The organism is Mesorhizobium sp. WSM4817, from assembly GCF_055811135.1.
In genome coordinates this window covers 54,783-109,692 of sequence record NZ_JBVVQQ010000020.1, presented here as the reverse complement: position 1 = coordinate 109,692, position 54,910 = coordinate 54,783, and the positions used below count along the sequence as shown (strand labels likewise).

Genomic DNA, 54,910 nt, shown 5'->3' with positions numbered 1-54,910 from the left:
GATCAGCCTTCGGATTGCCGCCCGGCTTGCGCGCCAGCTTGCTGGTGACCGGCAACGGCTGGACCGCGTCGGTGTTGGTGTAGCGGTGCGTGGAATCGCAATACCAGGCTTTTAGCGCCAGGATCTCGCCGATCTCATCGCGGACGAAATCGCGCGCCGCTTCCAGTGCCGGGTCGAAGCGCTTCATATGGCCGACCTGCAGCACCGTGCCGGAGCGCCGGACCGCATTGGCGAGCATCTCGCCTTCCTCGACCGAGACGCCGATTGGCTTTTCACACAGCACGTGCTTGCCGGCCTTGAGCGCCTTGATCGACATCGGCACGTGATAGGCGTCGGAGGTCGCCACGATCACCGCTTCCAGTTGCGGGTCGGCCAGCATCTCATCGTAATCGCCATAGACTTTTTCGGGTTCATAGGTCGCGGCCATGCGTGCCAGAAGATCGGGGGCGGCATCGCAGATCGCATAGAGATCGGCGTTGCCGGCCTTCACGCAGGATTCGAGATGCGCGAATTGCGCGATCGGCCCGCAGCCGAGCACGCCGACACGAAGGCGACGGTCTTGCTTCCGGATCATGGTCTCTTCCTCACGCGCCGTAGCCGCGCATCGTCTGGCGGTTGGTCTTGACCGCGGCGGCCGGATCGCCGGCGGCGGTCTCGGATTCCTCTTCCAGCACCAGCCAGCCGTTGAAACGAGGTGCGGCGCTGGCGATATCGATCACCGCTTGGGTGTCGCAGACGCCCTTGCCGAGCATAGCCCAGGTGCCGCTGTCGTCGACGTCTTTCAGATGCACGTAGCGGATGCGGTCGCGGTAGGTGGTAAGCGTATCGATCATGTCTTGATGGCCGCGCAAGATGTGTCCGGTGTCGGGCACCCAGCCGACGAGCGACGGATCGATCAGTGCGAAGATCCAGTCGTAGTCGGCACGGTCGAACAGCAGCGTGTTGTGGTGGGAGCTGGGATGGACAGCGATTTCGACGCCCGCCTTGCGTCCAAATTCGCCGGCCTTGTTGTAGAACTCGGCAGCAATAGGGAACTTGTCGTCGCGCGGGCCATCGGACACGACGGTGGCCGAGCCCATCGAGACCAGCGCGCCTGGAAAGACAGCGGCAAAATCGATCCAGCGTTTCGCTGTCTCGAGGTCGGCGCCGATGCTCTCCTTCAGCGTAAAGCCGCTCTTCGAGCCGAAGGCGAAGGAAACAAGGGTGAGGCCGGCCGATCTCAGCGCCGTGGCGAATTCCGCCGGCCTATCGGCATAGCGGCCGATCATCGTGTCGGTGATCTCGATGCCGGCATAGCCGCCATCGGCGATCACCTTAAGCAGATCGTCGGGACCACCGGTAAAACGCTCTCCGAGCATTTCCCAGGTGAAGGTCTGGCAACCGACTTTCAGGTCTTTCATGCTTTCATTCCTTGATGCCGCACTGCGTCAGCCCTTTGTTGATGTGGCGCTGGATGAACAGCACGAGCACGATTCAGCGGCGCTATGAAGACGCCCGAGGCCGCGGCGATATCGCCTGCCAGCAGAGAAGGTCCAATCCATCGATTTCGACGCGCGGCCTTCCCCATCGGTTCTCCGTGGGAGGGACATCCTACTTGACCGAGCCCGCGGTCATGCCGGCGAGGAAGAACCTCTGGGCAACGAGGTAGATGAGCAAGAGCGGTAGCGAGCCCAGCACGCTCATCGCCATCATCTGGTTCCATTCGAAGGCGTGCTGCCCCATCAAAAGTTGGATGCCGATCGGGACGGTGCGCATGGACGTTGACTTCGTCAGCGTCAGCGCAAAGAGAAATTCGTTCCAGCACAACAGGAAGGTGTAGACCGACGTCGCCACGATACCAGGCAGTGAAATCGGGACGATCACCCGCCAGAGTGCGGTCCAGCTGGTGCCGCCGTCGACAGCCACCGCTTCATCGAGATCGCGGGGCAAGGTGTTCAGATATCCCGTCATCAGCAGGATCGCGTAGGGCAGCGTAAACACCAGGTAAGTCAGGATCAGTGCGACGTAGGTGTCGAAGATGCCATACGAGACGACAAGCCCGAAGAAGGGGATCAAAAGCGTGATCGGCGGAATCGTCTGCGTGCTGATGATGAGTGTGTTGAGGCTGCCCTTTCCGCGGAAATTGAAACGGCTGAACCCATAAGCCGCCAGCAAGGCAATCAGGACCGTCAGCACGGTCACCGCTCCGGCCACGAAGTAGCTGTTGAAGAAGAAGCGCAGCTTTACCGGGTCGCCAAGGATGGCCGCATACGCTTCCAGCGTGAAGGCCTTCGGCAGGACGGTTGGTGGCAGGGCAAAGATTTCGGTATTCGACTTGAACGAGCTGCTCAGCATCCAGTAGATCGGGAAGGCCGCGAAAAAGAGCCCTGCGGCAAGCGCGACATGGAGCGCGACGGTGATCAGTCTGTCTTTCGGTGTGTGCCTTTTCCTCATGGTGACTACCGAGCCTTTTGATAGCGGATGTAGAACAGCGTCAGGCCGAGAGAGATCAGCAGGATGACCACGGCGCTCGCCGACGCCTGCGACAGGTTGTAGCTCGCAAACGCCAGCTTGTACGTGTAGGTGCTGAGGACCTCGGTCGAGTAGATCGGACCGCCGCCCGTCGTTATCCAGATCAATGGAAAGACCTGCATGGTCCAGATGAAGTCGAGCAGCGAGATGCTGATGATGATCGGCATCAGCTGCGGGATGGTGATGAAGATCAGCTTCTGGTAGGCCTTCGCCCCGTCGATATCGGCGGCCTCGTAGAAATCCTTGGGAATGCCCTGCAAGCCTGCGAGCAAGCTGACCATGAAAAGCGGGTAGCCCGCCCAGATATTGGCGAAGGTGACGGCGTGCAGCGCGGTCGCCGTCGAGGAAAACCACTCGACCTTGGAACCGATGATGCCCATCTGCATGAGAACGCTGTTCACGACACCGTTCGGCTCGAGCAGGAGGCGCCAGATCACGGCGATAATCACCGCGGTGAACAGCCAAGGCAATATGTAGAGCACGCGCAGAATGTTGCGCAGCGTCGGATTGATGCGGTCGCTGTTCAGCATGAGTGCGAAGACCATGCCGATGGTCATATGGAAGATGACACTCATGCAGGTGAAGTAGAGCGTGTGCCACAGCGAGGCCCAGAACACCGGATCGGCAAAGATCGCGTGGTAGTGTTTCAGTCCGGCAAAGGATGGGTCGCGACGCAGCACCGCGCTGTTCTGGAACGAATAGCCAATCACCGTCACCATCGGCAGTAGCATCAGAAGGCCGATGATGAGGAGCGAGGGTGACAGATAGAGATAGGGTGCGACCGCTCGTTTCAGTCGATGGTGGGAGCGCTTCTGCCGAGTCATGTGCCACCCTTGGGATGTGCCTTCAAGAGGAAGGTGCGCTTCGGAAAGAGGTCCATCTCAAATTGCCGATCCGTTGTTGACGGGTGGCCTGCCCTAAGTCAGGCTACCCGGTGGAAGATAGCAACGGGGAACAGGTCGCTCAGAATTTCGCCATCCAGCCCTTTTGAGCGTTGGCTGCGGCTTCTTCCGGAGACTGCTCGCCGGCGAGCATCTTCTGGGCTTCCACGTCGAACTGGGTCATCAGGTCTTCAGCCACCGGCAGACCCGTGAACTCGTTGGCGAGATAGCCGGTCTTGAAGATTTCGAAAGCCTTGGCGAAAGCCTTGTCCGAGGTCACGAAATCGGGCTTGGCATTGACGTTGCCCGGGAAGGCGTTTGCAAGCGTCACGAGCTTGGCGTTCACCTTTTCACTCATCAGATATTGGACGAGCTTCCAGGCTTCCTCCTGATGTTTTGAGGCCGCAGAGATGCCGATGCCCCAGGAGGCGTAGGGAAGGCCGCGCTTGCCGTTGTAATTCTCCACGACCGGGACGGGGATGAGGTCGAAGTTCAGCTTGGGATTGCGTTTGCGAATGAGGTTCACATGCGCGAGCGAGTCGATCATCATTCCGACCCGATCGTTCACGAATTCCTCGACCTTTTCCTGCTCGGTCTTGGTGGCAATGCCGGGCGAAATGACGCCGGCGTCGTTCAGCGATTTGACGAAGGTGAGCATATCGACGACCGGCTTGCCCTCGAGAGCCGGCTTGCCGTCAGCCATCATCGATTGACCCGAGGCCCAGACCCACGACATCAGGTCGTTCTGGACACCGGACGGCGTTTGCAGCGACAAGGGCAGCACCCAGCCATACTGGTTCTTGTCGGCATGGGTCATCTTCTTGGCGGCTTCGAGAAACTCCGCGCGGGTCGACGGCAGCTTGGTCACGCCTGCTTGGGCGGCGAGATCCATGTTCACGAAGACCGGATAGACGAACGAAGCCACGGGAAACATCACCGCCTTGCCGTCCACCTTGATGATATCCGCGACCTGGGTCTGGTCGAACTCGCTCGCATCCATCATCGGGTTCATGTCGGCCAGCGCATTCTGCGCGTTCAGATTGTTCACCCAGGCGCCGTCGAGACCGACGACGTCGCTAAGCGTTCCAGTTGCAGCACCAACCGAGATCTGGTCTCGCGTGGTCGCATAGGGGCCGCTGACCAGCGTCACCTTGATTCCGGGGTTTGCAGCCTCGAAGTCATTCATGATTGCCCTGAGCGAGCCGGCCGGCAATTCGGGCTCCCACCATTGGGTGAATTCCAGCGTCGTGTCCGCCATGGCGCCGGTTGCGCCAAGCAACCATGCGGCCGCGGCTATTTTCAGCATCGCGGGTTGTATCCGAAACATCATTTTCTCCTCCTTCTTTAAGATCGACCGCACAATGCGGACGATCGTCTGCTCTACTCAGAAGCCTTCTTGCGTTTCGCAGGCGCCTCGCTCTCGCCTGCGGTCTGCCGCAGATCTTCAGATCGCCAGATGCGTCTCGGGATCGAAGAAATGGAACTTGGCATCATCCAGGGCCAACCGGATTTCCGAGCCGGAGTGGACGGCGCTGATCGGCTCGAATCTCGCCACCGCGTTCGATGCCAGGCCAAAATCGTCCACCGCGTCCGGATCGCCGGAGTCCACCCGGACCGCGTCGATGTCCAGATGGACAATATGTTCGGATCCGAGTTCTTCGATCGAGGTCACCTTGGCCGGTATCGTCTGATACTTGCGACCGGATTCGAGGCTGCTGTCATAAAGATCCTCCGGTCGTATGCCGAACACGACCTTGCGCCCCGCAAACGACCTCAAGCCCGGCCTGCGCTCGAAGGCTGCCTCCTGCAGCCGGATGGCGAAGGTGCCGGACATCAGTTCGTCGCCCGTCAGGGTCGCCTCGAAAAGGTTCATCGAAGGAGAGCCGATGAAGCCGGCAACGAAGGCGTTCACCGGCGATTCATAGAGCCTCTTGGGTGTATCGACCTGCTGCAGCACGCCGCCTTTCAACACCGCGACCCTGTCCCCCATCGTCATCGCTTCGATTTGATCGTGGGTCACGTATATGGTCGTTACGCCGAGCTGCTTTTGCAGACTGGTGATTTCGGCGCGCATTTGCACGCGCAGTTTCGCGTCCAGATTGGAAAGGGGTTCGTCCATGAGAAAGGCGGCCGGCTCGCGCACCATGGCGCGGCCCATGGCAACCCGTTGACGCTGTCCGCCTGAAAGGTTCGCGGGTTTGCTGTCCAGCAAAGACGTCAGCTGAAGGGTTTTGGCGATCTCGTCGACGCGCTTCTTGCGCTCGGCCTTCGGCTTGCCTGCCAGCCGCATCGAAAAGGCGATGTTTTCGAACACCGTCATATGCGGGTAGAGCGCGTAGCTTTGGAAGACCATCGCGATGTCGCGGTCCTTGGGCGGCATGTCGACGACGTCGACTCCGCCGATCCGAAGGCTGCCGCTGGTGATGTCCTCCAATCCCGCGATCATTCGCAACGCGGTGGATTTGCCGCAGCCGGACGGCCCGACGAGAATCAAGAACTCGCCGTCCTCGACCGATAGGTTCAATTGGTCGATTGCGCGAAAATTGTTACCGTAGGTTTTGCAGATATTCTCAAGAATGACCTCTGTCATATTCCTCCCTCCGCAGTATAAGCCGCTGATTTTTTATAACCATCCTCGGATCATGTTCACCTGCGAAATATTTCATCGTATAGTTTCTAGCTATGTTCTAGTATTGACATGCGTTTTTTTCAGTTCGACTGCTGACGGCGCGTTCGTCGATGCCAGGAGTTCCGTAACCTGGTCGTCGGTCGGAAGCGCCTCGCGCCCGCCACGGCCCGTTATCGAAAGGGCTGCCGCCGCGGCCGCGAATGCCACCCGGCCTGCGGTGCCGGCTCCGCGCGTCAACGCATGGGCATAGGCGCCATGAAAGCAGTCACCCGCACCGGTCGAGTCGACGACCACAATCCTGTGCGGGGGCAGGTGCCAGAGACCTGTCTCTTCACGCCCGCGATAGTACACACCCCTGCCACCGTCGGTCAGAACCACTGCGGACCGCGAAGGCAACCACAATGCATCGAGCATCTCGGCGGGCGATCGGCACCCCGTGGCAGTCCGCGCAAAGCCGAGTGGAAGAATGAGATGGTCGCAGAGCGCGATCAGCCGCTCCGTGGCTGGGCCGCTGCTCCATTCGATATCGCCGAGGATCGCAAGGCCGAGATCGCGAGCCCGAGCCACGACATCCAGGGACCGGATCGCGTAGCTATCGACGATCAGGACGGTCGCGCGGCTGAGGATATCGTCCGGAAAATCCGGAGCGGTGCCCAGCATCGCATCGTCGTCATACGCGATGAACCGTTCCCCGTCCGAGCCGACGGTGATCCGCGAGCGCACCGGGCGCGCGTCGGGGTGGCGCGGCGCGAATGCGGTTTCAACACCGCTCGCAACGAGATCGCGCAGCACGGCGTCGTCCGCGGCACTGCCCAGCCATCCGGCGAACCCGGCGGTTCCGCCGAGTCGCACGACGGCGGCCAGCGCCGTCGCAACATTTCCCCCGAAAGCGCGGGCACTTTGCAGAACCTTCCCCTTGCCCGCCGACAACGGCTGATCGACGTAGACGATGTCGTCAATCGCAATAGCGCCGAAGCCGAGGATCGCGGGGACGGTGGGCATCGTTCAGGCACCCGCCTTCGCCAGGGCGTCTTGCGCCGAAAGGCCGTCATGGATGACGCCCCGAAAGGCAAGCGCTGCCTTCTCCGGATCGCCATGCCCCCAAAGATTGCGGCCTACCACGGCGCCGCGTGCGCCGGCACGGATGGCGTCCGCCGTCTGCTGAAGCGCGCCGAGCAGCGTATCGGTCTTTGGACCGCCCGCGATCACAACCGGCACCGGGCAGGTCCGGACGGTCTCTCGGAACGACTCGAAATCGCCCGTGTAGCCGATCTTGATCACGTCGACGCCGGACTCGTAGCCGATGCGCGCCGCATAGGCGATCTCGTCGGGGGTGAAGACGATTTTTGCTCCGTCGGTGAAATCGCGAGGGTAGATATGCGCCACCACAGGCATGCCGTAGCGGGCCGCTGCATTTACCGAATCGGTCAGCCAGCGTATGTATTTGCCCTCGGTCGCGCCGCGTACCGGAATGGCCACGGCCAACGCATCGGCCCCCGCGCGCACCGCATCCTCGGGCGTTGCGATCAACTCGCTGATGCGATCGTCCGGAGTGAAGCAGCCCGCCTGAATCACCAGGGAAGCTTTGCCCGCATATTGCGGCCACAGATGGCGCGCGGTGCCAGGCTGGATGCTGACGTAGTCGGGTTTGCCCACCATGACGCGTGCGAGCGCACCCGGCAGGTCGGCAAGGCCGCCTTTGCGCACGTCGCCATAGCCGACGAAGTGGTCGACCGCGCCGCCAAAAAGTTTCCCCGATGGATGCGAGAAGAGGCGCGCAAGACGCACCTTGGTTCCTAGGCTCATGAGTGCAAAATTCCCCAATCGTTTGATTTCAAAATCCTGGACCCAGTGTTTCCGAAAGAAACAAGAAATACAATCTTTCGAAAGCTTTCGAATTTGCATATTTTTGGTAAGCTGAGCCGAGGCCAGAGCGGTTGCTTGGCGCAGGGAAGGGCAGGGCAATGTTGTCGGAGCAGAGACGCCAATCGATCCTGGGTGAGGTGCAGCGCAGCGGACAGGTGCGCACGAAGGACCTGTCAGACGGGTTTGGCGTGTCGGAGGTCACGGTGCGTTCCGACCTCGAGATACTTGATCGCAAGGGACTACTGACCAAGACCCGTGGAGGGGCGGTGACCCGGACCACCGATTCGACTACGGCCGCGTTCGCCCGGCGGATGCAAACGAACCTCGACGCAAAGAAGCGCATCGCCCGGGCGGCGCTAGACCTGTTCGAGGACAACCAATCGGTCATCTTCGACGGCGGCTCGACATTGATGCAGGTTGCCATGCAGTTACCGCCGCTCAGCAATGTCGTGGTCGCGGCCACGGCCATGAATATCGTGCAGCATCTTATGCATCGTCCCGGGCTCGACGTTCATATGATCGGCGGCCGGGTCTATCCCGACACGGTGAGCACGCTGATCACCGATGCCGATACGGCTCTCGGCGGCTTGGTAGCGCATCAGGTCTTTGTTGGAGCGCATGCGATAGACTCGTCACTGGATGTGGTCGACGTGAACGAAGACATGGCGCGAACGAAGCGAAACCTCGTTCGCATGGCCCGGCGCGTTGTCCTCCTCGCCGATTCGAGCAAATGGGGCGTCAGCGGGACCTCCAAGGCATTTTCGCTGTCGGCCGTCGATGTGGTGATCACCGACGATGGCCTGCCCGGTCCAATACGCAGCCAGCTTGAGATGACCGGGGCCAAGGTGATCTATGCCTGAACCCAACTCTGTCCCTGACCGCGACGGAAAGATCCAATGCGCGCATGACCCACGGGATTCGCATCGGCTGTTGGCCGTCAGTCATGTTCTCCTCCTCAAGGCTGGCGCCTCCAATGTTGCGCCATAATTTTCGCATGTTCTATAATAATTTTACGCGCGTCAACATTTAAAATGCTGTAAAGCGGCTTTCGAATGTGATCCGTTGCTGGTGCAATAATTCAACCAGAGCGTTGCGACGTCGGGAGGTAGAGTGGAAAATGCCAGGAAAATCAGGAGCTAAGCTCGGCATCGGCGTTGTCGGGTGCGGCAATATCTCGATGACCTATTTGCGCAATGCGGCCCTGTTCGGCGAGGTCGAGCTACGCGCCTGCGCCGACATATCGCCCGATTTGGCGGCCCTGCGCGCCAGCGAATACGGCATCCGGGCGGTCAGCGTCGATGCGCTTCTGGCCGACCCGGAGATCGACCTCGTCCTCAACCTGACCATCCCGGTGGCGCATTTCGACGTTTCGCTTTCAGCGCTTACGGCGGGCAAGCACGTCTTCACCGAAAAGCCGCTGGCGACCTCGGCCAAGGACGGCAGGCGGCTTGTCGCCGAGGCGGCGGAGCGCGGGCTGCTGCTGGGCTCGGCCCCGGACACCTTCCTTGGCGCCGCCGGACGGCGGGCACGCCGCCTCATGGACGAGGGTGCGATCGGCCGGCCGGTGACCGGCACCGCTTTCATGATGGGGCGCGGCATGGAGCACTGGCATCCCAATCCGCAATTCTATTATCAGCCCGGCGGCGGACCGGTCTTCGACATGGGTCCCTACTACCTGACGATGCTGGTCAATTTGCTCGGGCCGGTGGCCCGCGTGATGGCGATGGCGACGCGGGGCCAGGAGGAGCGGCTGATCACCGCCGAAGGCCCCTACCGGAACACCAGCTTCAAGGTCGGCACACCGACCAACATCCTGTCGCTGCTGGAGTTCCGCTCAGGCGCCACCGTCACCTTCGGCGCCTCGTGGGATGTCTTCAGGCACTCCAACCACCCGATCGAGCTGCATGGGACGGAAGGCTCGCTCAGGCTGCCCGATCCGGATACGTTCGGCGGCACCGTCTCGCTGTCGGAACGAGGGGCCGACTGGGCCGACTTCCACAGTGAGAGCGAATTCTATGGCGCGCGCAATTGGCCCTTCGCCGCGCCCGACCGCGCGAATTACCGCATGCTCGGCGTTGCCGATCTTTCGCGCGCGCTGACAACAGGAAGAAAGCCGCGGGCGTCCGGCGACCTTGCGCTTCATGTGCTGGAAATCATGGAGGCGATCCTCGCTTCGGGTGAGAGCCGCGAGTCCGTTGCCGTCAACGCAACGGTCGATCAGCCGCCGCGCTTCCAGGACGCCGAAGCGGCGAGCCTGCTCGCCTGATATCGGAGGGCTTACGATGACGACATTGCTTTCACCCTTGCTCGATCCGGAGGCCCGGCATGTGCTCGACCTTGACCGGCAGGCGGCCGCCCCGCCATTCGAAGCCGGCACGCCTGAAGAGGCGCGCCGCGCCTATGAGGAGGGCGTTCCGGCACTCCAGGGCGAGCGCGAGCCGGTCGGCTCATTGACCGAGCGCACCATCACCGGACCCGGCGGCCCGTTGACGCTCAGAATCTATCGCGGACAGGGGGCGGTCGGAGCCGCTGCCCCGGCGCTGCTCTATCTGCATGGCGGCGGCTGGGTGATCGGCAATCTCGAGTCGCATGACGAGATCTGCCGCTGGCTTGCGAATATGGCGGCCTGCGTCGTCGTCTCTCCCGACTACCGGCTGGCGCCGGAACACAAATTTCCGGCGGCCATCGAAGATTGCCGCGCCGTACTTTCCTTCATGCAGGACGGCGCGGGCGATCTCGGCATTGACGCCGAACGGATCGCTGTCGCCGGCGACAGCGCCGGCGGCAATCTCGCTACCGTCCTTTGCCTGCTTGCGCGCGGCGACAAGAAGCCGCCGGGGGCGCAGCTGCTGTTCTATCCGAACACGGACGCCTCGCAGGCGGCGGACAGCTATCGCCGCTTTGCCGACGGTTATGGCCTGACTTTGGCGACCATGGCCTGGTTCCGCGACCACTATATCAACCATGCTGGCGATATTGATGACTGGCGCGTGTCGCCGCTCAAGGCCGCAAGCCTTGCCGGCGCAGCGCCGGCTTTTGTCGCTATCGCCGGCCATGATATCCTCGCCGACGAAGCCGAGGCCTACGCGAAGCGTCTGGAAGATGACGAGGTGCCGGTCGTCCTGCGGCGCTGGCCCGGCCAGATCCACGGCTTCGTTTCGATGGGCCGCCATGGTCCGGCGGCGCGGCAAGCGGTCGGCGCGGCAGTTGCCGCATGGCGCGGCTTCGATCCTGTGTTTGGAAACGCTCAGGCCGACTGACGCATGACCAGCGTCGCGTCGAGACTGACCTTGCGTGCAACTGTCGCGTCGTCCTCATCCAGCAAGGCCAGCAGCGTCTCCACGCTGCGTCCGGCCATCGAAGCGAAGTCCTGCGCCATGGTGGTGAGGGCAGGGCAGGTGTAGCGGCTCAGCGGATGGTCGTCATGGGCTGCGACCCGCAGGTCGCAATCGCCCTTGCGTCCGACCTTGCGGCCCTGCGAGTAGGCGGCGGCCATCACGCCGAAGGCGAGACGGTCGTTGGCGCACAGAATGGTCTTGCCCGGCAGACCGCCACGCGCGAGCATCGCTTCCATCTGCTGGTAGCCGATCCGTTCGAAATCCCAAGTGTAGTCATAAGGGGTGCCGATGAGCACCGGCTCATGCCCGAGCCGCTGCATGGCGCCGACATAGCTGTTCAGGCGCTCGCGCGAATTGTGGTTGACGTGCGGGATATCGAAATAGACCGGAGCATCGCCGGAGCGGCAGAGATAATCGACGATGGTCGAGACGCTCTGGCTGTTGTTGTTGCCGACGAATGGCGTGTCGCCCTCGAGATAAGTGTCGAAATAGACGATCGGTATGGTCTGTGTCAGCTTCTCCAGCGTGCGCTCGTCGGAGCGCAGGCCGAGCGGCGCGATCAGCGCGCCGGAAACTTTCAGGGAAAGAATGGTTCGTGTCGCTTCCACTTCGAGCTCGCGCAAGCCGTGCGAGGAGATCACGATCGGCCAGTAGCCTTCGTCGCGCAGCCTGAGTTCGATGCGGCTGACCATTTCCGAATAGAAGGGATCGGCGAGCGTCGGCACGACGATGCCGATGCTGCGAGTTCGCTTGCGGTTGAGGTTGCGCGCAAAGAGATTGGGCTGGTAGTCGGACGAGCGCAGCGCCACTTCGATCCGCTGACGTGTCGCCGGCTTGACGCTGGTCGGATCGTCGAAATATTTCGACAGTGTCGGCCTGGAGACGCCGCAGGAGCGAGCAAAATCCTCCATCGTCTTGTGCGTCATCGACGTCAAAGCCCTCGAATGCAAGGCGAAACTTTACAGAAGAATTGCATAGTTTCCATGCGTAAATTTATTAATTGACGCGAAAAAGCACAAGCCGTATTCACTTGCAGTGGGCGAATTCGAGGGATTCCGCGAGATGAAGAAGCTGGTCGGTGCCGGCGAGATTCTGGTCGAGATCATGGCCGAGCGGATCGGCCAGAGCTTTCTCGAGCCTGGTCCGCTGCTTGGACCTTACCCGTCGGGCGCGCCCGCGATCTTCATCGGCCAGGCGGCGGCGCTCGGCCAGCCGGCCGGTCTCATCGGCGCCGTCGGCGACGACGATTTCGGCAGGCTGAACATCGATCGGCTGCGGGCACTGGGCGCCGACGTGTCGGCGATCGCGGTTCACCCGGGCCATGCGACGGGCACGGCCTTCGTCACCTACCGCGCCGACGCCACCCGGCATTTCGTCTTCAACATCCGCAACAGCGCCTCCGGCCTGATCGAGACAAACGCGGCGGCGACAAAGCTGCTCGCCGGTGCCGATCATGTCCATGTCATGGGTTCGTCGCTGTTTTCCGACCGCGCCATCGCGGTGGCGCTATCGGCGATCGAGACGGTCAAGGCCAAAGGGGGAACCGTGTCCTTCGATCCGAACATCCGCCGCGAGATCATGCAGGCATCCGGCATGCGCGAAGCACTCGACCAAGTGCTGGCGCAAGCCGACATCTTCCTGCCGAGCGGCGAGGAGCTCTTCCTGTTTTCATCCGCCAAGGACGAGAAGGGTGCAGTCGACGAACTGCTGGCCCGCGGCCTGTCCTGCGTCGTCCTGAAGAAGGGCGCCGCCGGCGCCGTCTATCATGATCATCACGGCGCGGTCGCCTCGTCCGGCTTTGCCGTCGACGAGGTCGATCCGACCGGCGCCGGCGACTGCTTCGGTGCTGCCTTCGTCTCGTTCTGGCTGCACGGGGCGGCTCCTGCCGAAGCCCTGCGGATCGCCAATGCCTGCGGTGCGCTTGCCGTCACCCGCAAGGGGCCGATGGAAGGCATTTTCCCGCTTGAAGCGGTCGAGGCCTTCATCGCCAGGGGGAACACGCCGTGAGTGACGCGACGCGAAGGTTTGCGAACATTGCGGGCAGGCGCGCTGCAGGCGACAGAAGCGGCATCGCCTCGGTCTGCTCGGCGCATCCGCTGGTCATCGAGGCTGCCCTGCGCCATGGCGTCGCGCGACACGCGGACGTGCTGATCGAGGCCACCTGCAACCAGGTCAACCACGAGGGCGGCTACACCGGGATGACGCCTGCGGGGTTCCGCAGCTTTGTCGAGGCGCATGCGCTGAAAGCGGGTTTCCCAGTCGATCGCCTGATCCTCGGCGGCGATCATCTCGGGCCCAATCCGTGGAAGCACATGGCTGCCGCCGCCGCGATGAAGAAGGCTGCGGCGATGATCGATGCCTATGCCAGCGCCGGCTTCACCAAAATGCATCTGGATACGAGCATGGCCTGCGCCGACGATCCAGCCGTGCTTGCCGAGGAAACGATCGCCGCGCGCGCGGCTGAACTTGCTGAAATCGCCGAGGCGGCGGTCGAGCGGGCAGGCGGCGAAAAACCGGTCTACGTCATCGGCACCGAAGTGCCGGTGCCGGGCGGGGCTCTGGAGGCGCTCGACCACCTGCATGTGACGGCGCCCGGCGATGCCTTGCGCACCGTAGAAATCCACGCGCGAGCGTTTTCCCGCGTCGGCCTCGAAGCCGCTTTTGGCCGTGCGGTCGGTGTCGTCGTCCAGCCCGGCGTCGAGTTCGGCAACACCGAGATCGTGCCCTATGCACCGGCCAAGGCGACTGAACTGGTGGCTGTGCTCGACCGTATGCCGCAATTGGTTTTTGAGGCGCATTCGACCGACTACCAGCCGGCCGAAGCGCTAAATGCTCTCGTTCGCGACGGTTTTGCCATCCTCAAGGTCGGCCCCTGGCTGACCTTCGCGCTTCGCGAAGCGCTGTATGGGCTCAGTCATATCGCCGATATCCTCGCGCCGGACTTTTCGCGCGAAAGCCTGCCTGCCGCGATGGAACGCATCATGCTGGCGTCGCCGGACAATTGGCAGCAATACTATCCGGGCACGCCGGACGAGCAGCGCATGCAGCGGCATTTCTCGTTCAGCGACCGCATCCGCTATTATTGGCCGACGCCGGAGGCGCAGCGCGCAACAAGGACGCTGCTGGACGTATTGGGCGAGAAGGATATACCCCGGCCGCTGATCAGCCAGTATCTGGGGCAACTCGACGCCGAGGTTGCCGCACGCCGGGTCAAGCCCCTCGCTCACGAGCTTCTGATCGGCAGCATCACGCGTGTCCTCGATATCTACGCGGACGCGACGGGACAGTAGGGATCGCGCTGCCGGAAACATGGCAGCCGCCCAAATCCGCATCATATATTCGTCCGATGTCGACGCCGTTTGGAAAAGGTCCCGCCGCAATTTACAACTAACATGTTAGTGTGCTAGTACTGCTTGCACATCGACATCTGGAGAGAATAGTGGTCTCGCGCTTTGGTCTTTCGGTTGCTCTCGCCACGCCTTTCGATGCGTCCGGGCAGATCGCCATCCTTCCCATGGTCACGCAGGCCCGGGTTTGCCTTGGCGCCGGCTGCAGCAGCGCCACGCTCTTTGGCACCACCGGGGAAGGCGCCTCCGTGGGCACGGCAGAGCGGCGGATTGTTACCGAGGCCATGCTGGCCGCCGGCATTCCGGCACATCGGCTCGTTGCCGGCGTGCTGGTCGACGCGGCCGAAGACGCCGCCGAACAGGCGCGGCATGCCTTGCAGTGCGGCATCCGCAACATCCTGCTGGCTCCGCCGAGCTACTTCAAGAATGTCGGCGAGGACGGGCTGTTCGGATGGTTTTCTGCCGTCTTCGCTGCGCTCGGGCCGCTGGCTCGCGGCATCCTCCTCTACAACATCCCCTCTGTCACCATGGTGCCGCTCCCGCTTACCCTGATCGGTCGGCTGTGTGCGGCCTTCCCCGGCGTGATCGCCGGTGTCAAGGATTCGGGTGGCGACTGGAGCTACAGCGAGGCGCTGCTAAGAGCCCATGGCGACCTGGTGATCCTGATCGGCGACGAGCGGCACCTGGCCAGAAGCGTGCGCCAGGGCGGGCAGGGCGCCATTTCCGGCATGGCCAATTTCGTCACCGGCGAAATCCGCGCCATGGCCGAGGATGGGCGCGACGATGCCCGTGTCGAGAGCTTCGTGCTCGAATTGCTCAAATATTCGGTCATCCCGGCGGTGAAGGTCATGGTGGCGCGCAAAACCGGCGACGAGCGCTGGCTGGCGGTCCGTCCGCCGCTGGAGCCGATCGGTTCGCAGGGGCGGCAACAGCTTGCTGCCGCCTATGACAGGCTGTTTGCGACAGAGCCGGCCTGACCGGCAAAGGGAAGCGCGCTTGAAATGGACGACAGCAGCGAACCGGCAACCCTCAGGGAAAGAGCTTATGCCAGCTTCACGCGGCATTTGCTGGCCCGCGATCTGCGGCCGGGACAGTTCGTGTCGCAGCGCGAACTGGTTGCCTTTACCGGGCTGCCGCTAGGCGCCATCCGTGAGATCGTGCCGCGTCTCGAGGCCGAGGGGCTTTTGACGACCATCCCGCAGCGCGGCATGCAGATCGCCCATATCGACATCAACCTGATCCGCGAGGCCTTCCAGTTTCGCCTGTTCATGGAGCGTGAGGCGGTGGCGCTGTTCACCGTCAACGCCTCCGACGCCGTGCTCGCCGGCCTGCGGCGCGAACATGAGGACATGCTGGCTCAAGCCTTGTCGCAGACGCCGACGCCGGAAATGGAAGCCAAGGCCCAGAACATCGATTGGGCCATGCACGACACCTTCATCGATGCGCTGGGCAACGAGATCATCGCCAAGGCGTATCTAGTCAATTCGGTAAAGATCAGGCTGATCCACCAGGAGCGTTTCCGCATCGATGGGCGCGTCGTGCCGGTGATGCAGGAGCACCTGACGGTGATCGAAGCGCTCGAGAGCCGCGATCCGCAAAAGGCGGTCGAGGCGATCAGCCGGCATATCGACAATGCGCGCCGGTTGGCGCTCCAGATCTGAGGACGTATGGTTCGCGGCTGCCGCGACGCTATCCACAACGACAGCAACCCAAGGGAGGAAGAAATGTCGTCCAATCCGTTCAAGCCAACAAGAAGGCAAGTCCTTGCAGGAACCACGGCTCTCGCAGCCGCGGGCCTGGCCGGCCTTCGCCCGAGCTTTTCCGCCGGCGTCGACTGGAAGCGCTTTGCCGGCACCACGCTCGACGTCAATCTGGTGAAAAGCCCGCGCAGCGACACCATTCTGAAATACATCGCCGAATTCGAGGAACTGACCGGCATCAAGGTCAATGCCGAGGCGACGCCGGAACAGCAGCAGCGGCAGAAGACGGTGATCGAACTCAGCTCCGGCAAGCCGAGCTTCGATGTCGTGCATTTGAGCTATCACGTGCAGAAGCGCCAGTTCGAAAAGGGTGGCTGGCTGGCCGACATCGCCGGCTATCTCGCCGATCCGACCCTGACCGATCCCGGCCTGGTCGAAAGCGATTTCGCCGAGGCCGGCATGCTTTTCGCCAAGGACAACCAGGGCGTGCTGCGTTCGCTGCCCTTCTCGGTGGACTACTGGATCGTCTACTGGAACAAGGAGCTGTTCGAGGCAAAGGGCCTCAAATACCCTGAATCGTTCGACCAGCTGGTGGCCGCCGCCGAAGCGCTGACCGATCCATCGACCAACACGTTCGGTTTCGTCGCCCGCGGCCTCAAGAATGCCAACACGCCGGTTTGGACGTCGCTGATGCTCGGCTACGACATGACGCCGCTCGACGACAAGGGAAAGCTGCGCACCGAAACGCCCGAGGCGATCGAGGCCGCTGCCCTCTACCAAAGGCTGATGACCAAGTCCGCCCCTCCGGGCGTCACCGGCTTCAATTGGGCGGAAGCGCAGTCCGCCTTCCTGCAAGGCAAGATCGGCATGTGGTTCGATGGCGTCGGTTTTGCCCCCCCGATGGAAAATCCCGAAAAGTCGCGCGTGGTCGGCAAGGTCGGCTACGGCGTCATGCCCAAGGGGCCCAAGGCGCATGCCTCCGGGACGTTTGGCGACGGCCTCGGCGTGACCGCCTCCAGTGAAAAGAAGGAGGCCGCCTATCTGTTCTGTCAGTGGGCGGTTTCCCCGGCGATGGGCGCACGCCTGCTCCAGGCCGGCGCCGGCGTGCCTTTCCGCAAGTCGGTGCTGGAAGACCCAAAGGTGCGCGAAGGCGTTACCATGCCGGCAAGCTGGCTCGATGCAGTGGTTCAGTCCGGCAATATCAGCAGGCTGGCGCTGCCGGTGATTATCCCGGTCACCGAGTTCCGCGACATCTACGGCGTGGCGTTGACCAACATGATTGCCGGTGCCGATCCTGCCGAAGAGCTGAAGAAGGCCACCGCGCAGTTCCAGCCGGTTCTCGACAGGAGCGAGCAGGGCTGATGTCGACCATCGCCCCTGCACGCACCGGGGTGACGACTGAACAGGCCATCGAAGGGAGCCAGACGATTCGGCTGGCTCCCAACTACTGGCCCTTCGTCGTTCCGGCGCTCGTCGTCGTTAGCGCCGTGATCGTCTTTCCCTGGGCGTTCACGCTCTGGATGAGCGTCAACCGCTGGACGCTCGGCCAGTCGCGGAGCTTTGCCGGGATGGAAAACTATCTCCGTCTGGCCAGCGACCCGCGATTCTGGGAATCGCTTGTTCATACATTGACCTACACCTCGCTGTCGGTGGCAGCGCCGATGTTCTTGGGCACCGTCGCCGCCCTGATCTTCGACGCCAGGTTTCCGCTGCGAGGCCTGCTGCGCGGCGTCTTCGTCATGCCGATGATGGCAACGCCGGTTGCCGTGGCGCTGGTCTGGACCATGATGTTCCATCCCCAGCTCGGTGTGCTCAACTACCTTCTGTCGCTGGTCGGCATCCCGGCGCAGGAATGGATATTCAACGCCAACACGGTCATCCCTTCGCTGGTCGCGGTCGAGACCTGGCAGTGGACGCCGCTGGTGATGCTGATCGTGCTGGGCGGGCTGGCCTCGGTGCCGCGCGAGCCGTTCGAGAGCGCCGAGATCGATGGCGCCAATGCCTGGCAGCAATTCCGCTACCTCACTTTGCCGATGATCGCGCCGTTCCTGATGATTGCGTTGATCATCCGCACCATCGATGCGCTGAAGAGCTTCGACATCATCTATGCGATGACCCAGGGCGGACCGGGCACGGCGTCCGAAACCATCAACATCTATCTCTACAACACCGCCTTCTCCTATTACGACATTGGCTATGGCTCGGCCATGGCCGTGGTGTTCTTCATCGTCATCGTGGCGCTGTCCTTCATTCTCCTGATGCTGCGCCAGCGCTCGCAGTGGAACGACGCGGAGGGCAAATAGATGAGCTCACGGTTGCTCAACCAGATCGGCCTGTTTTTCGCGGCTCTGGTCATCGTCTCGCCGGCGATTCTTTTCTTTCTCTGGATGATCTCGCTTTCGCTGAAATTCGAGATCGACAACGGCGCCTATCCGCCGATCCTGATCCCCGAACGCTTCGCCTGGTCGAACTATGTGAAAGTGTTCGAGGAGAACAATTTCCTGCTCTATCTCTGGAATTCGGTTCTGGTGACCGGCACGGCGACACTGCTGGCGCTGCTGATCGGCGTACCGGCCGGCTATGGCATAGCGCGGCTCAAGGCCGAAAAATCGGCGGTCGTCATCATGATCGCCCGCATGACGCCGGGACTGTCCTATCTCATCCCGCTGTTTTTGCTGTTCCAATGGATCGGGATCCTCGGCACGCTCTGGCCGCAGATCATCATCCACCTGGTGGTGACGGTGCCGATCGTGGTCTGGGTGATGATCGGCTATTTCGAAACCACGCCGATGGAACTGGAAGAGGCGGCCAACATCGACGGCGCCAGCTCCTGGCAGGTGTTCCGGCTGGTCGCCCTGCCCATCGCCAAGCCGGGCATCGTTGTCGCCTTCATCCTGTCGGTCATCTTTTCGTGGAACAATTTCGTCTTCGGCGTGGTGCTCGCCAGCCGTGAGACGCGGACGCTGCCGGTCGCCGTCTACAACATGCTTTCCTACGAGCAGGTGAGCTGGGGGCCGCTCGCCGCCGCCGCACTGGTGGTGACGCTGCCGGTGCTGGTGCTGACCATGTTCGCGCAAAAGCAGATCGTCGCGGGACTGACCGCCGGCGCGGTCAAGGGCGGCTGAAGACGCACTCCAGCTCGACATCAATTTTTCTCCCGGAGAAATCCAATGGCATCGGTAACCATCAACAACGTGCAGAAGGCTTTCGGAGCCACGAAGATCATTCACGACGTCAGTGTCGATATCGCCGACGGCGAATTCGTCATCCTGGTCGGCCCGTCGGGATGCGGAAAGTCGACGCTGCTGCGCATGATCGCCGGACTTGAAACGATCTCGGGCGGCAAGATCACCATCGGCGAGCGCATGGTCAACAATCTGCGGGCGCGGGACCGCAACATCGCCATGGTGTTCCAGAATTACGCGCTCTATCCGCATATGACCGTCGCCGACAACATGGGCTTTGCGCTCAAGATCAAGAAAGCCGATCCTGCCGATACCGCCGGCCGCGTCAGGAATGCCGCCAGCATCCTCGGCCTGGAAAAGCTGCTTGAGCGCTATCCGCGTCAGCTCTCCGGTGGCCAGCGCCAGCGCGTCGCCATGGGCCGCGCCATCGTGCGCGACCCCCAGGTCTTCCTGTTCGACGAGCCGCTCTCCAATCTCGACGCCAAGCTGCGCGTCCAGATGCGCGGCGAGATCAAGGCGCTGCACCAGCGGCTCGGCACCACAACCATCTACGTCACGCATGACCAGATCGAAGCGATGACGATGGCCGACAAGATCGTCGTGCTGCATGACGGCCTGGTCGAGCAGATCGGCGCGCCACTCGACCTCTACGACCAGCCGGCCAATCTCTTCGTTGCCGGCTTTATCGGCTCGCCCGCCATGAATTTTATTGCCGGCCGCATCGAGGAAGGCGTGTTCCGCAGCGCCGGCGGGCTGACCCTGCCGCTGCCGGAAGGCGCCCGACCGACCGACGCTGCAGGACGCGAACTTGTCTACGGCATCCGTCCCGAGCACATCCGCGCAACTGCCCAGGGCATGCCGGGCACGGTCACGCTTCTGGAGGCCACGGGTTCGGAAATCTTCGCCAAGGTCGACTGCGCCGGCGAGGAAATTGCCTGCCTGTTCCGCGAGCGGCTGCCGCTCAAGCAGGGCGCGCAGATACGGATCGAGGTAGACCGCGCCGGCGCCCACCTGTTCGACGCGAAAACCGGTCGGCGTATGTGATGGTGTGGCCTGCGCGGCGGGTTGGCTCACGTACGACGATATTCACGCGAACTATCGGCCGTTCGAGAGCCTTGTGAGAAGCGCGACCAGCTCCGACTGCCGATGCGTCTGCGTCTTCGCGAAGACCGATTTCAGCTGGTTGCGCCCGGTCTCATAGGAAACGCCAAGTTCGTCGGCTGCCGCTTCAACGCCGTGTCCCGAGCAGATCTTTCTCGCCAGCCTCGCTTCTGACGCTGTCAGCCTGAAGCAGGACTGCAGCACCGCTTCAGGAGGAGGAGGTCTCGCGTCCGGATCGATGAGGATGACGATTGCCTGGCACGGCGCGAGCGCGTTGTAGGAGACTTTCGGAAGTCGCAACGGATAGGCAAGGAGCGGCCGCCCTTGCAGCCTGGGCAGTGGCACGGGTGGCATCGATGCGGACGTGTCGGCCGAACACAGCAGCGCTTTCAGCGATCGGTCGAGAGCATCGGTCGCGGTTCGGTCAAAGGAAACCAGACGCCGGCGCGCAATCTGCAGGCCCCGCCCCAGAAGCCTTTCCGCCGGAGCGTTGGGCCGGAGTACATTGCCGCTTCTGTCCAACATGATGGCGGGGGTTTCGGTGGCGCTAAACGCATCCAGTGCCGCGTCGGCCTTCCCGAAACCGATTGCCCGCGCAACTGCGGCCACAGAGCCCAGCTGTTTCGAAAGCTGCGCCAGCTGTCCCATCTCGTCCGGCGTGAACGGACCCTGTTGGATCGACCGTTGCAGCGACAGTGACCAGAAATCGTCTCCGGCAGCGATCTTGACGGCCGCACCATCGCAGGCCGAAAGGCGCGAGGAATTCCTGGTAGTATGGATGCTTGGCGATATCGTCTGACGTCAGCAGGTCGAACTCCGAGGTGACCCCTTTGCGATCGAGGAAGTTGACGAGGCGATACCGCTCGTCGCGGTCGATCCAGCCATCGCGGACATAGGTGTCGAGAGCAGGGGCCATGGTGCGGCTGCAAGGCACGAGTGGCAGATGCCCTTTCATATCGAAGAGCAGCGCTCCGGCGCTCCCGGTGGCCTTTTCTGCCACCTCCATCGCGGCATCCCAGCGTGATGGATCGAGGGCTGCCTCGACAAAGGCAACACCGATCGCGTCAAAATCGAAAGCAGCGCCCACCGCCAGCCCCTTGGTAGGCACCTATCTAAACATACTGAATCTTGGATAGCGAGTCGGACCGCCCTCAGGGCCGCCCGCGATCGTGATGCAGCTTGGCGGTGCTTGCCGCCAGGAGAACTAGTGTTTTTTGGGCGATGTTGAAGTGCGATGCCTGAACCGGAACGGCGACCTCATCTGCTTTGGCGACCTTATCGCCGCATCCCGCTGCGTTGCTGACCCCTGCCACTGCTCCTCCGCCGCGGCGATGAACTGCGGAGCCTGCATCCGCCCAATGCACCCAGTCTTCAGCCTGCGTCTGGGGTTTGCCAGGAAATCGGCAACAACTTCCGATCCGCAAGGGTCGGAATCGATCACGTCGTGCCCAATCCCGCGAAGCACGACGACCTGCGCAAAAGGAAGGCTTTTGGCCGCACGATATGCCCAGTGAGTTGGTGTTGCCGGATCATACTCTCCCGACAACAGCAGGGTCGGGATATCCAAGTGGCGGGGATGCTTTTGCGAAACCGTCGTTCCCTGGGGAAACCAAAGCGGACAAACCCAGGTATAGTCGGCCTCTCCGATCCACTTCGTCCAGTATTCGAGGCGTTTTTCAGGCAACTCGGATCTGTTGGTCTCAGAGCAAGTGACCGAAAAATCCATGCCTTGCGAAATCTCGATATCGTCTTCTTCAAAGACCATATCCGCAAGCGGTCTAAAATCGTTTTTGTATGTCCTCTCGATTAACGTCGGCATATTTTCGATAGCGTAGCGATCATATAACGACCCGAATATAATCTCGAGAAAATCTGCGCCAGAGACATATCTGTACTGCGCGGGCGCGTTTTCTTTGTCTGCGCTCCGCAAAAGCACCGGTTGTTTGTCCAATTGCTTTACGATCGCTCGCACCGCGTCTCCCAGTCCGCGCATGCAATTTTTCGATTTTTGGCAATCTCGTTCCAGCAGGCGCAAAGAACGATCCAGATTTCGCCCATCTTCCTTGAGGTGGTCGATATCAAGGGAAGAACGGAATCCAGAATACTCGCCGAGACGCCCTCTGGATGCTCGTTCATCACTTCCAAGGCAACTCTTGTGCCGTAAGAGACGCCGTAGAGTACCCACTTCTTTATGCCAAGAGCCTTCCGAACGTCGTTGACGTCTGCTGCATTTTCGGTGGTGTTGTAAGCGAAGAGGTCAATGCCCTTTGCTATCAGCGCGCTTCGGCACGCGACCACCTCATCTCTCATGAGCTTGTCAAAGCTGATCTCAGCGTCGACGCTTAGCGAAATGGAGTTCCAATGATCGGCCTTGAAGTATCGCGAACAGCTGAGCCTGGGAATTGACTTGCCTATCCCTCGTTGGTCGACCACGACCACTCGGCGCCCGATCATCCAATTTTGATCACTTATGAACTGCCACCATGCCTCGATGTCTTCCCTGTCGCCAATATCGGTGGGCTGGCCAGGCCCGCCCGTGAGAAACACAATGGGCTCATGCCGCTCGCGGTCAGGTTCGAAGACCACCACCGATAGAGTGATTTCGGTCCCAGAAGCTTTCTTGCTGTTTTCAGGGACATTGAGAGTCCCGCACGTCATACCACGGTCGCGCGGAACCTCGAACCAGCAATTTGTTTTCTTGAACTCTCCGGCATGGATATCCCCGCTCCACGCGCAAAAGAGAAGTACAGCTGACGCGAGCTTAAGGAGTACTCGATCCAGATTGATGAACATACGTCGAAAAGAGGCGCGCATGTTGTCCTCCAGCATGAAGCAAGGCCTGAGGCATTCGCTCGCCGCCCACTGAGCTTTGACATCAGCGCGGTCGTAGGAATGATCGTAGTTTCCCCCTGCCCCACCAATTGCCAAGTGCGATTTTGCTCGCAGCAAGCTACCCCTCATCGATAATAGAGTGGTTCCATGGGCCGCGCATGACCCATTTGGGTATGGGATCATGGCGACAGTGGCGTCAGGGCAGTTGTCACCGCTGCCGTGCCCCTGAGCCTGTGGAGCGCGCCGACTTACTCCTTCGGCGGCGGCAGCAATCCAGGGCTATCGTGATGAGATCGCCATCGCGTTCGGGTTGGCGCATGCCGACGAGATCGTCGGCATGCACGCGATTGCGAATCCCACAATGCGCTTTGCCTGGAACGTTATCGCGACGGGCATAAGAAGAAGAATGCCGCAGCGATGGAACGACCAACAATTATCGTGATCACAACCGTTTCACGTTAACCGTTAGGAAACGACGGGCTTGTTAAATGAGTTTCCCCAAGGGGCATAAATATGGCACTTCACCTTTCGGCGGATGCGGTTCCTGTGGCGGCGGCCCCACAGAAGTATCTTTTTGGTCCGGTCGCTGACTTTCTCATGCTTGGCGGGAGCGCGTTCCTCATCCTGCCGGTCTTGTTTTTTGTCCCTCTTAAATACGAAGGTTTCGTGGGCGCAACGATGTTGTTGCTGGCTCATCTGATAAACCATCCGCACTTTGCTCACTCGTATCAACTTTTCTATCGCAATTTTGGGCGGAAGGTGCGCGGAGACGGATATGACAAGAACCTTCAGGTCCGTTACATCTTCGCGGGCATTGTCGTCCCGCTGATCATGGGCGGTTTTTTTGCTTACGGTTCAATAGCGGGGAATGCGCGCCTGCTGGGGTATGCTGGCAATGCGATGGCCTTTTTTGTGGGCTGGCACTATGTCAAGCAAGGCTACGGCATGCTGATGGTGGACGCCGTATTGAAGCGCAGGTTCTTCAACGAGCAAGACAAGAAAGTGCTGCTGTTCAACGGCTATGCCGTATGGCTGTTCGCCTGGCTTCAGACAAACGCGGTGATCACCGAAAGGCAATTCTGGGGCTTGGACTACTACACATTTGCCGCCCCTTCATGGGTCACCAATATTGCCGTATTTGCCGCCGCTGCTTCCACGGCAGCCACGGTCGTGATGCTGATCAATCGCTGGCGCAAGCATGGTGGCACGCTACCGTACAACGGCGTCGTCGCTTACGTCGTGTCTCTATACGCCTGGATTCTATTTGTGAGGATAAACCCGCTCTGGCTGCTTGTGGTGCCGGCGCTCCATTCGTTGCAGTACCTGGCTGTGGTCTGGCGTTATCAGACCAATGTAGAGCTCGACCGTTCAGATGCTGTTATAGAACCCGAATTCAAGGTCCTGTCCATTGTTGGCCCGATGTATAGGTTGCGAGTGCTGGGCTTTATCATCATTGGCAGTATTCTGGGGATTCTCGGTTTCTGGCTGGTCCCGATCGCGTTGTCTGCTTTGATTCCTTATAATAAAGAGGTGCTCGGCTCGTCGCTGTTCCTCTTCATAGCGTGGATATTCATCAACGTGCACCACTACTTCCTGGATAACGTTATGTGGCGACGAGGCAATCCAGAGGTATCAAAATATCTGTTCCGCTAGTCACTTGCCGCGGCAATCTTATGATGGCCACAGATAGCCGGCCGGACCGCTCGCCACATCGGGCGTAAGCATCCGAATTGCACTGCTCGGGCCTATTGCAACGTCCGCGAAAGCGTCTCTCCGATGCCGCAGGCGCTGGTGGTGGTGGTGCCGTTGCTGATCGGTGGCAGCGGCCTCGTCCTAATTTCAGTGCTGCTTCTGGTTTTCGCTCTTGCCACGGCTATGGTCGTGAAAAATCCGCTCATGCTGCCCGCGGTGGCTTCGCCATAGCCCGACAGAATCACGCCGCCCGCCAAACCGCCACCCGCTCTAACCCGATACACCCGAGTTATATCGCCGCGTCCGCCACCGGTTTTGCCCCGGTTACGGCGGTGGCTCGCTAAGTAATTGAATAGCGTGGTGATCCCGACAGGAATCGAACCTGTGACCTACAGATTAGGAATCTGCCGCTCTATCCTACTGAGCTACGGGACCACGCGGCCGACACATAACCGCTTCGGATCGTTTCGCCAAGAGGCGCTCTGTACCCAATCAATCGGTTTCGACAATGGCCGATGAAGCATAGCCGTCGAGAGGCTTCTGCTCACAATTCGAAATTGCATCCTCGTCAGCCTACGATTGAACCACGAGTGAGGACCGCAAAGATGAGCCAGAAATAGCGGAACTTCGGACCACCGCCGCGCTTTAGTGTGCCGAAGGAGATGCCGCATGAGTGCCACGAAAGAGTTCTTTGAAACCTGGCTGCAGGAGAACGTCGGTAACCTGCCCGCGGAAAGCGAAGTGAGCGTGGCCGTCCTGGTTCAGCAATTCGAGCAGGATGCCGACGCGGCCGGCTATGGTCACGAGGTGCGCGAAGACGAGATCGGCGACATCGAAGAGGCCATTGAGAAAGCTCTGAGGAAGGCCAGGACCGGCGAACAGCCGCAGGCTGCCGATCCGGCCGAAGAGAGTGATCTGGCGCCCGTCATGGAGGCGCTGGAGGTCGACGACCCGAAGAGCGGGCCGTAGCGATCCCAGGCAACATCGGATGGTAGCCGACCAGCGGTTGCAGCTCTCCCCTTCCAATCTACATGACCCGGCATGATAGATGCCAAACACATCACACTCGGCGTTGTGATCGGCGTGGCTATCGGCGTCGCGTTGGACAATATCATTGCGGGTATCGAAATCGGTATCGCCCTGGGCATTGCCTTGGGTCTTGCGCGGAGGCGGTCCGGTCGGAAGTGACGATCGGAGCATCGCCACGTCCCGCGCCCGACCGCCTTGTAGCCATCCCAATCGCAGCGCACCCCTCGGATCAAGCCGCAGGGCGGTTTTATGGCCGACGCATCAAGCGGCCAGCGCCGTCTCCGCGAGCTTCACCCAATAGCTCATGCCGTGCGGGATGACCTCGTCGTTGAAGTCGTAGGCAGGGTTGTGGAGACCGGCGGTGTCGCCATTGCCGATGAAGATGAAGGCGCCCGGCCGCGCTTCCAGCATGTAGGAGAAATCCTCGCCGCCCATCACCGGCTGGATGGCGCGTTGCACCTGTGCCTCGCCGGCGATTTCAGCGGCGACATCGCTGGCAAAGACCGTCTCCTCCGGATGGTTGAAGGTGACGGGATAATTGGCTTTGTAATCGACCTCGATCGTTGCGCCGAAGGCCGCGCCCACGCCCTCGCAGATGGCGCGCACACGCTGCTCAGCCTTCCTGGCGACCTCCTTCTTCAGCGTGCGCACGGTGCCGGCGATCTCGGCGCTCTCGGGAATGACATTGTAGGCGTCGCCGGCGTGGAATTTCGTCACCGACACCACGACAGCCTCGACCGGATCGGTGCTGCGCGAGGCGATCGTCTGCAGAGCGCCGACGAGCTGGCTGGTGATGACGATCGGGTCGATGGTGCCGTGCGGCATCGCCGCATGCCCGCCCTTGCCCTTGACGGTGATGGTGAATTCGGCTGTCGCCGCCATGATCGGGCCCGGCTTGATGGCGAATTGTCCGACTGGCAGGCCCGGCATGTTGTGCATGCCGAACACCTTGGAGATGCCGAAGCGCTCCATCATGCCGTCCTTGACCATCTCGTTGCCGCCGCCGCCGCCTTCTTCGGCCGGCTGGAAGATCACTGCGACTGAGCCGGCGAAATTGCGCGTCTCGGCAAGGTATTTGGCGGCACCGAGCAGCATCGCGGTGTGGCCGTCATGGCCGCAGGCGTGCATCTTGCCAGGAATGGTCGAGGCGTAGGGTTTCCCGGTGATCTCGTTGAGCGGCAGCGCATCCATGTCGGCGCGCAGGCCGATGCTCGTGCCTTCGCCCAGGCGGCCGCGGATGATGCCGACGACACCGGTCTTGCCGAGCCCGGTCACCACGTCGTCGCAACCGAAGGCCTGCAGCTTCTCGGTGACGAAGGCGGCGGTCTCGAAGACGTCGAAATTCAGCTCTGGCGTCTGGTGCAGATGGCGTCGCCAGCCGGCGACCTCGTCTTGCATTTCGGCGGCGCGGTTCAGGATCGGCATGATGTTCCATCTCGCTGTTGGAGCAGACGGGCTCAGCCTGCTGCTTTGCAATTGTGCCTGCTGTTTTAGAATTGTCATTCAGGCACTTTGCCATCTTGACGTCACATAGGCTAAATAGCACCGCAAGATAGTGATCCGGATAGAGGGACCGGATCACCACGCTGGCGATCGCGTAACAAATCTTACGGAGCCAGAGGCGACTGCGGCAAGAGGCGATTTCGGATTCCACCATGCGGTACAGGCATTTCCTCAAACTAAAGCGCGTCGCGTTTGACCGGCCTCATGCGACGCGCTTTAGCGTTGTTGTTTTTATGCATGTCGTTATCGCAAAACCGCTGCGCACTTTTGCGCGACATGCATTGCTGGCGGGCGCTGTGGCGCTGCCGGCGCTGGCCGGTCCGGCTCTCGCCAATCCGACGATCGTGTTCGACCTGGAGAATGGCAAGATCCTCCAGCACCAGGAGGCTTTCAAGCGCTGGTATCCTGCCTCGCTGACCAAGCTGATGACCGCCTATGTGGCGTTCCGCGCGATTGCCGCCGGCGAGGCCCGGCTCGATTCGCCGATCAAGGTCACCAAGCGTTCCGCCAGCGAGCCGCCGAGCAAGATGGGCTTCAAGCCGGGCTCGGTGATGCGGCTCGATAACGCGCTGAAGATGATGCTGGTCAAATCGGCCAACGACGTCGCCATGGCCGTCGGCGAGAACATCGCCGGTTCGCAGGCAGCTTTCGCCGAACGCATGAACGCCGAGGCGCGCCGGCTCGGCATGAGCGGATCGCATTTCGTCAACCCGAACGGGCTGTTCTCGCCGGACCAGTATACGACGGCGCGCGATCTCGGCTTGCTGGTGATGGCGATCCGCACGGAGTTTCCACAATATGCCTCATGGTTCTCGATTGAGGGCCTGGCCATCGGCAAGCAGCAGATCTCGAATTACAATCTCCTGATCGGCCGCTATCCCGGCGCCGACGGCATGAAGACCGGTTTCGTCTGTCCCTCGGGCTTCAACATGATCGGCTCGGCAACACGCGACGGGCGCACGCTGGTGGCGGTGGTGCTTGGCGAGAAGTCGGCCATCACCCGCGCCGAGACCGTCGCCAGGCTGCTCGACCACGGCTTTGCCACGCCGACACCGGGCTGGCTGACGGTGGCGGCGCTGCCTTCCTATGGCGACACCACATCGGTCAACAATCTGAATGACGAGATTTGCAGGAAGAAGCCGGCTAAAGAGCAGTCGGAAGCTCCCCCCGTCGGCGATAAAAATGCGGCAAAATCGCGCTATCGGGAAAAGCTCGATCACGCGCCGACATTGGTCGCAGTCGGCCTTGGCGGCGCCACCGGGCCGGTACCGAAAGCCATGCTCGACGCAATGGGCCGGGAATATGCCGACGTGCCGCTGCCGAGCTGGCGGCCCGACCTGCCGCCGCCGCCCGGCGCCGAGCCGGCAGTGATCGGTTCCGCCACTGCGGCCCAGGAGCCCGCCAAGGCGGTGAACTAGTCTGATGAGCAGCGGCTTTCCCATCGCCGTCTCGGTGCTGACCGGTTTTCTCGGCGCCGGCAAGACGACGCTACTCAACCGGCTGCTCAGGGATCCCGCGCTCGCCGACACCGCGGTCATCATCAACGAGTTCGGCGAGGTGGCGATCGACCATCTCCTGGTCGAACAGGCCTCCGACGGCATCATCCAGCTTTCCGACGGCTGTCTCTGCTGTACGGTGCGCGGCGAACTGGTCGACACGCTTGCCGATCTCGTCGACCGGCTGCAGACCGGCCGCATCGCCCGGCTTGGCCGCGTCGTCATCGAAACCACCGGCCTCGCCGATCCGGCGCCGGTGCTGCAGTCGATCATGGCGCATCCGGCGCTGGTCGAGGCCTTCCGGCTCGACGGGGTCATCACGCTGGTCGACGCGGTCAACGGCGATGCGACGCTAAACGGCCATGTCGAGGCCGTGAAGCAGGCGGCGGTCGCCGACCGCATCGTGCTGACGAAAGCCGATCTGGCCACCGATCCGCGCGATGTCGAGGCCTTGCGGGCGCGGCTGCAGCAGATCAATCCGGGTGCCGAGCTGCTCTATGCGGGTGACAGAAGGACCGATGCAGCGGCGCTGTTCGATTGCGGCCTCTACAACCCAGCCACCAAGTCCGCCGACGTGCGGCGCTGGCTGGGCGAGGAAGCCGCCCATGATCACCACCACCACCATGGTGACCACGGCGACCATGACCACGACCACGACCATCGGCACGATTCCCGCGTGCGCTCCTACTCGCTCGTTCATGAGGGGCCGGTGCCGTTTTCGGCGATCGAGATGTTCCTCGACCTGTTGCGATCAGCACATGGCGAGCGCCTGTTGCGCATGAAGGGCGTCATCGAATTGCTGGAAGACCCGTCGCGGCCGCTCGTCGTCCACGGTGTGCAGAAGATCCTGCATCCGCCGGCGCGGCTGCCGTCCTGGCCGGATGGCCAACGCGGCACAAGGCTGGTGCTGATCACGCTCGACATGCCGGAAGACTACGTCCGCCGGCTGTTTGCCGCTTTCACCAACCGGCCGTCGATCGACACACCGGACCGCGCAGCGCTGGAAAACAATCCGCTGGCCATCGCCGGGCGGTAGGCTTCTCGTCTTGCAGACGTAGCGCTGCCCCTCACCTGCCTGCCGGCATCCTCTCCCCGTATAGTGACGGGGAGAGGGGGCGCCCTCATCGACGCTTTCGCCACTCAGCAACATTGCAGAAAGAGCGCCAAGGTTGCGGCCAGCTTCTTTCTCCCCGTTTACGGGGAGAAATGTCCGGCAGGACAATGAGGGGCAGCGCAGACAGCGCGGAATTGTGCTCAGCCGCCGCCGCGCTCGACCAGAAAGCGATGGCCGCCGGAAACCGCTGCCGTTTCGATCAATCGATGGCCGCTCTCGGTGCAGAAGGCGGGAATGTCGATGACGGCGAGGGGGTCAGTGGTTTCGAGCCACAGGCGGCTGCCCGGCCGCATTGTGGCCAACCGCTTTTTTGCCTTGAGCACGGGCAACGGGCAGTTCAGGCCTTTGAGGTCGTAGACAGGGGCGGGGCTGGTTGAGGGCCTGTCTTCCTGGCCCCCATCTCCGTGTTCAGGCATGAAGCTCAGCCGCCGAACATGCCGAGCAGCTTCTTCTTCAGCCTTGTCGTCCTGCTTTCACCGGTATTCGCCGCCTGCGTTGCGGCCGGGGCGGCATCGGGGGACGACGCGATTGTCGCGGTAGCGACAGGCGCTTCGGCAGCGGCCCTGGCCTCCTCCTCTTCGGCCAGCGAATTGATCCTGGCGGTTTGCTTTTCGGCCAGAGCCTGAGCCTTGGCCGCCGCTTTCTCGGCCTTGGCCGCTTCTAGCGCGGCAAGCCTTTGCTCCTCGGCCTTCTGCTTGGCGGCCTTCTCCGCGTCGAGCGCGGCCATCTTGCGGCCCGCCGGCGAATCGATGCGGCCCATGCGCGCCGTCTCGGTCACCGAGCCGTCGGCGTTGAACGAAGGCGGATCGATCGGTACGCGTTCGCCACGGGCGCGTTTCTTCGACCACTCGGAAACGATGCTGGCTTCCTTGATCCCGCCGATGGTCGGCTTGGGCGCCGGCACGCTGGCCTTGACCGCGCCGTTGAAAGCCGCCTCGTAGGTGCTCTGGTAGGCATTGAAGGCGCTCTTCAGCGAATCCGGCTGCGTCGTCGCGGGGCAGGCGCCGGTCGGATCGAAGCTCTCGCCGTCAGGCGCGACCTGATTGAAGACATAGCGCTTCTCGCAGACATCGACCTTCGGCGGCACTTTCGTGATCTCGAAATTGTCGTAGCCGACCTTCAGCATCTTCCAGAATTCGTAGTTCGGATCTTTGCGATAGCGCGCCATGTTGGCGGCGGTCATGCGGAACGGAAAGGCCTGGATCTGGAACTCGGTCTGCCCGCCCTGGAAAGCGTCGCGGCCGAAGGCGTAGATCTGCTCGATCTGCGCGTCGGTCATCGAATAACAGCCCGACGACGAGCAGGCGCCATGGACCATCAGATGGGAACCGGTGCGGCCATTGGCGCGGTCGTAGACGTTGGGATAGCCGATGTTGAAGGCAAGGTGGTAGCTCGACCGCGGATTCATCTGCGCCGGACGGACCGTATAGAAGCCCTCCGGCGCCTGGCGGTCGCCTTCGGTGTATTTGGGGCCCAGCTTGCCCGACCATTTGCAGATGTCGTAGCTGGCCACCAAGTCATAGCGACCGTTGGTCTTGGCCTTCCAGATTTCGAGCTTGCCCTCTTCCTTGAAGATGCGGGCCATCACCGGCGAGGTGCGGGTCATGCCCTTGGCCTTCATGCTGGCCAGGATTTTTTCGGGCAACGGCTTGTTGGCGTGGGGGGCAAAATCCTTCATCGAAGAATCATTGCAGCCAGCGACGCCTATCGCGGCAATCACAAGTGCGGTGCGGGCAAGCTTGGCAAACATGGCTATGTCTTTTCTTTCGGACCGCAGGCATCAGGGCCGACAGGCCCAACCCTAAGCCCGTTAACCTTGAAAATTCCTTACCGCAGCGCCGGGCCCTACGGCAATCCGATTGAAACGAGCGCAGCGGCATTTTTGTGGCGAAGGTGCTTAATCTCGCCACATTGCGGCACTGACAACCGTCTTGCGGTCCGTCCGACTGAAATCGGCCGGCCTGAATCCTCTTGTTCGACCACGCCTTTTGCGAAAACCGGTACCCACTTTTTGCTGCGCTGAGCCTCGGTTCGGGATCATAGTCTAGAGGTTTCTCCCCATAGTCAGATATTTCTCGCGGCGCTGCTCCCGAAAATCGGTGTTGGCGCCGGAGAATTCCTTCATCGTTTTGGCGATGAGATCGCCGGTGGCGGCAATCACCGTATCCGGGCCACGATGGGCGCCGCCGAGCGGTTCGGGAACGATGGCGTCGATGATCTTGAGCTCCAGCAGATCCTGAGCGGTGATCTTCATGTTGGTCGCCGCATCCTTCGAGCGGGTGGTGTCGCGCCACAGGATCGAGGCGGCGCCCTCCGGCGAGATCACCGAATAGATGGCGTGTTCGAGCATGTAGACGCGGTTGGCGGTGGCGATCGCGATGGCACCGCCCGAGCCGCCTTCGCCGATGACCACCGAGATCGACGGCACCTTCAGGCGAAGACAGGCCGAGGTCGAGCGGGCGATGGCTTCGGCCTGGCCGCGCTCCTCGGCATTGACGCCGGGATAGGCGCCGGCCGTGTCGACCAGCGTCAGCAACGGGATATTGAAGCGGTCGGCGAGTTCCATCAGCCGCACCGCCTTGCGATAGCCCTCCGGCCGCACCGAGCCGAAATTATGCCTCAGCCGGCTGGCCGTGTCCGAGCCCTTTTCCTGGCCGATGATCGCCACCGGCTCGCCGCGGAAGCGGGCGAAGCCGCCGACGATCGCCTGGTCCTCGCCGAAATTGCGATCACCGGCAAGCGGCGTGAAATCGTTGAACAGCCCCTTGATGTAGTCGACGCAATGCGGCCTGTCCGGATGGCGCGCCACCTGCACCTTCTGCCACGGGGTCAGTGCCTTGTAAGTGTCGCGCAATGCGTCGCGCACGCGTTTCTCGAGACGGCCGATCTCATCGCCGACATCGACCGCCTCGCCATTCTCGGCGAGCTTCTTCAACTCGAGGATTTTGCCTTCGAGATCGGCGACCGGCTTTTCGAAATCGAGGTAATTGTACATTCTTGAGCGGACCGATAAGCCGGGAGGCAATGACTGACGGAACCTGGGAAATAGAGGCTCCGGGCGGTGGAACGTCGTCCTCACATAGCGATATGACGCCTAGTCGGCAAGCGGATGATGATCGTTGACCAGCCGCACCAGCCGCTCCTCCAGCACATGTGTGTAAATCTGCGTCGTTGAAATATCGGCATGGCCAAGCAACTGCTGCACGGCCCTGAGATCGGCGCCGTTCTGCAGGAGATGGCTGGCAAAAGCATGGCGCAGCACATGCGGCGATATTTTCGCCGAGGCGATGCCGGCCCGTGCGGCAAGGCCCTTCAGGTCGCGGGCGAAGACCTGCCTGGAGAGATAGCCGCTGTCGCTTGCCGCCGGAAACAGGAACGGGCTATCCGCCAAAGCCGGCACCGTGGCCCGGGCAGCGAGCCAGGCCCGCATGGCGATGCGCGCCTTTGCCGACAGCGGCACCATGCGTTCCTTGTCACCCTTGCCGCGCACCATGAAGAAACGATCGTCGCGCAGCGCCACCGTCACCGGCAGGCCGACCAGTTCGGAAACCCGCAGGCCGGTGGCGTAGAGCACCTCGACCAGCGCATGCAGGCGCAGCGCCGCCAGGCCGTCGCCATCGTTCAGCGAGGCGCCAGCTGCCTCTTGCGCCGCACGGTCGATCAGCCGGCCGGTGTCGGCCTCGCTCATCGTCTTCGGTAGCGGCCGGCCCTTCTTCGGACTGTCTAGGGTTCCGGTCGGGTCGTCGCCGCGCAGACCCTCGGCGTAGAGGAACTTGAAGAACTGGCGCATCGCCGACAGCTTGCGTGCCTGCGAGGTGGCGGCAAAACCACGTGCGGCTATCTCGTCGAGATAGTTGCGGATATCGGCAGCGGCGGCACCAGCGAGCCCGCCGTCGATCTCGGCTGACGCGTCTTCGAGGTCGCGGCGATAGCTGGAAAGCGTGTTTTCGGCAGCGCCGCGCTCGGCGCTCATCATTTCCAGAAAGGCTTCGATGCGGGCCGCGCTGTTCATTGCTTCGGGTCAGTTTTTTTGGGATTCAGCTTTTCGGGAGGGATGCGCACGCTCATTTCGGCCTTTCTCGGCTCGACGAACATCGCCAGAGCGAACATCGCGCCATAGACAATGCCGGCCAGAATCGTGAGCGTCACGACAAAGCGGAACAGTGTCGGCATCAATTCTCGCCCGTCTTGTTGTTCTGCGTTTCCAAACCCAGTGCCCTTATGAGACGCCAATCCGGCCAATTCAAGGGCGAAGCGCGGACGACGTGCGGCGGCGCCACGCTTGACGCAATCAGGCTTTTGATGTCGATACGCCGGCAAAGAGGGGTCTAAGCAGGCATTCGTGGGCTAGCCCGAAAATGCCTGCCTGGATTCTTTGGCTTGTCGCAGGTTCTGTCGCAAAACCTGGGATAGCTTTGCTGAACCTGCTTAGAAACATCATGGTGTCATGAACGCGTTGCCAGCCAATCCTGCCGATGAGAGCCATGCCGCGCTGCTCGGCCGGCTGGGCAGCCGTTCCATCGTCTTTGTCGGTCTTATGGGCGCCGGCAAGACGGCAATCGGCCGCAAGGTGGCGGGGATGCTGGGACTGCCTTTCATGGACAGTGATCAGGAAATTGAAAGCGTGTCGCGGATGAGCGTCCCGGAACTGTTCGAACGCTATGGCGAGCCCGAGTTCCGGGCGCTGGAGCAGCGCGTCATCCTGCGCATATTGGAACACGGCCCGCAGGTGCTGTCGACGGGCGGCGGCGCCTTCATGAGCGCGCCGACGCGGGAGGCCATCGCCGGCCATGGCGTGTCGGTATGGCTGAAGGCCGAGATCGACCTGTTGATGGACCGCGTTTCCAAGAAGCAGAACCGGCCGCTCCTGAAAAGCGCCGATCCCCGTGCAGTGATCGAGCGGTTGATGGCCGAGCGTTATCCGGTCTACGCAAGCGCCGATGTTACCGTGCCGACCCGCGACGATCGCAAGGAGGTCATCGCCGCCGAGGTGGTGAACGCGCTTTGCGGGTATTTCGGCGTGGCAGCCGCGACAGGCGAGGTGGGCTCGTGAGCAGCAATGCGACAGTCACCGTCGAAGTCGGGCTCGGCGATCGCGCCTATGACATATTGATCGGCTCCGGCCTGCTGTTGCGCGCCGGCACCGAGATTTCGCGCCGCCTGCCCGGCACGCGCGCCGCGGTGATCACCGACGTCAATGTCGCCGCCGCCCACCTTGAGACGTTGAGGGCCGGCCTTGAAAAGGGCGGCATTCGGCCCGCCGTCATCGCGCTGCCGGCAGGGGAAAAGACCAAGAGTTTCGCGCATCTCGAAGAGGTGGTGGACGGCGTGCTCGCCGCAAGACTGGAACGCGGCGATGTCGTCGTCGCGCTCGGTGGCGGCGTCATCGGCGATCTGGCCGGATTTGCCGCCGGCATCGTGCGCCGCGGCATGAATTTCGTGCAGATCCCGACCTCGCTGCTGGCGCAGGTCGACTCTTCCGTCGGCGGCAAGACCGGCATCAACAGTGCGCGCGGCAAGAACCTCGTCGGCGTCTTCCATCAGCCGAAACTGGTGCTGGCCGACACCGAAGTGCTCGACACGCTGCCGATCCGGGAATTCCGGGCGGGTTACGCCGAACTCGCCAAGTACGGGCTCATCGATCGCCCCGACTTCTTCGCGTGGCTGGAGGAAAACTGGGGCAAGGTGTTCGCCGGCGGCCCGCAGCGGACCGAGGCCATCGCCGAGGCCTGCCGCGCCAAGGCCGATGTCGTCGGCCGCGACGAGTTCGAGACCGGCGACCGCGCGCTGCTCAATCTCGGCCACACGTTCGGCCACGCGCTCGAGGCTGCCACCCGGTATGACAGCGCCCGTCTCGTCCACGGCGAGGGCGTCGCCATCGGCATGGCGCTGGCCTATCGCTTTTCGTCACGCCTCAACCTGGCAAGTCCCGACGATGCGGCGCGCGTCGAGGCGCATCTTCGCACCGTTGGCCTGCCCTGGCGCATGGCCGATATTCCGGGTGAATTGCCTGACGCCGAGGCGCTGCTTGCCTTTATCGCCCAGGACAAGAAGGTGTCGCGCGGCGCGCTGAACTTCATCCTGACGCGCGGCATCGGCCAGGCCTTCATCGCCAAGGATGTGCCGGCGTCGGAAGTGCTGTCGTTTCTGAGGGAGAACCATCCGGGTCAGCAGAACAGCCGCCCGAGTCGGCCGGGAGGCCGACCGGGTCAGCCGAGAGGCCGACCGGGTCAGCCGAGAGGCCGACCGGGATGAGCGAGGCCGGCTGGATTGTCGCTGCTGTCCTTGCCGGGCTCGGCCTGCTTGCCTTTGCCTTTCGCGCGCGCCTGCTCGCCGCCTTCGGCTATGAATTGCAGCGCATCGAGCCGCAGCATTCGAACCATGATGAATCGCGGGGCGCCGTCGACGATTTTCGTCGCGACGGACAGGTGGTGCGCGAGGATCGCGCCCGCATCGGTCGCCTGTCCGATCTCGATGAGCTCGAAGTGTCCGATGTCATGGTCCATCGCACCAACATGCGCTCGGTCAATGCCGACAATCCGCCGGAAGCGGTGGTCCGTGAGATCCTGCAGAGCCCGCATACCCGCATGCCCTTGTGGAAGGGCTCGCTCGACAACATCGTCGGCGTGCTGCACGCCAAGGACCTGCTGCGCGCGTTGAACGATGTCGGCAACGACTTTTCCAAGATCGATGTGATGAAGATCGCTTCAAAACCGTGGTTCGTGCCCGATACCACGACGCTGCAGGAACAGCTCAACGCCTTCCTGCGGCGCAAGGCGCATTTCGCTATCGTCGTCGACGAGTATGGCGAGGTCGAGGGGCTGGTGACGCTGGAGGACATCATCGAGGAGATCGTCGGCGAGATCGCCGACGAGCACGATATCGACATGCAGGGCGTCAAGCAGGAAGCCGACGGCTCCGTCGTCGTCGACGGCACTGTGTCGATCCGCGACCTGAACCGCGCGCTCGACTGGGACCTGCCGGACGAAGAAGCCACCACCATTGCCGGTCTCGTCATCCACGAGACGCAATTGATCCCGGACGAGAAGCAGGCTTTCACCTTTCACGGCAAGCGCTTCGTCGTCATGAAGCGCGACAAGAACCGGATTGCAAGGCTGAGGATCAGGCCGGCCGGCGAGATTTAGTTCTGATAGGTTCTTTCGCGGCTAATCAATCCTGGACGTTCGCCGCGCCGGCGTGCACTTTCGACCGGGCTGTCTGGAGGTGACGGTGATCGATCGGCGAACCCTGCTTTTGATGTCGATGGCTTTGTCGACGGCCAGCGCTGCGGCGGCGTCGCGCCGGCTTTCGCCCTCTCCGCAAACTGTCGACTACGGTCCGGCCAGGCTCGACATCCACGCGCGTGCCGGCGCCAGTTCCCTGCCTGTGATCCTTTTCATCCATGGCGGTGCCTGGCGAGCCGGCAATCGCACCAACGTCGACGTCAAGCCGGACTTCCTGCTCGACAATGGCTTCTGCTTCGTCTCGATCGACTACCGGATGCTGCCTGAGGCTGATGTCGCCACCCAGGCCAACAATGTCGAGCAGGCCTATCGCTATGTGCGCGCCAACATCGCCGGATACGGCGGCGATCCGAACCGGATAGCGGTGATGGGCCATTCGGCCGGCAGCCATCTCGCCGCACTGACCGGGCTGCGCGGCGGTCTGCCCGGCGTCGCGGCGCTGGTTCTGAACGATACCAGGGCTTATGACCTGGATGCGCTTGCGCGGAGCGGCGGCATGACACGGGCCTATGCAAAGGCCTTTCCCGACCCGGCGCAGTGGCGAGCGCTGTCGCCCGCCACCCATGTCGGGAGCCGCAAACATCCGGCGACCTTCATCGCCTATTCGCGCGCAGCGGGTCGTGCGGCAGCCTCACGGGCCTTCGCCGAGCGCCTGCGGGCGACTGGAACGGAGGTGACACTGTTCGATGGCAGCGCCTATTCGCACATGTCGATCAACCGCGTTTTCGGCGACGAAGGCGACGCCTTGACCCGTGCGGTGATGATTTTCCTGAAGGCAGCGCTCGTCTGAGATCTACCACCTGGTCTTTTCGTCCGGCGCGGCCGGCTCGATCGCCAGCGCATGGACACCAGCCTTCAATTCGTCGGCCAGCAATGCGTTGACCGCGCGGTGGCGCTCGATGCGACTCATGCCGGCAAAGGCTGAGGAGACGATGCGGACGCGGAAATGCGTCTCACCGGTGCCGTCATAGGTGCCGTGATGATCGGAGTCCTGATGGTGATGACCGGCATGCAGATGGCTTTCGTTGATGATGACCAGTCGCTCCGGCAAAAACGCCTTATTCAACTTGCCTTCCATCGTCGACTGTATGGACATTCGTACTTCCCTTCACCACATATGGCTGGCGCATGACCCCCGAAAATCGGTGCCGTTTGCGCGTCCGGAAGGACGCGCGGCGCCGCCGTCGCGACAAAATTCGCCGATCGCCCGCTTTATGCCGCGATTCAGCGGTTAGGGCGATCATCGCGAAAATGTCAATTCTTGTTTCGCACCGGCGAACAGCCCATAAATGGGTGAGATGAAACCGTACCCCAAATATTTCGAGAAAATTCGCATCCGCCCGGAGAAGGATGCTGAGCTGAAGTCTCGTTCGCCGATCTGCCAGTGGGACGGTTGCAAGGAGGCCGGCACCCATCGCGCGCCGGTCGGGCGCATGAAGGAGGGCGAGTATTTTCAGTTCTGCTTCGATCATGTGCGCGAGTACAACAAGGGCTTCAATTATTTCTCCGGTGTCCCCGATACCGAGATCGCCCGCTTCCAGAAGGAAGCGATGACCGGCCACCGGCCGACATGGAAGATGGGCGTCAACGGCGCCTCGACGCACTCCTCGCCCGATTTCGCCCAGCAGCGTTCCGGCCGCGCCGGCTACTACAACCGCATGCGCGATCCGTTCGACCTGTTCAAAGGCCCGAAGGATCCGCGCGAGGCGCGTGAGCGCAAGGCCAAGCCGCTTGAGGCCAAGGCGCTGGAAACGCTTGGTCTTGATACAAAGGCGACTGGCAAGGACATCAAGGCGCGTTATAAGGAACTGGTGAAACGCCACCACCCGGATGCGAATGGCGGCGACAGAGGTTCGGAAGACCGGTTCCGCGATGTGCTCCAGGCCTATCGCGTGCTCAAGCAGGCAGGATTGTGCTGAGCGACCTTACGGTCCGTGTCGTTTTCCAACTTTCATAAGGTTGGAAAAGGCTCTAAGACCGCCCCCGGACAAAATCGATTGCCGGCGAAATCAGGCGCTTCGCCCGTGGAGACGTTGATAAAGATGAACAAGGTCGATCGCGACATCGCCAACCTGCCCGACACCACCGTGCCGGTGAAGGAGAAATTCGGCTTCGAGTCCAAGATGGTGGTGCCGGCCTATTCGGTGTCGAGCGAGCATGTGCCCGACATCGATCCCGACTATCTGTTCGACAAGAACACGACGATGGCGATCCTCGCCGGCTTTGCCTACAACCGCCGCGTCATGGTGTCGGGCTATCACGGCACCGGCAAGTCGACACATATCGAGCAGGTCGCCGCCCGCCTCAACTGGCCCATGGTGCGCGTCAATCTCGACAGTCATGTCAGCCGCATCGACCTCGTCGGCAAGGACGCCATCGTCGTCAAGGAAGGGCTGCAGATCACCGAATTCCGCGACGGCATCCTGCCCTGGGCCTACCAGCACAATGTCGCGCTGTGCTTCGACGAGTACGATGCCGGCCGTCCGGACGTGATGTTCGTCATCCAGCGCGTGCTGGAATCGTCCGGCCGGCTGACGCTGCTCGACCAGAGCCGGGTCATCCGCCCGCATCCGGCGTTCCGGCTGTTCTCGACCGCCAACACCGTCGGTCTCGGCGATACCACCGGCCTCTATCACGGCACCCAGCAGATCAATCAGGCGCAGATGGATCGCTGGTCGATCGTCACCACGCTGAACTATCTGCCGCACGACAATGAGGTGAACATCGTGCTGGCCAAGGCCAAGCACTATCGCGATGCCAAGGGCAAGGAGATCGTCAATAAGATGGTGCGTGTCGCCGACATGACGCGTTCGGCCTTTATCAATGGCGACCTTTCGACCGTCATGAGCCCGCGCACGGTCATCACTTGGGCCGAGAATGCCGAGATCTTCGGCGATATCGGCATGGCGTTCAGGCTGACCTTCCTCAACAAGTGCGACGAGCTGGAGCGCTCGCTCGTGGCCGAGTTCTACCAACGCGCCTTCGGCCAGGATTTGCCGGAGAGCGCCGCCAACGTGGTTCTGGGCTAACGATTTGGACGGGCGTGCTCGATCGTCCCTGATTGCAGGCATCTTTCTCGCAACCCTGGTTGGTTGTTCGATTGAGACGATCCGACCCGGTACTGATCGAGATTTTTTTCGGAACCTTGACGCTGCTGACGGGAGCGCGCGTCTTAAACAGCTAAGCCAATCGCAGAGTTTCTTCACCCGCGAGATGACCGAGCGCGGCGCGTCCTGCGGGGATGCACGTAACAGCGGTAAAACGGTTCGAGTGGTTTGCGTCTACTCAATTTGTCACAATGGCGGTGCGTGGTCGAGTGCCTGGCAGATCGATATCCGGACCGGGACCATCTCGACGCCGAAAGGCGCTAGTCCAGGAGCGCTAGATCAGGAAGACTGTGCGGGCGATCCAGCGCGGCTCAAAGATATTCAGCAGGCTGCGGTGAAGAAGCTGATACTAGCGGCAGGAGAAGAGGTACTGTAAGTGGCGGGTCCGGGCGACAACACGCGCAACAAGTCGAAGACGGGGTCTGAAGCCGACAGCTTCAAGCGCGCCGTCACCGTCTGCATGCGCGCGATTGCCGGCGACAAGGACCTCGAAGTCGGTTTCGCCAAGGATCGGCCGGCGCTCGCCGGCAGCCGCGCCCGGTTGCCTGAACTGCCGAAGAAAGCCTCGAAGGCTGACATCGCCATCACCCGCGGGCTCGGCGATTCCATGGCGCTGAAGCGCGCCTGCCACGACACGCGCATCCACACCAGGCTGGCGCCGGAGGGCAAGCAGGCCCGCGCCATCTACGATGCGGTCGAGCAGGCCCGCGTCGAGGCGATCGGCTCCCGCGCCATGCAGGGTGTGGCCGACAATATCGGCTCGATGCTCGAGGACAAATACGCCAGGGCCAACCTCATCGACGTCAAGGACAAGGCCGATGCGCCGATCGAGGAGGCGCTGGCCCTGATGGTGCGCGAAAAGCTGACCGGCCGCGCCGTGCCGAAGAGCGGCGAGCGGCTGGTCGACCTCTGGCGCCCTTGGGTCGAGGAGAAGGCAAGTGCCGATCTCGACGGACTGTCGGCAAAGCTCGACGACCAGCAGGCCTTCGCCCGTGTCGTGCGCGAGATGCTGGCTTCCATGGAAATGGCCGAGGAACTCGGCGACGACCAGGAGACCGAAGACTCCGAAGACAACGATGAAAACCAGCCGCAAGGCGAGGAGCAGAGCGAGGAGGGCGGCGAGGACGATTCCGGCTCCGAGCAGTCGCAGTCGGACGATACCGAGGCGTCGTCCGACGACGAGCAATCGGCCGAGACGGAGGCATCCGATGCTACCGCCGATGAGCTGTCCGACGATGACGATGCCGATGCCGAGACGCCCGGCGAGGCGCGCCGCAACGACAATCCCTTCTCCAATCTGTCGAAGGAGATCGATTACAAGGTCTTCACCACCGCCTTCGACGAGACGGTGGGTGCGGAGGATCTGTGCGAAGAGGAAGAGCTGGATCGGCTGCGCGCCTTCCTCGACAAGCAGCTTGCCAACCTGTCCGGCGTCGTCGGCCGGCTGGCCAACCGGCTGCAGCGCCGCCTGATGGCGCAGCAGAACCGGTCCTGGGATTTCGATCTCGAAGAGGGTTATCTCGATCCGGCGCGGCTGGTGCGCGTCGTCATCGACCCGATGCAGCCGCTGTCCTTCAAGCAGGAGCGCGACACCAAATTCCGCGACACGGTGGTGACGCTGGTGCTCGACAATTCGGGCTCGATGCGCGGCCGGCCGATCACCGTCGCCGCCACCTGCGCCGACATTCTGGCGCGCACGCTGGAACGCTGCGGCGTCTCGGTCGAGATCCTCGGCTTCACCACCCGCGCCTGGAAGGGCGGGCAGGCACGCGAGAAATGGCTGAAGGAAGGCAAGCCGCCAAATCCTGGGCGGCTCAACGATCTGCGCCACATCATCTACAAATCCGCCGACCATCCATGGCGGCGGGCGCGGCGCAATCTCGGCCTGATGATGCGCGAGGGCCTGCTCAAGGAAAACATCGACGGTGAGGCGCTGCTGTGGGCGCACAACCGCCTGATCGCCCGGCCGGAGCAGCGCAAGATCCTGATGATGATCTCGGACGGTGCGCCGGTCGACGATTCGACGCTGTCGGTCAATCCGGGCAACTATCTCGAACGGCATCTGCGCGCGGTGATCGAATTGATCGAGACGCGCTCGCCGGTCGAGCTCCTGGCCATCGGCATCGGCCACGACGTGACCCGCTACTATCGCCGCGCCGTCACCATCGTCGATGCCGAGGAACTGGCCGGCGCCATGACCGAGCAACTGGCCTCGCTGTTTGGCGAGGAAAGTACGCGCGACACGCGACGCGGCGGCATGCGGCGCGCCGGATGATTTTTTCGCGGGGCGGCTTTCGGCAGACGCTTTTCGCCGCCACAGCCCTGTTCGTTGCCGGCATCGCCTTGTCGCCTCCCATCGCTGCCGGCACCGTTGCGGTCGAGCCGATCGAAATCTCGGCACGGCTGATAAACCGGTTTCATATCGGCGGTGATGAAAAGCGGTTCGGCCCGCTCGAATTCGTCGGCGGGCTGGAAATGACCTCGCCGTCACGCGATTTCGGCGCGCTGTCGGCGTTTCGCTTCCGCAAGCCCGGCAGTGATTTCATCGGCGTCGCCGACACCGGTTTCTGGTTCTTCGGCACCGTCACCCATGATGCCGACAAGCGCCCATCCGGCATCCGGAATTTCCGTATGCAGCAGATGGCCGACGAGGCAGGCCAGCTGATCGCCGAGAAATGGGAGGTCGACGCCGAAGGCCTTGCGCTCAAGGACGGCATTGCCACAGTCGGCTTCGAGCGCGATCACCGCATTGCACAGTTCAAGATCGAACCGGGCGACATGAAGCCGCCGTTCAGGCAACTCGACTTCCTGATTCCAGCCTGGGAGCTTCGCCGCAATCGCGGCTTTGAGACCGTCACCCACGCCAATCCTGACGGCCAGCACCAAGGCGGGCTGGTCGTGGTCTCGGAAAAGAGCCTCGACAAGTCAGGCAACATCTATGCGGCCGTTATCGAAGGGCCGCACAAGGGCGTCTTCACCGTCAAGCGCAACGGCAATTTCGACATTGCCGACGGCGCCTTCCTGCCGGACGGCGACCTCTTGCTTTTGGAGCGCAGCTTTTCGATGGCCGGCGGCGTCAAGATGCGGCTGCGGCGCATCTATGGCGAAAGCGTCGAGAAGGGCGCGGTTGCCGACGGGCCGATGCTGATGGAAGCCGACATGGGCTACCAGATCGACAATATGGAAGGGCTCGACGTCTGGACCCGCGACGACGGCGCGCTGATGGTGTCGCTGGTTTCGGACGACAACCACTCGATGCTACAGCGTAATCTGTATCTGGAATTTGTGCTGCACGAGGATTGAGAGGCGGTCGGCAAAGGACGGCCGATAACAAGCTACAGCTTGGCGCCGGTTGCAGCAGGCCGGGGTCCGTTGGTCGCGATCCAGATGATTTGGCGTGCGCCGCGCTTGCCATTGGCTCGCACCTTGGCCTCCTCGACCGCGAAGCCCGCCTGCTTGAGCCGACGGGTAAAACCGCTGTCGGGTCCCTGCGACCAGACCGCCAGCACGCCGCCGGGCTTGAGCGCTGCTCTCGCGCTGATCAGCCCGGCTATACTGTAAAGAGCATCGTTGGCCCTGTGGACGATCCCTTCCGGCCCATTGTCGACGTCGAGCAGGATGGCATCCCAAGCCGAGGCTTCCGATCGTATGATCTGCCCGACATCCGCCTCGCGAATGGTCACCAGCGGATCGTCGAGACAGCCGCCGAACAACGAGGCCATCGGGCCGCGCGCCCACGCCACCACGGCGGGCACCAACTCGGCGACAACGATGCCGGCATCGGCGCCAAGCTCGGCAAGCGCGGCGCGCAGCGTGAAACCCATGCCCAGCCCGCCGATCAGGATTTTCGGCTGTCGGCGGCCGGCAATCCTTTGGCAGGACAGCCTCGCCAGCGCTTCCTCAGAACCGCTGAGGCGACTGTTCATCAGCTCGTTCGAGCCGAGCATGATCGAGAATTCGGCGCCGCGTTGTTTCAGGCGGAGCTCATGGTCGCCGTCAGGCGCTTTCGCGGTATCGAGTTGGACCCATGGGATCATGCTTGAGAACCTGTGAGCATGATCTTTTCCGAAAACCGGTTCCCACTTTCAGGGATCATGCTCTATGCCGCCAGTGCCGGCTGGCTCCAGCGGGCGGCAAGCAGCCGGTAGGGGATCAGCGCCACCACGGCGATGATCAGCTTCACGCCGAGGTCGCCGAGCGCCCATGACACCCAGCGCATGGCCTCGACCGGCAGCACGCCGATCAGCGGCGCGGTTTCGAGCGCAAAGCCATCGTTCGGGCCAGCGAAGGCGAAAGCCGCCGAAAAGGCGACCGTGAAGAACACGGCGGTGTCGAACACCGAGCCGACCAGCGTGCCGACGATCGGCGCCCGCCACCAGCTCTGCCGGCGCAACCGGTTAAACACGGTCACGTCGAGCAGCTGCGCGATCAGGAACGCGGTGCCGGAAGCCGCTGCAATGCGCACCAGCCGGTCGGCAGCCGTTTCGAATTCGATCAGGCCGCAGCGGAACAGCAAGGGCGGGATGACGACCGAGCAGATCACTGCCGCCGTGAAGCCGACAAACACGATCCGGCGCGCCACAGCCGGGCCGTAGCGGCGATTGGCAAGGTCGGTGACCAGGAAGGAGAACGGGTAGGTGAAGGCGCCCCAGGTCAGAATGTCGGCCAGCGACAGGCCGCCGATTGCACCCTGCAGTGGGAACTGCACGAGGACGTTCGACGCCACCACGACAAGCGCCATGGCCGCAACAAAGGGCAGATATCGGGAGAAAAAGCTCATTTTTTTATCCTGGGTAATGGAACCAGCGGGGTGTCATGCCGAGTTCGGACGACACTCCATTGCTGTTTGGCCATCGGATTTCTCCGAAAACCGCTTCGCACTTTTCGGTCCGATGCCGAAGGCGGCTGCCTGAAAAATTAAGCGGCCGGCTGTTCGGCGAGCTTCTTGGCGATCTGCTTCTTCAGCAGCCGCGCGCGCTGCGACAGCTCCTTGGCGTCGGCCTTGGCCAGGAACGCATCAAGGCCGCCGCGATGCTCGACCGAACGCAGCGCATTGGCCGAAATGCGCAGGCGCACATTCTGGTTCAACGCTTCCGAGATCAGCGTCACATTGACGAGATTGGGCAGGAAGCGACGCTTGCTCTTGTTGTTGGCGTGGCTCACATTGTTGCCGGACATGACTGCCTTGGCAGTGAGTTCGCAGGTGCGGGACATGGTTCTAAACCTTCAGTTCTCGGTCTGGCCAAACATTCAACCCGCGCCGGGTGGCGCGCGGTTTCGGTCAGGCGGCCTTATGGAAAAAGTTGGCGTTCCATAGTTGCATTTCGGCGATGCGTCAAGCTCCGGCTTGCGCCCGGGTGTGACGACGTCTTTCACATAAAGGCCGAAATTCAGTCTATAAGCGGTCGCACAAGGAGATGCCAGGCTGGAGTTGCGCGCTTCTGCTGAAATCGAGGATCGATCCCGCCATGCTTCGTTCGTCTCATGCTCTCCTTGCATCGCTCGCCGTGGCGCTGCCGACGGCAATTTCTGCCGCCACGCAACAATCCTTCAAGGGCGAGTATACGGTTTCGGTCCACGGCTTCTCGGTGGCCAAGGCAAGCTTTTCCAGCAGTTACGAAGGCGATACCTATTCGATCGAAGGCAGCGTCTCCAGCGCCGGCCTCGCCACAATATTCGACGACACGCGTGGCACGGTCTCGTCGAAGGGCAAGATTTTGGGCAAGCAATTGCAGCCGCAGGCGTTCCGCGCCGACTACAAATCGGGCGACAAGGCATCGATGATCGATATCCAGTTCGCCAACGGCACTGTTACCGCGACCAAGGTCGTGCCTGCGCCGAAGAAGCGCAATTCCAAGAAATGGATACCGCTGGCCGCCAGCCATCTCGCCTCGGTGCTCGATCCGATGGCCGCCACCGTCATCCATGCCGATAGTCTCGACAAGGTCTGCGGGCGCACGGTGAAGCTCTATGACGGCGAGATGCGTGCTGATCTGACGCTGACCTACGAGTCGAAAGGCTCGACCTCGGTGCGCGGCTACGAGGGCGATACCGTCACTTGCCGGCTGGATTTTGAGCCGGTGGCGGGTTATCGCAAGAACCGCAAATCCCTGGATTACCTGAGAAAGCGCAGCCGCATCATGGTGACGTTTGCACCGGTCGGCCAAACCGGCGTATATGCGCCGATCCACGCCACGGTCGGCACGAAAATCGGCACCCTCACCGTCAGCGCGGAGCGGTTCGAAGCGACAGAATAGGCGCGATCGCGCGCCGCCGGAGACGGACATGGGGCGCGCAACACTGATCGGCTTCTCGGCGGTCGCCATGTGGGCGCTGCTGGCGCTGCTTACGGACGCTTCCGGCGCGGTGCCGCCGTTCCTGCTTTCTGCGATCACCTTCACGATCGGCACCGGCGTCGGGCTCGTCGCGCGGCTGTTCATGCCGGCCACCGCCGGGAGCGAGAAAATACCGCCGCAAGTGTGGCTGATCGGCATTGCCGGCCTGTTCGGCTATCACTTCTTCTATTTCACTGCGCTGCGCAACGCGCCGGCGGTGGAGGCGAGCCTCATCGCCTATCTGTGGCCGCTGCTCATCGTGCTCGGATCGGCGCTGATGCCGGGCGAGCGGCTGGCCTGGAACCATGTCGTCGGCGCACTGCTCGGCCTTGCCGGCACTTTTCTGATCGTCACCAAGGGCGGCGGGATTGCCTTCGACGCGCGCTATGCCTTCGGCTATGCGATGGCCGGCGTCTGCGCCGTGCTGTGGTCGTCCTATTCGCTGTTGTCGCGCCGCTTTCCGTCGGTGCCGACCAGCATCGTCACCTGGTTCTGTGCGGCCACGGCAGCGCTTTCGCTTGTCTGCCATCTGATGCTGGAAGAGACGGTGCTGCCTGTCGGCGCCGGCCAGTGGCTGGCCGTGCTCGGCCTCGGCCTGATGCCGGTGGGCGCGGCCTTCTACGCCTGGGATATCGGCGTCAAGCGCGGCAACATCCAGGTGCTGGGCGCGGCAAGCTATGCCGCGCCGCTGCTGTCGACGCTGGTGCTGATATCAGCCGGCTTCGCCGAGCCGTCCCTGCGCATCCTCGCCGCCTGCGTGCTGATCACCGGCGGCGCAGCGCTTGCGGCGAAATCGCTGTTCTTGCGCAAGAGGGCTGCGAGCGAGGCAGGGGCGTGATGCCGTTTCCCGGCGGCATCGACGCCGACGCCAATGCGACGCTGCTGTTTTCGCTGGCCGCCGCGGTGATCTACGCCTTCACCATCGACATGCCGCCGAAGCTTGCGCGTTCCGCGGTCAAGACGCTGGCCGTGGCAATGCTCACCGTGCTGGCATCGCTGCGGGGCGGTCCGTGGCTGCTCATCGCGGCGCTGGCGCTCAGCGCCATCGGCGACGCATTTCTGTCGCGCGACGGTGAAAAGGCTTTTGTCGGCGGGCTGGCCAGTTTTCTCGTGGCGCATGGGCTTTACATCGCGCTGTTCCTGCGCTCCGGCGAGGGGGTCGGGCTGCTCTCGGCCGAGCCGTGGCGCGCGGCGATTGCCGTGGCAATGGCCGTGTTGGCGCTCGCCATGCTTTTTGCGCTCTGGCGCCGTGTCGGCCCCGCCCTGCGCCTTCCCATCAGCGTCTATATCGCGACAATTTTTGCCATGGGCATTTCGGCGCTGACCCTGAGCAATTTCTGGGTCGTCGTCGGCGCCGTGCTGTTCATGGCGTCCGACGGGCTGCTCGCCTCGGAAAAGTTCCTGCTGAGCGCCATCTCGCCGCACCGCGACTGGACGCGCCGCGCGGTCTGGGTGCTGTATTATGCCGCCCAGCTGGCGATCACGATGGGTTTCCTGCTGGGCTAGGACTCCAGCCTGGTTCGGCCAGCTCGAAGCCGGCGAAATCGAAGCCCGGCGCCACGGTGCAGCCGGCCAGCGTCCACTCGCCCAGGCTGCGCGCCGACTGCCACCAGCCTGCCGGCACAACGATCTGCGGCCGCTCGCCCGCCGCCAATGCCGTGCCGAGCACCTGCTCGATCACCGGCCCGTTTTCCCGATGCATCGACAGTGCCAGCGGGGCGCCGGCATAGAAATGCCAAACCTCGGCGGCGTCCTTGACGCGGTGCCAGGCGGACACTTGCTCCTGCTCCAAAAGGAAATAGATCGCGGTCGAATGGCCGCGAGCGCCTTCCGCGCCATCGCGAAAGGTCTCGGCATACCAGCCGCCTTCCGGATGCGGTTTCAGGCCGAGCGCCGCGATGATTTCGGCGGGACTGGTCATTTTCCTCAGACCTTCATGGATGCCAGACCATCAACGGTGCTCAGAAATTATCCTTGCGCTTGCGTATTTCGGCGAACACTTCGGCGTCGGAGGCGTTCTCCATGCCGAGATGCTTGCGGATTGCCGGATCGTGCCAGCGCAGGAACGGATTGGTCGACAGTTCCTCACCGATCGTGGTCGGCAGCGTCGGCTTGCCGTCGGCGCGCAGCGCTTCGATTTTCGCGGCGCGCTCCTTCAATGCCGAATTGGTCGGGTCGACGGTCAGCGCGAAGCGGGCGTTGGAAAGCGTGTATTCATGGCCGCAATAGACGACCGTCTCGGCCGGAAGCGCCGCGAGCTTCTTCAACGAATCGTACATCACCGGCGGCTTGCATTCGAACAGCCGGCCGCAGCCGAGTGCGAACAGCGTGTCGGCGGTGAACGCCACTTTCGACTCCGGCAAATGATAGGAGACATGGCCCGCCGTGTGGCCGGGCGTGGCGATCACGTCGATCCTCTCCTCGCCGAGGTGGATGACCGAACCCTGCTCGACGGTTTCGTCGATGCCGGGGATTTTTGCCTTTTCCGCTTCCGGTCCGACGATGCGCAGCTTGAAGCGCTCCTTCAGCGCCAGATTGGCCTCGACATGGTCGACATGGTGGTGGGTGGTCAGGATCATAGTCGGCGTCCAGCCGGTGCGCTCGATCGCGGCCAGAATCGACGCCTCCTCGGGCGCGTCGATGATCGCGGTCTGGCCGCTTTTCGGGTCATGCACCAGCACGCCGAAATTGTCGCTGCGGCACATGAATTGTTCGATTTCAACCGGCATCGCATCTCTCCACGAGAGCGCCGCGCGTCCAGTTGGACGCACAAAGGACGCTTCTGACACTTTTTACCTGCTGCATCGTGTCATCCGAAATCGAAACCGATTTCTGGCCGATGCAGCAGTCGCCGCAGACATAGGGCGCTTGCCCGCGGATGTCATCCGTCTTTGTAGAACTGGGCGCCTTTGTTGAACTTGGACAGCATCGAAGATAGCGTGCCGCGCATGCATTCCGATATCGTCGACCTTCGCTCCTTTTATTCGACCACGCTCGGGCGATTGGCCGAACGCTCGATCACCATGGCGTTGTCCTCGATATGGGCTGTCGTGCCCAATGAGCGGCTGGTCGGCCTCGGCTACACCTTGCCGTGGCTGGAGCGGTTCGGCACCGATGCCGAACGTGTCTTTGCCTTCATGCCGGCGACACAAGGCGCGGTGGTCTGGCCGGCCACCGGGCCGACCGCGACCGCGCTGGTCTTCGATGAGGAATTGCCGTTGGTCGATGCCTCCATCGACCGCATGCTGCTCGTCCATTCACTCGAACATGCCGAGAACCCGCGCGAGACGCTGAACGAAATCTGGCGGGTGCTGTCGCCCGCAGGCCGCGTCGTCATCGTCGTGCCCAACCGGCGCGGTGTCTGGGCCCGTTTCGAGCATACGCCGTTCGGCAGCGGCCGGCCTTTCTCGCGCGGCCAGCTCACCGAATTGCTGCGCGAAGCGAATTTCACGCCCGCGGCCTGGTCCGACGCCCTGTTCTTCCCGCCATCGCGGCGACGCTTCATGATGCGGTTCCACAATGTGCTGGAGCGCGCCGGCCGCAGGTTCTGGCCGATCTTTTCCGGCGTCATCGTCGTCGAGGCGCAGAAGCGGCTCTATCAGGGTGTGCCGGTCGTCCAGCGCGCCTCTCGCCGCGTCTTCGTGCCGGTTTTCTCGCCGCATGGCGCCACAAGGCTCGGCCGGATATCGCCGACCGGGAACGCGCCGTCGCCGGGCCGTCGATGACGTTTTCGTGATCGGAATCACGCTTTTTCCCACCTATCTGTCGTGGGCGGGTTTGCTACCCGATTGAGTCGACTTGCTCACCGGTTTCAGCACCGCTTGCGAAGGGTCTTCATCAATGGCTGATCATCCGGATTTCGAGGCCAGCGCCAAGCCGATTGCCGCGTCGGTCGAAGCTAGCAGCCTGCGCGACCAGCTGGCGACAATCAGGCTGGCGCTGGCGAAGTCGCCGATCCGCAAACAACTGCTCTGGGCCTGCCTCGGCATAGTCGCCGTCATTGTGGCAACCTCGATCGGGCAGGTTCTGCTCAATCGCTGGAACGAGCCCTTTTACGACGCGCTGGCTCGGCGCGACATGCAGGGTTTCCTGCACCAGCTTCTGGTGTTTTCCGCCATCGCCGGCGGGCTTGTGGTGCTCAATGTCGGCCAGACCTGGCTCGACCAGGCGATCCGGCTGAAGCTGCGTGAGGCGTTGACCGTCGATCTGATCGGTGAATGGATGCGGCCGGCGCGGGCTTTCCGGCTCGCCAACGCCGGCGCCATCGGCGTCAACCCCGACCAGCGCCTGCAGCAGGACGCCGGGCATCTCTCCGATCTTTCGACAGGTCTCGGCATAGGGCTATTGCAGTCGTTCATTCTGCTTGTTTCGTTCGTCGGCGTCCTTTGGTCGCTGTCTTCCGGCTTCGTCTTCCATGTCGGCGGCTATTCGCTGGCGATTCCGGGCTACATGGTGTGGGCCGCAATCCTCTATGCCGGCACCGCCTCCTGGCTGAGCTGGCTGGTCGGACGGCCGCTCATCCGCTTCAATAGCGACCGCTATACGCGCGAGGCGGAGCTGCGCTCCTCGGTGGTCCGCGTCAACGAGAATGTCGATGCCATCGCGCTTGCGCACGGCGAGGCCGACGCGCGACGGCGGCTTGAGCTCGACCTCGGCACGGTGCTGGGCGCGATGCGGCGCATCTACAGCGCCCAGATCAATCTTTCCTGGGTGACCGACACCTATGGCTGGATCACTGTCGTCGCGCCGATCCTCGTCGCCGCGCCGGTCTATTTCGCCGGTGACATCAGCTTCGGCGGGCTGATGATGGCTGTCGGCGCCTTCAACCAGGTGCATTCCTCGTTGCGCTGGTTCATCAACAATATCGGCGGCATCGCCGATTGGCGCGCCACGCTGATGCGCGTCGCCGATTTCCGCATCGCGCTTGCCGAAACGGATGTGCTCCACCACAGCGAGAGGCGCATCGAGTTCGGCGAAAATCCGGACGGCAGGCTGACATTCGACAAGCTCGAAATTGCGTCGCGGGATGGATGCACCAAGCTCGCCGAGCCCCATGTCGAGATCCGCGCCGGCGAGCGCGTCATGATCACCGGAGATCCGCGCGCCGGCAAGACGCTGTTCTTCCGCGCCATTGCCGGTCTGTGGCCGTGGGGAAGCGGGCGGATCGGCATGCCGGCCGGAGAGGTGCCGGCCTTCGTTCCCCGAAAACCCTATTTCCCGCTCGGCACGCTGCGCGAGGTGCTCGACCACGCCGATGCCGCGGTCAGCGATGCCGAGATCTCGGCGGTGCTTGCCGAGGTCGGTCTGGGGCGGCTGTCATCCTCGCTCGACCGGCCGGCGCGCTGGGAGCGCGAATTGAGCGATGACGAGCAGCGCCTGCTTGCCTTTGCCCGGCTGGTCTTGCGGCAGCCGAAATGGGTGATCATCGACGAGGCTTTGGACACGTTCGACGGCGCGACGCTGCGGCGGGTGCTGTCGATGCTGGAGGCGCGTCTTGGCGACGCCGCGATCCTCAATATCGGCCGTGGCCAGCACAACATTGAATTCTTCCCGCGCTCATTGGCGATCGTGAAAGATTTCGAGCGACCGGCTCTCAAGCCAGTCCGTGTCAGGGCCGGCGCGATCGAACCACCCCCGGCCGTCGCCAAAGCCCGCCAACAGGCATAGCCGGCCGTAAGCTTTATTTTGCCGTGATCGCGGCGAAAGATTGCCGGCATCGTTCGGAAGCCTGCGGCGTTGGATTCATGCGACACGCCTTGAGTCTTTGCTTCGATGCTTGTCGTTACCCCAAAACCGCTGCGCGCTTTTGGGCGACCTGCGTCTGCCTGCTTGCCTGCCTTGCCCGTGCCCAGGCAGCACCTTTGGCCGCGCCTGCCGACACCATTGCCGTGGACGTCGAACTGGTGCTGGCGGTCGACATCTCGCACTCGATGGACGAAAAGGAATTCGCCCTGCAGCGCGCCGGCTATGTCAAGGCGCTGCGCCACCCCGACTTCATCAATGCGGTGCGTTCGGGCGTGAACGGCCGCATTGCGCTGGCCTATTTCGAATGGGCAGGCACCGTCCGCGACGACGCCGTCATTGCCTGGCAGGTCATCGACGATGCCGAGAGCGCCGAGGTATTCGCCGGCAAGATCGAGGCGCGCCCGTTCAGGAGCTTTCGCGGCACCTCGATTTCCAGTGCGCTCGCCTTCGGCGCCAAGCTTTTGGATGGAGCCGCCTTCGACGCGACGCGCAGCGTCATCGACATCTCAGGCGATGGCCCCAACAATATCGGGATGCCCGTCGCCACGACACGCGACGCCGCGATAGCAAAGGGCATCGTCATCAATGGCTTGCCGATCCTGATCAGCCCGTCGCCCAGCTTCAGCCATCTCGACCAATACTATGCCGAGTGCGTCACAGGCGGGCCAGGCTCCTTCGTGCTGCCGGTCTATGCCGCTTCGGAATTCGTGACCGCCATACGCCGCAAGCTGGTCCTCGAGGTCAGCGGTGTTACCGATCCCAATGCCGGTCCCGGGGCCGATCCCGGGTCCGTCCCGGTCGACGCGGCAGCACCGGTCGACTGTTTGCAAGGCGAGCGCGGTCGGCGGTTTTTCTCCGATCCGTATTTTCCGGAACTTGATCGTTAGACCCTCGACGAACGTCGATCAGTCCCAGATGTCTCCGGACTCGGGCCGGCTGGCCGAAGCGACGGGTCGCCGTTATCGCTTCAGCAGGAACACCGCCTGCTGGCCAAAGAAATTCCAGAACCACCATGGCATCGACAGGCCGATTTTCTGGCCATTGGCGTCGAGCGCGGTTGCCTTTTCCACCGTTGCACCAAGCTCTTCGCAGAGATTGACGAAGTCGCGGATGGTGCAGAAATGGATGTTGGGCGTGTCGTACCAGGAATAGGGCAGGTCCTTGGTCACCGGCATCCGCCCTTCGACGAACAGCGAAAGGCGTACCCGCCAGTGGCCGAAATTGGGGAAGGAGACGATGGCGTGCTTGCCGATCCTGAGCAATTCGTCGAGCACCAGCTTCGGGTTGCGGGTCGCCTGCAAGGTCTGCGACAGGACGACGAAATCAAAACCCTTGTCGGGATAGAATTTGAGGTCCTTGTCGGCGTCGCCCTGGATGACGGACAGGCCACGCGCCACGCATTCGTTGACGCCGCGCTGCGACAGTTCCATGCCGCGGCCGTCGACCTGCTTCGTCGCTTGCAGCAATTCGAGCAGCAGGCCATCGCCGGAGCCGACGTCCAGCACCCGCGACTGCGGCGGGATGAGATCGGCGACGACTTCGAGGTCGACGCGCTGGGCGTGGTTGACACTCATGATCGTGGCTCTTGACTGGCGCATGACCTTGATCCGAAAAGTCTGCAACTTTTCGGGGTCATGCGCTGATGCCTGGCGCAAGATGCCGGTTCGAACAGGCTGTAATCTTTGGGGGTCATGCGCTGAGCCCCCTGGCGCGGGCCGCCGACGCGATGAAGCCGTTGATGGCGGCGAATAGTTCCGGTTCGTCGAGCAGAAAGGCGTCGTGGCCGCGATCGGTCTCGATCTCGACGAAGGACACCGAGGCGCCGGCGGCGTTCAGCGCATGAACGACCGAGCGGCTCTCCTCGGTCGGGAACAGCCAGTCGCTGGTGAATGAGACCAGGCAGAAACGGGTTCTGGTGCCGGCAAAGGCGTCGGCGAGCCGGCCGCCATGGTCGGCGGCGAGGTCGAAATAGTCCATCGCCCGGGTCATGTAGAGATAGGAGTTGGCGTCGAAGCGGTCGACGAATGTCATGCCCTGATGGCGCAGATAACTCTCGATCTGGAAGTCGGCGTCGAAACCGAAGGTGAGCGCTTCACGGTCCTGCAGGTTGCGGCCAAATTTCCGGTGCAGCGCCGCCTCCGACAGATAGGTGATGTGAGCGGCCATGCGCGCCACGGCCAGTCCTTTTTCCGGGCGCTTGCCTTGTTCGAAATATTTGCCGCCATGCCAGTCGGGATCTGCCATCACCGCTTGCC

At 62.4% G+C, this 54,910-nt stretch carries 58 protein-coding genes and 1 tRNA gene (2 of these 59 only partly in view); 31 read left to right on the top strand and 28 right to left on the bottom strand.

Annotation, left to right across the window (positions count from 1 at the left end; all coding sequences use genetic code 11):
* From AC0L2K_RS24620 to AC0L2K_RS24585, 8 genes are all read right to left on the bottom strand, one after another.
* On the bottom strand, positions 1-574 hold the 5' portion of the coding sequence (locus tag AC0L2K_RS24620; protein WP_473532541.1) for a Gfo/Idh/MocA family protein. The gene continues 503 nt to the left of window position 1, outside the view; the window shows 574 of its 1,077 coding nt (coding positions 1-574); its start codon is at positions 572-574; its stop codon lies beyond the left edge, outside the window.
* A 10-nt stretch (positions 575-584) separates the two neighbouring features.
* Positions 585-1,400, bottom strand: coding sequence for a sugar phosphate isomerase/epimerase family protein (locus AC0L2K_RS24615; RefSeq protein WP_473532540.1), 816 nt, complete (start codon positions 1,398-1,400; stop codon positions 585-587).
* A 190-nt stretch (positions 1,401-1,590) separates the two neighbouring features.
* Positions 1,591-2,433, bottom strand: coding sequence for a carbohydrate ABC transporter permease (locus AC0L2K_RS24610; protein ID WP_023797144.1), 843 nt, complete (start codon positions 2,431-2,433; stop codon positions 1,591-1,593).
* Between the two features lie 5 nt (positions 2,434-2,438).
* Positions 2,439-3,335, bottom strand: a complete 897-nt coding sequence (locus AC0L2K_RS24605) for a carbohydrate ABC transporter permease (RefSeq protein ID WP_473532539.1) — start codon at positions 3,333-3,335, stop codon at positions 2,439-2,441.
* 139 nt (positions 3,336-3,474) lie between these two features.
* Positions 3,475-4,722 carry an ABC transporter substrate-binding protein gene (locus AC0L2K_RS24600; RefSeq protein ID WP_023797146.1) on the bottom strand — a complete coding sequence of 416 codons (1,248 nt, stop codon included), beginning with the start codon at positions 4,720-4,722 and terminating at the stop codon, positions 3,475-3,477.
* 114 nt (positions 4,723-4,836) lie between these two features.
* Complete coding sequence (locus AC0L2K_RS24595) at positions 4,837-5,982, bottom strand: ABC transporter ATP-binding protein (RefSeq protein WP_473532538.1); 1,146 nt, start codon at positions 5,980-5,982, stop codon at positions 4,837-4,839.
* A gap of 90 nt (positions 5,983-6,072) precedes the next feature.
* Positions 6,073-7,023 (bottom strand): PfkB family carbohydrate kinase, encoded by a 951-nt coding sequence (locus AC0L2K_RS24590; protein WP_473532537.1) that lies wholly within the window; start codon positions 7,021-7,023, stop codon positions 6,073-6,075.
* A 3-nt stretch (positions 7,024-7,026) separates the two neighbouring features.
* Complete coding sequence (locus tag AC0L2K_RS24585; RefSeq protein WP_023797149.1) at positions 7,027-7,827, bottom strand: beta/alpha barrel domain-containing protein; 801 nt, start codon at positions 7,825-7,827, stop codon at positions 7,027-7,029.
* A gap of 158 nt (positions 7,828-7,985) precedes the next feature.
* On the opposite strand from AC0L2K_RS24585, the gene AC0L2K_RS24580 reads away from it, so the two are divergent.
* The 3 genes from AC0L2K_RS24580 (at position 7,986) to AC0L2K_RS24570 (ending at position 11,147) form a co-directional block, all read left to right on the top strand.
* Positions 7,986-8,747 (top strand): DeoR/GlpR family DNA-binding transcription regulator, encoded by a 762-nt coding sequence (locus AC0L2K_RS24580; RefSeq protein ID WP_023797150.1) that lies wholly within the window; start codon positions 7,986-7,988, stop codon positions 8,745-8,747.
* Between the two features lie 257 nt (positions 8,748-9,004).
* Positions 9,005-10,153, top strand: a complete 1,149-nt coding sequence (locus tag AC0L2K_RS24575; RefSeq protein WP_473532536.1) for a Gfo/Idh/MocA family protein — start codon at positions 9,005-9,007, stop codon at positions 10,151-10,153.
* Positions 10,154-10,169: 16 nt separating this feature from the next.
* Positions 10,170-11,147, top strand: coding sequence for an alpha/beta hydrolase (locus AC0L2K_RS24570; RefSeq protein WP_473532535.1), 978 nt, complete (start codon positions 10,170-10,172; stop codon positions 11,145-11,147).
* Here AC0L2K_RS24570 and AC0L2K_RS24565 read toward each other — a convergent pair.
* On the bottom strand, positions 11,135-12,160 hold the full coding sequence (locus AC0L2K_RS24565) for a LacI family DNA-binding transcriptional regulator (RefSeq protein ID WP_473532534.1): 1,026 nt from the start codon (positions 12,158-12,160) through the stop codon (positions 11,135-11,137). The two genes, AC0L2K_RS24570 and AC0L2K_RS24565, sit on opposite strands and share 13 nt — an antisense overlap.
* 127 nt (positions 12,161-12,287) lie before the next feature.
* On the opposite strand from AC0L2K_RS24565, the gene AC0L2K_RS24560 reads away from it, so the two are divergent.
* The 8 genes from AC0L2K_RS24560 to AC0L2K_RS24525 all read left to right on the top strand — a co-directional run bounded on the left by AC0L2K_RS24560 (position 12,288) and on the right by AC0L2K_RS24525 (position 20,501).
* On the top strand, positions 12,288-13,232 hold the full coding sequence (locus tag AC0L2K_RS24560) for a sugar kinase (protein ID WP_473532533.1): 945 nt from the start codon (positions 12,288-12,290) through the stop codon (positions 13,230-13,232).
* Complete coding sequence (locus AC0L2K_RS24555) at positions 13,229-14,515, top strand: D-tagatose-bisphosphate aldolase, class II, non-catalytic subunit (RefSeq protein ID WP_473532532.1); 1,287 nt, start codon at positions 13,229-13,231, stop codon at positions 14,513-14,515. Before AC0L2K_RS24560 ends, AC0L2K_RS24555 begins: the two co-directional genes overlap by 4 nt.
* A 149-nt stretch (positions 14,516-14,664) precedes the next feature.
* The gene (locus AC0L2K_RS24550) at positions 14,665-15,549 is read left to right on the top strand and encodes a dihydrodipicolinate synthase family protein (RefSeq protein ID WP_473532531.1); all 885 of its coding nucleotides are present in this window, start codon (positions 14,665-14,667) and stop codon (positions 15,547-15,549) included.
* A gap of 24 nt (positions 15,550-15,573) precedes the next feature.
* Complete coding sequence (locus tag AC0L2K_RS24545) at positions 15,574-16,233, top strand: GntR family transcriptional regulator (RefSeq protein WP_091593158.1); 660 nt, start codon at positions 15,574-15,576, stop codon at positions 16,231-16,233.
* A gap of 63 nt (positions 16,234-16,296) precedes the next feature.
* Positions 16,297-17,634, top strand: coding sequence for an ABC transporter substrate-binding protein (locus AC0L2K_RS24540; protein WP_236368759.1), 1,338 nt, complete (start codon positions 16,297-16,299; stop codon positions 17,632-17,634).
* Positions 17,634-18,575, top strand: coding sequence for a carbohydrate ABC transporter permease (locus AC0L2K_RS24535; protein WP_027153430.1), 942 nt, complete (start codon positions 17,634-17,636; stop codon positions 18,573-18,575). The genes AC0L2K_RS24540 and AC0L2K_RS24535 overlap by 1 nt, the downstream gene beginning before the upstream one ends.
* Positions 18,576-19,397, top strand: a complete 822-nt coding sequence (locus AC0L2K_RS24530; protein ID WP_023797160.1) for a carbohydrate ABC transporter permease — start codon at positions 18,576-18,578, stop codon at positions 19,395-19,397.
* A gap of 45 nt (positions 19,398-19,442) precedes the next feature.
* A complete protein-coding gene (locus AC0L2K_RS24525; protein ID WP_473532530.1) occupies positions 19,443-20,501 on the top strand; it encodes an ABC transporter ATP-binding protein in 1,059 nt (352 codons plus the stop codon).
* A 51-nt stretch (positions 20,502-20,552) separates the two neighbouring features.
* On the opposite strand, the gene AC0L2K_RS24520 is transcribed toward AC0L2K_RS24525, so the two are convergent.
* The 4 genes from AC0L2K_RS24520 to AC0L2K_RS24505 form a co-directional block, all read right to left on the bottom strand.
* The gene (locus AC0L2K_RS24520; protein WP_287305552.1) at positions 20,553-21,083 is read right to left on the bottom strand and encodes a helix-turn-helix transcriptional regulator; all 531 of its coding nucleotides are present in this window, start codon (positions 21,081-21,083) and stop codon (positions 20,553-20,555) included.
* Positions 21,084-21,105: 22 nt separating this feature from the next.
* On the bottom strand, positions 21,106-21,645 hold the full coding sequence (locus AC0L2K_RS24515) for a hypothetical protein (protein ID WP_473532529.1): 540 nt from the start codon (positions 21,643-21,645) through the stop codon (positions 21,106-21,108).
* Between the two features lie 117 nt (positions 21,646-21,762).
* Positions 21,763-22,530: an alpha/beta hydrolase gene (locus AC0L2K_RS24510; protein WP_473532528.1), complete on the bottom strand. Its 768-nt coding sequence runs from the start codon at positions 22,528-22,530 to the stop codon at positions 21,763-21,765.
* Positions 22,515-23,507 (bottom strand): alpha/beta fold hydrolase, encoded by a 993-nt coding sequence (locus AC0L2K_RS24505; protein WP_473532527.1) that lies wholly within the window; start codon positions 23,505-23,507, stop codon positions 22,515-22,517. Before AC0L2K_RS24505 ends, AC0L2K_RS24510 begins: the two co-directional genes overlap by 16 nt.
* Positions 23,508-23,903: 396 nt before the next feature.
* Here AC0L2K_RS24505 and AC0L2K_RS24500 point away from each other — a divergent pair, with 396 nt between their 5' ends.
* Positions 23,904-25,043: a hypothetical protein gene (locus AC0L2K_RS24500; RefSeq protein WP_473532526.1), complete on the top strand. Its 1,140-nt coding sequence runs from the start codon at positions 23,904-23,906 to the stop codon at positions 25,041-25,043.
* Positions 25,044-25,166: 123 nt separating this feature from the next.
* The gene (locus AC0L2K_RS24495; RefSeq protein WP_287283892.1) at positions 25,167-25,313 is read left to right on the top strand and encodes a hypothetical protein; all 147 of its coding nucleotides are present in this window, start codon (positions 25,167-25,169) and stop codon (positions 25,311-25,313) included.
* A gap of 127 nt (positions 25,314-25,440) precedes the next feature.
* Here AC0L2K_RS24495 and AC0L2K_RS24490 read toward each other — a convergent pair.
* Positions 25,441-25,517, bottom strand: a tRNA-Arg gene (locus AC0L2K_RS24490).
* A 234-nt stretch (positions 25,518-25,751) separates the two neighbouring features.
* On the opposite strand from AC0L2K_RS24490, the gene AC0L2K_RS24485 reads away from it, so the two are divergent.
* Both AC0L2K_RS24485 and AC0L2K_RS24480 read left to right on the top strand, forming a co-directional pair.
* A complete protein-coding gene (locus AC0L2K_RS24485) occupies positions 25,752-26,051 on the top strand; it encodes a DUF768 domain-containing protein (RefSeq protein ID WP_128176129.1) in 300 nt (99 codons plus the stop codon).
* Between the two features lie 72 nt (positions 26,052-26,123).
* A complete protein-coding gene (locus AC0L2K_RS24480; RefSeq protein ID WP_473532525.1) occupies positions 26,124-26,270 on the top strand; it encodes a glycine zipper domain-containing protein in 147 nt (48 codons plus the stop codon).
* Positions 26,271-26,372: 102 nt separating this feature from the next.
* Here the strand turns inward: AC0L2K_RS24480 and AC0L2K_RS24475 are convergent, their stop codons facing one another.
* The gene (locus AC0L2K_RS24475; RefSeq protein ID WP_128176127.1) at positions 26,373-27,536 is read right to left on the bottom strand and encodes a M20 aminoacylase family protein; all 1,164 of its coding nucleotides are present in this window, start codon (positions 27,534-27,536) and stop codon (positions 26,373-26,375) included.
* Positions 27,537-27,847: 311 nt separating this feature from the next.
* On the opposite strand from AC0L2K_RS24475, the gene AC0L2K_RS24470 reads away from it, so the two are divergent.
* Both AC0L2K_RS24470 and AC0L2K_RS24465 read left to right on the top strand, forming a co-directional pair.
* On the top strand, positions 27,848-29,032 hold the full coding sequence (locus AC0L2K_RS24470) for a D-alanyl-D-alanine carboxypeptidase family protein (RefSeq protein WP_473532524.1): 1,185 nt from the start codon (positions 27,848-27,850) through the stop codon (positions 29,030-29,032).
* A 4-nt stretch (positions 29,033-29,036) separates the two neighbouring features.
* Positions 29,037-30,146: a CobW family GTP-binding protein gene (locus AC0L2K_RS24465; RefSeq protein WP_128176123.1), complete on the top strand. Its 1,110-nt coding sequence runs from the start codon at positions 29,037-29,039 to the stop codon at positions 30,144-30,146.
* Between the two features lie 218 nt (positions 30,147-30,364).
* On the opposite strand, the gene AC0L2K_RS24460 is transcribed toward AC0L2K_RS24465, so the two are convergent.
* The 5 genes from AC0L2K_RS24460 to AC0L2K_RS24440 all read right to left on the bottom strand — a co-directional run bounded on the left by AC0L2K_RS24460 (position 30,365) and on the right by AC0L2K_RS24440 (position 34,397).
* Complete coding sequence (locus tag AC0L2K_RS24460; RefSeq protein ID WP_128176121.1) at positions 30,365-30,640, bottom strand: sulfurtransferase TusA family protein; 276 nt, start codon at positions 30,638-30,640, stop codon at positions 30,365-30,367.
* Positions 30,641-30,645: 5 nt separating this feature from the next.
* Complete coding sequence (locus AC0L2K_RS24455; protein WP_287229590.1) at positions 30,646-31,974, bottom strand: L,D-transpeptidase family protein; 1,329 nt, start codon at positions 31,972-31,974, stop codon at positions 30,646-30,648.
* A 294-nt stretch (positions 31,975-32,268) separates the two neighbouring features.
* Complete coding sequence (locus tag AC0L2K_RS24450) at positions 32,269-33,219, bottom strand: acetyl-CoA carboxylase carboxyltransferase subunit alpha (RefSeq protein ID WP_128168753.1); 951 nt, start codon at positions 33,217-33,219, stop codon at positions 32,269-32,271.
* 99 nt (positions 33,220-33,318) lie between these two features.
* A complete protein-coding gene (locus AC0L2K_RS24445; RefSeq protein ID WP_128176117.1) occupies positions 33,319-34,236 on the bottom strand; it encodes a site-specific tyrosine recombinase XerD in 918 nt (305 codons plus the stop codon).
* Entirely contained in the window at positions 34,233-34,397 is a 165-nt protein-coding gene (locus tag AC0L2K_RS24440; protein WP_128168784.1) for a histidine kinase, read from the bottom strand. Before AC0L2K_RS24440 ends, AC0L2K_RS24445 begins: the two co-directional genes overlap by 4 nt.
* A gap of 274 nt (positions 34,398-34,671) precedes the next feature.
* Here AC0L2K_RS24440 and AC0L2K_RS24435 point away from each other — a divergent pair, with 274 nt between their 5' ends.
* The 4 genes from AC0L2K_RS24435 (at position 34,672) to AC0L2K_RS24420 (ending at position 38,258) form a co-directional block, all read left to right on the top strand.
* The gene (locus tag AC0L2K_RS24435; RefSeq protein WP_473532523.1) at positions 34,672-35,277 is read left to right on the top strand and encodes a shikimate kinase; all 606 of its coding nucleotides are present in this window, start codon (positions 34,672-34,674) and stop codon (positions 35,275-35,277) included.
* A complete protein-coding gene (aroB, locus tag AC0L2K_RS24430) occupies positions 35,274-36,479 on the top strand; it encodes a 3-dehydroquinate synthase (protein WP_128168751.1) in 1,206 nt (401 codons plus the stop codon). The genes AC0L2K_RS24435 and aroB overlap by 4 nt, the downstream gene beginning before the upstream one ends.
* A complete protein-coding gene (locus AC0L2K_RS24425; RefSeq protein WP_027153417.1) occupies positions 36,476-37,369 on the top strand; it encodes an HlyC/CorC family transporter in 894 nt (297 codons plus the stop codon). Before aroB ends, AC0L2K_RS24425 begins: the two co-directional genes overlap by 4 nt.
* A gap of 85 nt (positions 37,370-37,454) precedes the next feature.
* On the top strand, positions 37,455-38,258 hold the full coding sequence (locus AC0L2K_RS24420) for an alpha/beta hydrolase (RefSeq protein ID WP_473532522.1): 804 nt from the start codon (positions 37,455-37,457) through the stop codon (positions 38,256-38,258).
* Between the two features lie 3 nt (positions 38,259-38,261).
* Here AC0L2K_RS24420 and AC0L2K_RS24415 read toward each other — a convergent pair whose 3' ends face one another.
* On the bottom strand, positions 38,262-38,564 hold the full coding sequence (locus AC0L2K_RS24415; protein WP_473532521.1) for a BolA family protein: 303 nt from the start codon (positions 38,562-38,564) through the stop codon (positions 38,262-38,264).
* A 193-nt stretch (positions 38,565-38,757) separates the two neighbouring features.
* On the opposite strand from AC0L2K_RS24415, the gene AC0L2K_RS24410 reads away from it, so the two are divergent.
* The 4 genes from AC0L2K_RS24410 (at position 38,758) to AC0L2K_RS24395 (ending at position 43,878) form a co-directional block, all read left to right on the top strand.
* Positions 38,758-39,387 carry a J domain-containing protein gene (locus AC0L2K_RS24410; RefSeq protein WP_128168749.1) on the top strand — a complete coding sequence of 210 codons (630 nt, stop codon included), beginning with the start codon at positions 38,758-38,760 and terminating at the stop codon, positions 39,385-39,387.
* A 123-nt stretch (positions 39,388-39,510) separates the two neighbouring features.
* Positions 39,511-40,497 (top strand): cobaltochelatase subunit CobS, encoded by a 987-nt coding sequence (cobS, locus tag AC0L2K_RS24405; RefSeq protein WP_128168748.1) that lies wholly within the window; start codon positions 39,511-39,513, stop codon positions 40,495-40,497.
* Positions 40,498-40,951: 454 nt separating this feature from the next.
* A complete protein-coding gene (gene cobT / locus AC0L2K_RS24400) occupies positions 40,952-42,850 on the top strand; it encodes a cobaltochelatase subunit CobT (protein WP_473479798.1) in 1,899 nt (632 codons plus the stop codon).
* A complete protein-coding gene (locus AC0L2K_RS24395; protein ID WP_128168746.1) occupies positions 42,847-43,878 on the top strand; it encodes an esterase-like activity of phytase family protein in 1,032 nt (343 codons plus the stop codon). The genes cobT and AC0L2K_RS24395 overlap by 4 nt, the downstream gene beginning before the upstream one ends.
* A gap of 32 nt (positions 43,879-43,910) precedes the next feature.
* Here AC0L2K_RS24395 and AC0L2K_RS24390 read toward each other — a convergent pair whose 3' ends face one another.
* From AC0L2K_RS24390 to rpmB, 3 genes are all read right to left on the bottom strand, one after another.
* Positions 43,911-44,612, bottom strand: a complete 702-nt coding sequence (locus tag AC0L2K_RS24390; RefSeq protein WP_473532520.1) for a spermidine synthase — start codon at positions 44,610-44,612, stop codon at positions 43,911-43,913.
* 62 nt (positions 44,613-44,674) lie between these two features.
* The gene (locus tag AC0L2K_RS24385; protein WP_473532519.1) at positions 44,675-45,355 is read right to left on the bottom strand and encodes a queuosine precursor transporter; all 681 of its coding nucleotides are present in this window, start codon (positions 45,353-45,355) and stop codon (positions 44,675-44,677) included.
* Positions 45,356-45,492: 137 nt separating this feature from the next.
* On the bottom strand, positions 45,493-45,789 hold the full coding sequence (gene rpmB / locus AC0L2K_RS24380; protein ID WP_023797188.1) for a 50S ribosomal protein L28: 297 nt from the start codon (positions 45,787-45,789) through the stop codon (positions 45,493-45,495).
* A 254-nt stretch (positions 45,790-46,043) separates the two neighbouring features.
* Between rpmB and AC0L2K_RS24375 the strand changes: the two genes are divergently transcribed.
* The 3 genes from AC0L2K_RS24375 to AC0L2K_RS24365 are packed head-to-tail and all read left to right on the top strand — an operon-like array spanning position 46,044 to position 48,416.
* Positions 46,044-46,832 carry a DUF3108 domain-containing protein gene (locus tag AC0L2K_RS24375; protein ID WP_128246078.1) on the top strand — a complete coding sequence of 263 codons (789 nt, stop codon included), beginning with the start codon at positions 46,044-46,046 and terminating at the stop codon, positions 46,830-46,832.
* A 28-nt stretch (positions 46,833-46,860) separates the two neighbouring features.
* A complete protein-coding gene (yddG, locus tag AC0L2K_RS24370) occupies positions 46,861-47,748 on the top strand; it encodes an aromatic amino acid exporter YddG (RefSeq protein WP_128246079.1) in 888 nt (295 codons plus the stop codon).
* On the top strand, positions 47,748-48,416 hold the full coding sequence (locus AC0L2K_RS24365; protein WP_128168742.1) for a lysoplasmalogenase family protein: 669 nt from the start codon (positions 47,748-47,750) through the stop codon (positions 48,414-48,416). Before yddG ends, AC0L2K_RS24365 begins: the two co-directional genes overlap by 1 nt.
* On the opposite strand, the gene AC0L2K_RS24360 is transcribed toward AC0L2K_RS24365, so the two are convergent.
* Both AC0L2K_RS24360 and gloB read right to left on the bottom strand, forming a co-directional pair.
* A complete protein-coding gene (locus tag AC0L2K_RS24360) occupies positions 48,391-48,831 on the bottom strand; it encodes a cupin domain-containing protein (RefSeq protein WP_473532518.1) in 441 nt (146 codons plus the stop codon). The genes AC0L2K_RS24365 and AC0L2K_RS24360 overlap by 26 nt on opposite strands.
* Before the next feature lie 40 nt (positions 48,832-48,871).
* On the bottom strand, positions 48,872-49,639 hold the full coding sequence (gene gloB / locus AC0L2K_RS24355) for a hydroxyacylglutathione hydrolase (RefSeq protein WP_128168740.1): 768 nt from the start codon (positions 49,637-49,639) through the stop codon (positions 48,872-48,874).
* Positions 49,640-49,858: 219 nt separating this feature from the next.
* Here gloB and AC0L2K_RS24350 point away from each other — a divergent pair, with 219 nt between their 5' ends.
* The 3 genes from AC0L2K_RS24350 (at position 49,859) to AC0L2K_RS24340 (ending at position 53,542) form a co-directional block, all read left to right on the top strand.
* Entirely contained in the window at positions 49,859-50,635 is a 777-nt protein-coding gene (locus tag AC0L2K_RS24350) for a class I SAM-dependent methyltransferase (protein ID WP_023797194.1), read from the top strand.
* A 115-nt stretch (positions 50,636-50,750) separates the two neighbouring features.
* Positions 50,751-52,577, top strand: a complete 1,827-nt coding sequence (locus tag AC0L2K_RS24345; RefSeq protein WP_128168739.1) for an ABC transporter ATP-binding protein/permease — start codon at positions 50,751-50,753, stop codon at positions 52,575-52,577.
* Between the two features lie 194 nt (positions 52,578-52,771).
* The gene (locus AC0L2K_RS24340) at positions 52,772-53,542 is read left to right on the top strand and encodes a DUF1194 domain-containing protein (protein WP_245277581.1); all 771 of its coding nucleotides are present in this window, start codon (positions 52,772-52,774) and stop codon (positions 53,540-53,542) included.
* A 72-nt stretch (positions 53,543-53,614) separates the two neighbouring features.
* Here the strand turns inward: AC0L2K_RS24340 and metW are convergent, their stop codons facing one another.
* Positions 53,615-54,229 (bottom strand): methionine biosynthesis protein MetW, encoded by a 615-nt coding sequence (gene metW / locus AC0L2K_RS24335; RefSeq protein ID WP_023797197.1) that lies wholly within the window; start codon positions 54,227-54,229, stop codon positions 53,615-53,617.
* A 115-nt stretch (positions 54,230-54,344) separates the two neighbouring features.
* A protein-coding gene (metX, locus tag AC0L2K_RS24330; RefSeq protein ID WP_473532517.1) for a homoserine O-acetyltransferase MetX crosses the window boundary here: on the bottom strand, positions 54,345-54,910 show its end. 604 nt of this gene lie beyond the right edge of the window; 566 of the gene's 1,170 nt are visible here — the last part of the coding sequence; its start codon lies beyond the right edge, outside the window; it ends in the stop codon at positions 54,345-54,347.

Excerpts from the sequence above, each read along its gene's own strand:
- AC0L2K_RS24615 (WP_473532540.1), bottom strand. The coding sequence starts at position 1,400 with ATGAAAGACCTGAAAGTCGGTTGCCAGACCTTCACCTGGGAAATGCTC.
- AC0L2K_RS24610 (WP_023797144.1), bottom strand. The coding sequence starts at position 2,433 with ATGAGGAAAAGGCACACACCGAAAGACAGACTGATCACCGTCGCGCTC.
- AC0L2K_RS24605 (WP_473532539.1), bottom strand. The coding sequence starts at position 3,335 with ATGACTCGGCAGAAGCGCTCCCACCATCGACTGAAACGAGCGGTCGCA.
- AC0L2K_RS24600 (WP_023797146.1), bottom strand. The coding sequence starts at position 4,722 with ATGATGTTTCGGATACAACCCGCGATGCTGAAAATAGCCGCGGCCGCA.
- AC0L2K_RS24595 (WP_473532538.1), bottom strand. The coding sequence starts at position 5,982 with ATGACAGAGGTCATTCTTGAGAATATCTGCAAAACCTACGGTAACAAT.
- AC0L2K_RS24590 (WP_473532537.1), bottom strand. The coding sequence starts at position 7,023 with ATGCCCACCGTCCCCGCGATCCTCGGCTTCGGCGCTATTGCGATTGAC.
- AC0L2K_RS24585 (WP_023797149.1), bottom strand. The coding sequence starts at position 7,827 with ATGAGCCTAGGAACCAAGGTGCGTCTTGCGCGCCTCTTCTCGCATCCA.
- AC0L2K_RS24580 (WP_023797150.1), top strand. The coding sequence starts at position 7,986 with ATGTTGTCGGAGCAGAGACGCCAATCGATCCTGGGTGAGGTGCAGCGC.
- AC0L2K_RS24575 (WP_473532536.1), top strand. The coding sequence starts at position 9,005 with ATGCCAGGAAAATCAGGAGCTAAGCTCGGCATCGGCGTTGTCGGGTGC.
- AC0L2K_RS24570 (WP_473532535.1), top strand. The coding sequence starts at position 10,170 with ATGACGACATTGCTTTCACCCTTGCTCGATCCGGAGGCCCGGCATGTG.
- AC0L2K_RS24560 (WP_473532533.1), top strand. The coding sequence starts at position 12,288 with ATGAAGAAGCTGGTCGGTGCCGGCGAGATTCTGGTCGAGATCATGGCC.
- AC0L2K_RS24545 (WP_091593158.1), top strand. The coding sequence starts at position 15,574 with ATGGACGACAGCAGCGAACCGGCAACCCTCAGGGAAAGAGCTTATGCC.
- AC0L2K_RS24540 (WP_236368759.1), top strand. The coding sequence starts at position 16,297 with ATGTCGTCCAATCCGTTCAAGCCAACAAGAAGGCAAGTCCTTGCAGGA.
- AC0L2K_RS24535 (WP_027153430.1), top strand. The coding sequence starts at position 17,634 with ATGTCGACCATCGCCCCTGCACGCACCGGGGTGACGACTGAACAGGCC.
- AC0L2K_RS24530 (WP_023797160.1), top strand. The coding sequence starts at position 18,576 with ATGAGCTCACGGTTGCTCAACCAGATCGGCCTGTTTTTCGCGGCTCTG.
- AC0L2K_RS24525 (WP_473532530.1), top strand. The coding sequence starts at position 19,443 with ATGGCATCGGTAACCATCAACAACGTGCAGAAGGCTTTCGGAGCCACG.
- AC0L2K_RS24520 (WP_287305552.1), bottom strand. The coding sequence starts at position 21,083 with ATGTTGGACAGAAGCGGCAATGTACTCCGGCCCAACGCTCCGGCGGAA.
- AC0L2K_RS24500 (WP_473532526.1), top strand. The coding sequence starts at position 23,904 with ATGGCACTTCACCTTTCGGCGGATGCGGTTCCTGTGGCGGCGGCCCCA.
- AC0L2K_RS24495 (WP_287283892.1), top strand. The coding sequence starts at position 25,167 with ATGCCGCAGGCGCTGGTGGTGGTGGTGCCGTTGCTGATCGGTGGCAGC.
- AC0L2K_RS24485 (WP_128176129.1), top strand. The coding sequence starts at position 25,752 with ATGAGTGCCACGAAAGAGTTCTTTGAAACCTGGCTGCAGGAGAACGTC.
- AC0L2K_RS24480 (WP_473532525.1), top strand. The coding sequence starts at position 26,124 with ATGATAGATGCCAAACACATCACACTCGGCGTTGTGATCGGCGTGGCT.
- AC0L2K_RS24475 (WP_128176127.1), bottom strand. The coding sequence starts at position 27,536 with ATGCCGATCCTGAACCGCGCCGCCGAAATGCAAGACGAGGTCGCCGGC.
- AC0L2K_RS24470 (WP_473532524.1), top strand. The coding sequence starts at position 27,848 with ATGCATGTCGTTATCGCAAAACCGCTGCGCACTTTTGCGCGACATGCA.
- AC0L2K_RS24465 (WP_128176123.1), top strand. The coding sequence starts at position 29,037 with ATGAGCAGCGGCTTTCCCATCGCCGTCTCGGTGCTGACCGGTTTTCTC.
- AC0L2K_RS24460 (WP_128176121.1), bottom strand. The coding sequence starts at position 30,640 with ATGCCTGAACACGGAGATGGGGGCCAGGAAGACAGGCCCTCAACCAGC.
- AC0L2K_RS24455 (WP_287229590.1), bottom strand. The coding sequence starts at position 31,974 with ATGTTTGCCAAGCTTGCCCGCACCGCACTTGTGATTGCCGCGATAGGC.
- AC0L2K_RS24450 (WP_128168753.1), bottom strand. The coding sequence starts at position 33,219 with ATGTACAATTACCTCGATTTCGAAAAGCCGGTCGCCGATCTCGAAGGC.
- AC0L2K_RS24445 (WP_128176117.1), bottom strand. The coding sequence starts at position 34,236 with ATGAACAGCGCGGCCCGCATCGAAGCCTTTCTGGAAATGATGAGCGCC.
- AC0L2K_RS24440 (WP_128168784.1), bottom strand. The coding sequence starts at position 34,397 with ATGCCGACACTGTTCCGCTTTGTCGTGACGCTCACGATTCTGGCCGGC.
- AC0L2K_RS24435 (WP_473532523.1), top strand. The coding sequence starts at position 34,672 with ATGAACGCGTTGCCAGCCAATCCTGCCGATGAGAGCCATGCCGCGCTG.
- AC0L2K_RS24425 (WP_027153417.1), top strand. The coding sequence starts at position 36,476 with ATGAGCGAGGCCGGCTGGATTGTCGCTGCTGTCCTTGCCGGGCTCGGC.
- AC0L2K_RS24415 (WP_473532521.1), bottom strand. The coding sequence starts at position 38,564 with ATGTCCATACAGTCGACGATGGAAGGCAAGTTGAATAAGGCGTTTTTG.
- AC0L2K_RS24410 (WP_128168749.1), top strand. The coding sequence starts at position 38,758 with ATGGGTGAGATGAAACCGTACCCCAAATATTTCGAGAAAATTCGCATC.
- cobS (WP_128168748.1), top strand. The coding sequence starts at position 39,511 with ATGAACAAGGTCGATCGCGACATCGCCAACCTGCCCGACACCACCGTG.
- AC0L2K_RS24395 (WP_128168746.1), top strand. The coding sequence starts at position 42,847 with ATGATTTTTTCGCGGGGCGGCTTTCGGCAGACGCTTTTCGCCGCCACA.
- AC0L2K_RS24390 (WP_473532520.1), bottom strand. The coding sequence starts at position 44,612 with ATGATCCCATGGGTCCAACTCGATACCGCGAAAGCGCCTGACGGCGAC.
- AC0L2K_RS24385 (WP_473532519.1), bottom strand. The coding sequence starts at position 45,355 with ATGAGCTTTTTCTCCCGATATCTGCCCTTTGTTGCGGCCATGGCGCTT.
- rpmB (WP_023797188.1), bottom strand. The coding sequence starts at position 45,789 with ATGTCCCGCACCTGCGAACTCACTGCCAAGGCAGTCATGTCCGGCAAC.
- AC0L2K_RS24375 (WP_128246078.1), top strand. The coding sequence starts at position 46,044 with ATGCTTCGTTCGTCTCATGCTCTCCTTGCATCGCTCGCCGTGGCGCTG.
- yddG (WP_128246079.1), top strand. The coding sequence starts at position 46,861 with ATGGGGCGCGCAACACTGATCGGCTTCTCGGCGGTCGCCATGTGGGCG.
- AC0L2K_RS24365 (WP_128168742.1), top strand. The coding sequence starts at position 47,748 with ATGCCGTTTCCCGGCGGCATCGACGCCGACGCCAATGCGACGCTGCTG.
- AC0L2K_RS24360 (WP_473532518.1), bottom strand. The coding sequence starts at position 48,831 with ATGACCAGTCCCGCCGAAATCATCGCGGCGCTCGGCCTGAAACCGCAT.
- gloB (WP_128168740.1), bottom strand. The coding sequence starts at position 49,639 with ATGCCGGTTGAAATCGAACAATTCATGTGCCGCAGCGACAATTTCGGC.
- AC0L2K_RS24350 (WP_023797194.1), top strand. The coding sequence starts at position 49,859 with ATGCATTCCGATATCGTCGACCTTCGCTCCTTTTATTCGACCACGCTC.
- AC0L2K_RS24345 (WP_128168739.1), top strand. The coding sequence starts at position 50,751 with ATGGCTGATCATCCGGATTTCGAGGCCAGCGCCAAGCCGATTGCCGCG.
- metW (WP_023797197.1), bottom strand. The coding sequence starts at position 54,229 with ATGAGTGTCAACCACGCCCAGCGCGTCGACCTCGAAGTCGTCGCCGAT.